Raw genomic sequence first — 56397 nt, forward strand, 5'->3', positions numbered from 1 at the left:
CGAGGGGCTCGCCCCCGCGGCGCTGGCGTCGCAGCGGCTGGAGCACACCCGCGCCTGGGCGCGGACCACGGTCCAGGCGGAATACGGGAGAATGGGATCGCGGCTTGCGGCCGATTCGTTCGAGTCGCCGCATTTTCGCCAGACTCCTTTCTCGACTACGTTAACAGCCATGACAAGCCTCCGTGACGCGCTGCGGGATCGTTTTTCCTGGTAATGGTTAAAGTCTTCTAAAACAGTATCTTAACGTTTGGTTGCGGCAGAACGCGCAGGACGGCGCGCGCATTATCGCTGGATTTCCCGGTTTTCGCCGTGGTCTTAGGCGGGTCAGACAGAGCATCAGATCCAGGAGAGGCCCGATGACGCGATCTTCCGATCGCCGGGCCGCGCGCCGCCCGGCGGCCGCGACCCCGCGCAAAGTCGTCCGTTCCACGGTCGCAGCTTTGGTTTCGGCGCCCGGCGCCGCGTATCGGACGGCCGCCGCCGTCGCCCTCGCCGCGCTGATCGGCGGGGCCCCCGTTCATGCCGAGACCCCCCGCCTGGGCCCCGACGTCTTCGAGCCGGATTTCATCGCGTCCGCGCTGGCGGGAGAGCGGGAGACCCTGGCCCTGGTCGCGTCGCGCCGCGGCGCGGTGGACCTCGACGCGGTCGAGGGGCGGGTCACGCCCCGGTCCGGCATGCGCGAGCTCGAGCATCTGAGCATCCAGGACCGCGCCATGCTCGCCTCGTTGCAGCGGGGCGGCTCCCGCGCCGCCGCCGGGCTGACCGGGGTGGCGGGGCAGGGCCGGCTGGCCTGGGCCGACTTCGACAAGCTGGCCGCCAAGGGCGACGCCCAGTGGGCCTGCCTGACCGAGGCGCTCTATTTCGAGGCCCGCGGCGAGACCCTGGCCGGCCAGGTCGCGGTGGCCGAGGTCATCCTCAATCGCGTCGACCGGGCCGACTATCCCAACACGGTGTGCAAGGTGGTCCGCCAGGGCGCCTCGACCGCGCGCCGCTACGCCTGCCAGTTCTCCTACAAGTGCGACGGCAAGTCGGACGCGATGAACGAGCGCGGCGCCTACAAGCGCGTGGGCAAGGTCGCGCGGGCGATGATGGACGGTCGCGCGCGCACGATCACCGACGGCGCGACCCACTACCATGCCGACCATGTGCGGCCGCGCTGGGCGAAGAAATTCCCCAAGACCGCTTCGATCGGCGATCACATCTTCTACCGGGCGCCCGGCGCCTATGCGAGCCGCTGAGCCCGCTGTTCGGGGCGTCGTCGCGCCGAGCCTTTCCTGAACGCCGCGCGCCGGGTTCGGCGCGCGGCGTTTTCGCAGGGCGGGGCGGGCGCCGCGACGTCTGACGGCGGTCGAAGGGCGCGGCCCCGGACCTCTCGGCATTCGCCCGCGCCGCCTTCTCCCGCGCCTCCGGCCCCGTCGGCTGCCTGGTCCATCGCCGCGCCTTCATTCCCCAGGGGCGCCGATCCGCGCCGCGTCGCGGAGTCCCGAGATGATTCGCCTCCCAGTCATCAATGCGACCCGGGTCTCGGATGTCCTGAGCCGGCGGGACGGGGCGGATTCCGGCGCGCCGATTCCGCAAAGTCATAAGTTACAAACAGAAACTTCGACTTTTCCGCAAAGGCTGAGCATTCATGGCGCTTCCGGCAACAACCTCAGGTTGACTTTGCAGGCATGTCGGAAAGAATTCATTCATAAGGTGCACATCTCTTTTGGGGGACGACGTGAGTTCCAACCTGCTGATACTCCACACATGGCCTCCCGGTTGCGCCGGTCGCGCGCTGGATCGGGCCGTCTTCGCGGCGAATGTGCCGGAGGCGCGTCGGCTGGTTCTGAACGATCCGATGCACGGTCTTCGCTCCCGCTTTCCCGCCGCGCTCGACCCGTTGTCGGAGGAGCTGCGCGTGGTGACCGGCCGGCTGCCCTTCGGCTATCTGGACGGGCAGCGCGACCGTATTCTGCATGTCTGCGTGATCTCCGATCCTGAGCTGGCCTTCCTGCGCTTCGCCGCCTGTCTGTCTTCCGTCTCGGACGCGCATGTGATCAACGCCACCGGGCGGGCTGGGGTGGATCTGCCTCTGACCGATCCCGAATTGCTGGTGGCCCGCCTGCTGGAGCTTCAGCCGGTGCGTGCGCGGCGCATCGGCGTCGCCACCCGGCTATGCGCCGGGTTGCCGTGCCTTTCGGACAGGCCCGTGGACCAGGCGCAGCTCGCCGCCGCGCTGGCCAATCTGGGGCGGGTCAACGCGCTTTGCGGGCGCGAAGAGCATCTCGACGCATTCGCCCGCTACCTTGCGGACGTGATGGGGTGGCCCGCCCCCGAAAGGGGGCTGGCCGAGAAGCTGACCGCGCCGATCCTCGCGCCGTCCGAGCTGTCGCCGAAGCTGCGCGACCGGCTGCGCCAGGCGCTGGATATGGATATCCGGCTCCATGCGGCGGTGTCGGGAGAGCTCGGCGCCTGCGTGGCCTGATCCTGCGCGGCCTCGGTTAACAAGCCGTCAACCCTCTTCGCGCCATGCTTCGTCCAGGGGCCGCCGTCAGCGGTCTCGCGCAGCAGGGAGGCCGCGATGAACAAGGGCGTTTGTCTGATCGGACCGGGAGGCGGCAGCGGCCTGCAGGCCTATGCCAGGCAGGTGGCGGAGGAGCTGGAGGCGCGCGGCGCCAGTGCGTGGACGCTCTCCGCGCGCGGGCCGTTCCTTGTGACCGCGCCGCTGGTCTTCCTCACCTGCGCGTTTCGGCTGGTGTTGCTGGCCGCGAATGGCCGTGTCGACTGCGTGCATCTCGTGGTGGCCGAAATCGGAAGCGTCTGGCGCAAGGGACTGCTGGCCGCCTTGGGCCGCGCGCTGGGGCTGAGGGTGGTGATTCACCTGCACGGGCCGGACCTCGCCGCCGCGGCGCGGGACGCCGGCTGGGCGACCCGCGCGGCGATGCGCATGGGCGCGCGGCTGGCGGATGTGAACCTGGCCCTGAGCCGCGACCTCGCGCGGTTCCTGACCGAGGATCTCGGCGCGCCGGCGGAGCGGGTGGCGATCCTGCGCAACGCCTTGCCCGACGCGCCGCCCGTCCCGCGGCTGGCGCCGGCGCGGCCGGGGCGCGATCGTCCGCTGCGGGTCCTGTTCGTGGCCCCGATGACCCGCAGCAAGGGCGCGCGGGCCGTGGTCCAGGCGCTGGCCATGTTGCGCGCGCACGGGATCGAGGCGGAGGCGGTGCTCGCCGGTTCCGGACCCGAGCGCGCCCATGCCAGGGGCGAAGCGCGGCGACTGGGCGTCGCCGCGGATTTCCCGGGCCGGATCTCGGCGATGGAGGCCGACGATCTCATGGAATGGGCGGATGTGCTGGCGCATCCCTCCTCGCGCGAGGGGTTGCCGCTGACGCTGCTTCAGGCGCTGCGGGCGGGGCTGCCGGTGGTCGCCGCGCCCGCCGGCGCCATCGGCGAGGCGCTGCCGCAGGGCGACGGCCTGGTGCATATCCCGGCCCGCGACGCTGCCGGGCTCGCAAGGGCGCTGGAACGCTTGGCCAACGATCCGCAATGGATGATGTCTCTGGGGGAGGCCGCCCGGCTGGTCTTCGAGAACCGGTTCCGCATGGACCGCCATGTCGACCGGCTGGAGGCGCATTACGGATGGACCGCGCCGCAGCCGCGAGGTCTGGAGTTGCCGGTCCAGCCCGCCTGAGGCGGCAAGCGGGGTCAGGCCCGCGTGAGGGGGCCGCGTGCGGGGGCGGCGTGAGGGGGTGGCGGGGCACGCCCCGCCTCCGCCCTTCCTTGGGGCGTCAGAGCCAATCCTGCAGGATCGGGATCAGCGGCAGATCCGCCGGCGGCATCGGGTAATCGCGCAGGGCGTTGGGCTTCGCCCAGACCAGCTTCTGCCCCTCGCGCCCTCGCGCCACCCCCTGCCAGCGCCGGCAGACGAATAGCGGCATCATCAGGTGAAACGTCTCGTAGCCATGGGAGGCGAAGGTCAGGGGCGCGAGGCAGCTCTCCCAGGTCTCGACCCCCAGCTCCTCGTGCAGTTCGCGGATCAGGCAGGCCTCAGGCGTCTCGCCGGGTTCCAGCTTGCCGCCCGGAAACTCCCAGAGGCCGGCCATGGATTTGCCGTCGGGCCGCTGGGCCAGGAGGACGCGGCCGTCCGGATCCACAAGCGCGCAGGCCGCGACCAGCACCAGCGGTTTCGAAGTGGGTTCGGCAGGGGGCGTCGCGTCGGTCATGGGGCGCTCGGGGTCCGGGAATTGATGGGCTCGGGGCTTCGCCTCAATGCCCTGTGCGAGTCGGCGGGGCAAGGCGCGCGCGCAGCTGGGGTGTAAGGGGCGCCCGATGGAAGCCGACGGCAAGGGGCGGGGCCGCGAGGTTGGGGGCGCTCGCCCCAGGCCGCGGCGCCTCTCGTGGAACGCGCCTGTGATCGTCATCCGGCAAGTTCGGACCCGCGGGTCCTCGCCCATCGTGTCGAAGAACATCAGCAGGCCATGGCCTTGCCCGGCGTGCCCGCGCGACGCGTCCAAACCGGGCGAGGACATCGAAAAGCGGGGCGGAGAATGCCCGCCCCCCTCAGACCGGCGGCTGGCCCCATGTCTGACCCGATGCGACTTGGCCGAAACCTGGGGGCCGAACCCGTGAGAAGCGCCGCGATCATCGTGATGGCGCTCAAGGCCCCTCGGGTCAGGGAACGTTGGCCGAAACCGGCGGCGCCTATGGTCGAGAGCGAACATGACGCGCCAACCTGCGAGACCTTGCCGACCCGGATCCACAGCGCGAATTCGATCCTGCTCTTGAGCGAAGTGATTAGTCGCAGATGCGACGTCGGGGGGCTGCCCTGACGCGGCCGCGTCGCGCGGCTGGCAGGGGCGGGTGTTCGAAAGCAACGATGAGACGCGGACTCAGCGCCGCCGCATGGCAGCCAAGACCTCCGCCCGTCTCGACGCCTCGTGTCGCCCCCTTTTCTCGGTATCACGCGATCGCCGCGATCCCGAGTGGGGCGCAATGGGGGGCGAGAACTCGCCGACGTTGCGCCTGTTCCCTGCGCCACCAGCGGGGGCGCCGCGCTCATCCCGCCTGCGCCCGCGCCTTGCGACCGGCGCATCTCCGTCTGCTGGGTCGATTTTGGATCGGCATCCGGGAAGCCGGCGGGGCCTGCCCTGGCGGGGTTGTTTCCCCGCGTGGGCCCTCAGGCGGCAGGCAACAACGATAGGCCAGCCTCTCAGCGCGAGCTTCGCCGCGATCTTGCGGGGGCGGCGCCCCAGGCGATCACGGCTCGGGTGCGGCGGGGCCGCCGAGCGCGAGTTGGGCGGAGAGGCCGTCCCGTGCGGCCTCGAGCTGCGAAAGATCGGCGCGCTTCGCCGCCGCTTCCATGGCGTTGAGCAGGCGGCCGATCTCGACGAAGCCCAGCAGCTGCGCGTGACCCGCGGCGGCATGCGCCTGGCGGCCCAGCCCCACCCAGTCGACGGAGCCGGGGCCGATCATCGGCGGCGTCCGCGAACCCGCCGCGTCGCCGCTCAGGGCGGCGATCTCGTTGCGCAGCGCCTCGACATGTTCGCGCAGCCTGTCCGGGGGCAGAACGGTCAAAAGCTCGGCCCGTCGCGCCTCGCTCATCTCGTCGCGCAGGGCGGGCGGGCGCGCAGGGGGGGGGCCGGGGGCGGGATCGTGCAGGGTCATTCGGCGATCTCCCTGAGGTCCGGCGGCGTGGTTCCGGCGCCGGCCGCGCCGGGAGCGGAGCGGCGCGCGGAGGCGGCGGCGTCCTGATCGAGCCACTCGCGCAGGATGACGGCGACCTGGTCGGCCTCCAGCGGTTTCTTGAGGATATGGGCGATGCCCTGGCCGCGGACATCGGCCTTCACCCCGTCGTCGGCATAGGCGGTCAGCGCGACGATCAGGCTGTCGCGCGAGCCGCCGGAGCCGGCGCGCAGGGCCCGGGCCACGTCGGCGCCGGTGCCGTCGGGCAGTTGCAGGTCGAGCAGCACCAGGTCGAAGCGGCGCGCGCCGCCCAGCATCCTCGCCCGGGCCACGTCGGGGGCGTGCTCGACCTCGAAGCCGGAGCGCCGGAGCTGGGCCAGCGTGACCTCGGCCAGCAGCGGATCATCCTCCACCAGCAGGACCGACAGCCCCTCCCCCCCGGCGGCGGGGTCGATGCCGGCGGCGCGGGGGCGGCCGACCGGAGGTTCGGCCAGGCGCAGCGGGGTGGCGAACCAGAACACCGACCCGCCCCCCGGCCGCGGCCGCACGCCGATATCGCCGCCCTGGGCGATCATGATGCGCTTGCAGATGGCGAGGCCCAGACCCAACCCGCGCACGCCGGCGGGTTCGGGCCGCATGCCCTCGGCCAGCCCGCGCCCGGCGGCCCCGCGGAGCTGGCGGAACGGCTCGAAGATCAGCTTGCGCGCGGCGGCGGGCACGCCGATGCCGGTATCCTCGACCTCCACCCGCAGGCGCCGGGTCTCGCCGGGGCCGCCGCGGGGGCCGTCCAGCGCCGCGCGCAGCACGACGGAGCCGGTCCGGGTGAATTTTATGGCGTTGGCCAGCAGGTTCTCGGTCACCTGGCGCAGGCGCACCCGGTCGGCGGAGACATGGGCGCCGACCAGTTCCCCGATCTCCGCGCGGAACTCCAGCCCCGCGTCCTGCGCCCGGGCGCCCGCGGCCAGGGACGCGGCCTCGAACAGCTCATGCAGGTCGAAATCGGCCACGCGCCCGGCGCCGGCGTCGCCGGAAAGGGCGGCGAACTCGAACACGTCCTCGGACATCGAGGCGATGACCTCCGCGGCCTGGCGCGCGTTCTCCACGTAGCGGCCGAGCGGGTCGGCGCTGCGCGAGGCCACGCCGTCGGCGCCCGTGGGCCGGTCCGGATCGTCGGCGCGCTCGCGGCGCGGCGCGCCGGTCAGGTCGGCGGCGAGGTCCAGCGCCCCGACCAGCGCCGAGATCGGCGTGCGCAGCTCGTGCCCGATCACCGCCAGCATCTCCGAGCGCTCCGCCGACAGCGCCTCGGCCCGGTCGCGGGCGGCGACCAGATCGGTGACGTCGGCCACGGTGACCAGATGCCCGCCCTCGGTCCGCCGGCCGCATTCGATCAGCAGGTGGCGGCCGTCGGGCAGGACCTTCAGGCGCCGATCGCTGGGCGGGAGGTAGGGGGCGGTCTCATGCGCGATCCAGGCCTCCTCCCGGCGATAGGCGTCGGGCGCGAGGCCCGAGGCGGCGAGCCGGCTGAAATGGTCATGGGCGGTGTCGCCCACCCGCCAGCTCTCCCCCCGCACGCGGTGGAAATCGGAGAACTCGGCGTTGCACTGGCTGAGCCGGCCGTCGGCGTCGAAGAAGGCGATGGCATGGGCCGCGGCGCCCAGCGTCTCGTCCGCCCGGGCGCGGGCCTGCATCATGCCGCTGGCAAGGCGCAGGCACCAGCGCAGGCCCAGCGCCGAGCCCAGGCCCGTGAACAGCGCGGCGGCCGCGAAGATCAGCCGCTGGCGCAGCTGGGCGTCGCGGAGCCGGCGGAGGGCTAGGGTCATCTCGGGGCGCAGCTTCAGCTCATACGCGTAGAGGTCGCGGCCCATGCTGCGTATCGGCTCGGCCCAGGTGGCGGCGAAGGCGCCCAGCGCCTCCAGCGCGCCGTCGCGGCTGTCGATGGCGTGGATGGGGCCGGCGTGGGACGGGCCTGTGGGGAGACCGGGACCGCCCAGCCGGCGGTCGAGCCGGTCGAGATGGCGGCGCAGGTCAACCAGCGCCTGATGGTGGCGCGCGGGGTCGGCGGATTCGTCGAGGCGGGACAGGAAGCTTGGGATGTTGAGCAGGTCCAGCCGGCTCCAGGTGATCTCATATTGCAGGCGCACGCCGGAGGGCAGGAGCCCGTCGCGAGCCGGAGGGGGGGGCGGCGACGATGCGGCGGGCCCGCTCGCATCGGGCCCGCTCGCATCGGGTCCGGTCGCATCAGGTCCGCTCGCATCCGGCACGGGCCCGCCGGGGCCCTCGCGCAGCTCCTGCAAGGCGATGTCGGCCTTGAGCGCCAGGCGCAGCAGTTCCGTCTCCGCCTGGTGGGCGAACCAGGAAACGGCGTTCTCCGCCACTTGAGAGCGGCTCTGCTCAAGCGCCGTGGTGGCGCGATGAGAGGTCACGGCCTGCCAGGCCATGATCGCGGAGATCGTGACGGCCAACGCCGCGACGCCCATCGGCGCCCGGTCGAGCCGGCGCTTACTGGGCCAGGAAACGGATCTCATCGACCTGCCAGATCCACATGTGAGCTTTGTCGGCGCTGGCGAGATCGGGGCGCTCGGCGGAGGGGAAGACCAGCCAGACCGGGCCCTTGTCGCGGATCGGGATCGGCTTGCCGTTCATCCGGGTCGCGAGAACGCCGCCGTCCTCGATCACCTGAGCGGTGTTGAGCGTGATCTCGTAGGCGTTGAGCGCGCGCAGCACCACCTTCCCCCCGGCGACGCCGAGGCTGTGGGCGAGGGTCTGGAAGGCGACGCCGGCGAAGGTCACCTCGCCCTCCGTCCAGGGGGTCACGGCGCGGACTTCGGCCTGGGGCATGGCGGCGAGCTGGTCGAGCGCGATGCGCTGCGACATCGGGTGCGCCACGCCCTCCGCGGTCACCCCCAGGGAGAGCCCGTCGGCCCGCGCCGGGCCGGTCGCCGGGGCGAGGCCCAGGACGAGGGCGAGCGCCAGGGCGACGCGCAGGTCGCCGACCGCCGGCGGGGCGTCGAGGCGGGGCAGGGAGCGAGCGATGCGCGCAGGCAGGTTTCGAAACATGGTCGGTTCCCCCTTCGGGCGCGGAGCGGGTCATGGTCCAACCCGTCGCCGGAGCTGATTGCGTCGCCCCGCAGCGCGGGGCTTCGGAGGGTTCTGGACCACAAACCTCAAGTCTTCCTTTACCGGGGGGCTATGCGGGGCTGCGCAGGCATTCCGACTTTTTTGGTAGGTTTTTCGCCTCACCCCCTTTTTCAGAGTATAATGATCAACTATCACCGGCCGCACAGGTCGCGCCGCCGGGGCGCGTCCGGCAGAGGGAGACTTCCATGATCCGCCGAGCCGCTTCGCCCTTCCGCGTCTCCGCCCTGGCCATGGCCGCCGCGCTGGGCGCGGGCCTCGCCGGCGTCCCCGCCTTCGCGCCCGCCCACGCCGCCGACGCGCCCGCCAAGGACGCGGTTCTGGCCGCCTATGCCGACATCGCGCGGGCGAGCTACGGGGATTCGCTGACCTCCGCCCGCAGCCTGCGCGACGCGCTGGCCGCCCTGGTGGCCGAGCCCTCCGCCGCGACCATGCAGGCCGCCCGCGACGCCTGGCTGGCCGCACGCGTGCCCTATCAGCAGACCGAGGCCTTCCGCTTCGGCAACGCCATCGTCGACGACTGGGAAGGCAAGGTGAACGCCTGGCCGCTGGACGAGGGGCTGATCGACTACGTGGACGGCGGCGGCGCCACGGACGAGAACCCCTACGCGGCGGTCAACGTCATCGCCAACGCCAGCTTCGAGCTGTCGGGCGAAACCGTCGACGCCTCCGCCATCACGCCCGAGCTGCTGTCCGAGACCCTGCAGGAGGCCGACGGCATCGAGGCGAACGTGGCCACCGGCTACCATGCCATCGAATTCCTGCTCTGGGGCCAGGACCTGAACGGCGTCGAGGCCGGCGCCGGCGACCGGCCCTGGACCGACTACGCCAAGGGCGACGACTGCACGGGCGGGAACTGCGACCGTCGCGGCGAATACCTGCTGGCGGCGGCGGACCTGCTGGTCTCCGACCTCGAATACATCGTCGCCCAGTGGGAGGAGACCGGCGAGGCCCGGACCACGCTGCTCGACGCCCCCGACGCCGGCATCACCGCGATCCTCACCGGCATCGGCAGCCTGTCCTACGGCGAGCAGGCGGGCGAGCGGATGAAGCTGGGCATGATGCTCAACGATCCCGAGGAAGAGCACGACTGCTTCTCCGACAACACCCATAACAGCCACTACTACGACGGCATGGGGATGCGGAACGTCTATACCGGCCGCTATGTGGGCATCGACGGGACCATCACCGAGGGGCCGTCCGTCTCCGAGCTGGTGGCGGCGAGCGACCCGGAAGCGGATGCGGCGATGCGCGAGGCGCTGGACCGGTCCATGCAGGCGCTGGGCGACATCAAGACCGCGGCCGAGGGCGGGTTCAGCTACGACATGATGCTGGCCCGCGGATCGGCCGAGGGCGAGGCGCTGATCGGCGGGGCGGTCGAGGCGCTGGTCGCCCAGACCCGCGCGGTGGAGCGGGCCGTGGCGGCCCTGGAGCTGGAGCCCATCGCCATCGAGGGGTCCGACAGCCTCGACAACCCCAACGCCGTCTTCCAGTGACGGCCTGCGCCGGAGCCGGAGCCGGGGCCGGGATGGGGGCGAGGGCGACGGCATCCGGGCGTCGCCCGGTCCCGCCCCGCCCCGGCGCGGCTCCTGCGCCTCGACGGGGACGGCGCGTCCGGGCGGGGGGCGCCGTCGGCTGATCCGCGCGCCCCGCGTCCAGCCCGGCGTCGGGGAGCGCGCGGGCCCGCGGCTCCGATGCGCGCGATACGCAAAACACGCCTTGCGCGGCGCGGGTTCCTCCCTGGCCGCGAGGGCGCATCGACGCCCGGCCCCGGACGCATCCGCCGGGGCGGGGCGCGGACGGGGGTCCGGCAGGCCCCCGGCCCGCGCCAGCCAGCGCCGCATGTCCCCCTCATGGGCGGCGCAAGCCAGTCAAGCGCGGTTCCGGCCGGCGCCTGACGGCCCCGGCCCCGCATCGGCGCCGAAATCCCCGTGACATCCCGTCCGCTTGGCTTCCCTGCGATGGCATAGCAAAACGCTCGGGAATTAGCCGTGGATCGACCATGCTGCGCTCCGGACATCGCAAATCGTTTCGCCCCGCGGCGCTGATCGCGGGCGCCTGCGGCGTCGCGCTGCTCGCGGTCTGCCCGCCGCCCGGCGCGGTGGCCGGCGCGCCCCCCGCATTGCAGGACCCGAACCTCCCCGCCCTCCCGCGCAGCGCGGAGGAGATCGCCCGTATCCGCGGCGTGCTCGCCCCGCCAACCGATTTCTCCGCGCCCGAGCCGTTCGAGGCCATGCCCGGCGGCGCCGCCACCTCCCGCAAGCGGCCCAACGGCGACGCGTTCTCGCAATCCTCGGCCAACATGCCGTTCGAGCGGGAACTGGACTTCAAGCTGGGCAACGGGCTGTTCCGCAAGCTGTGGGTGTCCTCGCCGTCCTCGACCCGCGCGTCGGACGGGCTGGGGCCGCTCTACAACGCCCGCTCCTGCCAGCGCTGCCACCTGAAGGACGGGCGCGGCCATCCGCCGACGGGGGAGGCGAAGGACCGTTCGGTCTCGACCTTCCTGCGGGTGTCGATCCCCGCCCCGCAGGACAGTCTTCCCGCGGCGCTGGCCGCGGTGGAGGGCTATATCGCCACCGCCCCCGACCCGGTCTATGGCGGCCAGCTCCAGGATTTCGGCACGCCGGGGATGGTGGCGGAATACCGGCTGGGCGTGGACTGGACCGAGGTCCCCGTGGCGCTGTCGGGGGGCGAGACCGCCTCGCTGCGCCGCCCCGAGTGGCGGGCCGAGGCGCTGGGCTACGGGCCGCTGGCCGAGGGGGCCATGCTCTCCCCCCGCGTGGCCCCGCAGATGATCGGGCTGGGACTGCTGGAGGCGATCCCGGCCGCGGACATTCTGGCCGCCGCCGACCCGGAGGACGCGGATGGCGACGGCATCTCCGGCCGCGCCAACATCGTGTGGTCGGAGGAGGCGCGGCGCCCGCTGCTCGGCCGGTTCGGGCTGAAGGCGGGGATGGCCACGGTCTCGGAACAGTCGGCGGCGGCCTTCGCGGGGGATATCGGCATCTCGACGCCGCTGTTCCCGGCGGGCGCGGGGGACTGCACCCCGGCCCAGACCGCCTGCATCGAGGCGCCCGACGGCGGCGACGCCATCCATGGCGGGCTGGAGGCGGATGCCGAGGCGATGCGGCTGGTGACCTTCTACGCCCGCAATCTCGCCGTCCCGGCCCGGCGCGACTGGGACGCGCCGGAGGTGCTGCGCGGCAAGCAGGTGTTCCACGAGACCGGCTGCGCCGCCTGTCACAGGCCGAAATTCGTCACCGCCCGCCTGACCGACCGCCCCGAGCAGAGCTTTCAGCTGATCTGGCCCTATACGGACCTGCTGCTGCACGACATGGGCGAGGGGCTGGCCGATCACCGCCCCGAGGCCCGCGCCACGGGGCGCGAATGGCGCACGCCGCCGCTCTGGGGCGTGGGGCTGACCGCCACCGTCTCGGGGCACACCCATTTCCTGCATGACGGGCGCGCGCGCTCGCTGCTCGAGGCCGTGCTGTGGCATGGGGGCGAGGCCGAGGCGGCCCGCGACCGGGTGGTGGAGATGCCCGGGGACGACCGCGCCGCCCTGATCCGGTTCCTGGAGTCGCTCTGATGCCCCGCATACCCGCCGCCGCCGCCCGCCCGTTTCGCCTGAACCGCCGGGGGGCGCTGGGGGCGTTCGCGGGCGGGGCCGCGGCGCTGGCGCTGGGGCTGGCGCTGGGGCCCCGCTCCGCCGCCGCCAGGCTTCCCGAGGATGTGCTGCGCGAGATCACCGCGCGGGCGCTGGACCGCGAAATCCTGCCCGCCCATGCCGCGCTGAGCGCCGCTGCGCGCCGGTTGGCCGCCGCCGCCGCGACCTGTCCGGTTGAGGATCGCGCCGGGCTGGACGCCGCCTATCACGCGACGTTCGACGCCTGGATGGGCGTGTCCCACCTGCGTTTCGGGCCGGCGGAGGCGGAGGGCCGGGCGCTCGCCATCGCCTTCTGGCCGGACCGCAAGGGGTTCGCGCGGCGGGCGCTGGACGGGCTGATCGCGGATCGGGACCCGGCGGTGGACGACCCGGCCCGCTTCCACGAGGTCTCGGTCGCCGCGCGCGGGCTGATGGCGCTGGACCGGCTGCTGTTCGACGCGCAGGCGCCGGATGCGGGGCGGGGCTATCCCTGCCGGCTGGTCGCGGCGATCGGGCGGGATCTCGCCGCGACCACCGCGGCGCTGGAGGCCGACTGGGCCGAGACCCACGCCCCCGACATGCGCGTCGCCGGGACGGAGGCGGCGCGCCTCTACCTGCATGCCGAGGAACCCGTCCGCGATCTTTTCGCCGCGCTGCTGACCGGCGCGCGCCTGACCATCGACGACCGGTTCGGCGGTCCGTTGGGGGACTTCGACCGCCCCCGCCCGCGCCTGGCCGAGGCCTGGCGGTCGGGGCGCAGCCTGCGCAACGCCCGCCTTTCGGTGGGCGCGCTGCGCCGGCTCGCGGCCTGTTTCGCACCGGCGTTGCCGGAGGCCGACGCGGCCGATCTCGACGCCGCATGGGCCCGCGCGCAGGCGGTCGCCGACCGCGCCCCCGGGCCGCTGGTCGAGACCGTGCGCGACCCCGGAACCCGCTTCGCGGTCGAGGCCGCGCAACAGGCCCTGATCGACGCGCGCGAGCGGACCGAGCGGCTGCTCGCCCCTGCGCTCGACCTCTCGGTGTCGTTCAACGCCCTGGATGGAGACTGACCCCATGGCCGCCTCGCTCGACCGTCGCCGTTTCCTCGCCTCCGCCTCGCTGGCGCTGGCCGCGTCGGCGGCGGCGGGGCCGGGATGGGCCGCGGCGGGGGGGCCGAGCCATATCGGCGCGGCGCGCCTGCCCTCGGGCGATTACGCGCTGATCGGGCTCACGGAGGATGGGGAGGCGGCGTTCCGCATTCCCCTCCCCGGCCGGGGTCACGCCGCCGCCGCCCATCCGCGCCGGCCGCTGGCGGTGGCGTTCGCCCGGCGGCCCGGCGTGTTCGGGCTGGTGATCGACTGCGCCTCGGGCCAGGTCGCGGCCCGGCTGGAGAGCCCCGAGGGCCGGCATTTCTACGGGCACGGGGCGTTCTCGGCCGATGGGCGCTGGCTCTTCACCTGCGAGAACGCCTTCGATGAGGACGACGCCGGCCGCATCGGGGTCTGGGACGCCGACAGCTGGAGCCGTGTGGACGAGATGCGCTCCGGCGGGATCGGCCCGCATGAGGCGCTGCTGGCCGGGCCGGACCTGCTGGCCATCGCCAATGGCGGGATCCGCACGCATCCCGATGCGGGGCGGGCCAAGCTGAATCTCGCGACCATGCGGCCGAACCTCGCCTATCTGTCGCTGACGTCGGGAGAGGTGGTGGAGGCGGCGGAGCCGCCGGAGCATCTCGCCTCCCTGCGCCATATCGCGCGGCGGCCGGACGGCTTGATCGCGGCGGCGATGCAGTGGGAGGGCGAGGCGTCGGAGGCGCCGGCGCTGCTGGCCCTGCACCGGCCGGGGCAGGGGGCCTTGAGGTTGCTGCGGGCGCCGGGGGCGGAACATGCGCGGCTGGGCGGCTATGGCGGCTCGGCGGCGTTCTCGGGGGATGGGACGCGGGCCGTGGTGACCTCTCCGCGGGGCGGGGCGAGCCAGGTGTTCGACGCGGAGAGCGGGGCGTTCCTGGAGACGCTCGCCCAGGCGGATGTGTGCGGGGCGGCGCCGGCGGGGGCGGGACTGCTGCTTTCGGACGGAACCGGGGGGCTGCGCTGGCTGGGAGCGGCGGGAGAGACCCTCGCGACCGCTTTGATGCGCGTGAACTGGGACAACCACCTGACCGCCGTGGGCCGCGCGGCGCGCCATGCCTGAGGCCTCCCGGTCCGGCCCTGTCCGGCCCGGCCTGACGGCCGGGCGCCGCGCCCGAGGTCGTCCCTACGGCGCCGTCGCGCCGCGCGGCGGTTGCAACCTGGGCGCCGTCGTCCCGGTTTCGCAACATCGCCGTTCGCGCCCGTCGCCATCGGGCGCCCGGGCCCCGCGCCGCGCGGGCGCGACGGCGCCGTGGGCGCGGCCTCGACGCGCGGCTTCCTCCGCCGGGGCGAGGCGCGGCCCTCGCCCGCATGGACCTTCGCGACCTCCAGGCGCAGGACTGAGCGTCCCCGGCGCCGCGCGTCGCCCGCCTCCCCGCAGGAGAACCCCATGCCCGTCGCCTACGCGCCCGAGGAGCTGGCGGTCATCGCCTTCGCCATGCTGTTCGCCGGCTTCGTGAAAGGCGCCACCGGGCTGGGCTATTCCACCACCTGCCTGCCGATCATGGCGCTGGCGCTGGGGCTCAAGGCCTCGCTGCCGCTGGCGCTGGCGCCCTCGCTCGCCTCCAACGCCGCGGTGATGCTGGGGGCGGGGCCGATCTGGCCGGCGATGCGGCGCTTCTGGCCGATGCTCGCGCTCGCCCCGGTGGGGGTGCTCTGCGGCGCGGCCCTGCTGGGGCGCGTGGCGGGCGACACAGCCGGCGCCGCGCTGGGCTGCGCGCTGATCGCCTGGATCGCCTTCGCCGCGGCCAAGCCGCATTGGCGCCTGCCCCCGGCGATGGAGCGCCCCGCCGCCCCCGCCGTGGGGCTGCTGACCGGGACCATCAACGGTCTCACCGGATCGCAGGTGCTGCCCATCACGCCCTTCCTGATGTCGCTGGACATGCCGCGCGGGACCTTCCTGCACACGCTCAATCTCAGCTTCACCCTGTCCAGCTTCACCATGGCCGCGGCCCTGGCCGGGCTGGGGCTGATGACCCGCGACGCGGCGCTGGTCTCGCTCTGCGGCGTGGCCCTGTCGATCGCCGGGGTGCGGGCGGGGGGCGCGATGCGCAAGCGGCTGCCCGAGCAGGCGTTCCGCAACCTGGTGCTGGGGGTGCTCGGCCTCGCCGGCGCGGCGCTCGTGGCGCGCGGACTGGGCTGAGCCCGGCGCCTCCCGGCCGGCGGCGCCTTTTCCGCCAGTTCCCGTCTCACGGTTGAACATCGACGCCGAGTCGCCGGTCGGGCGAGCGCCTGACCTTGCGTTTACAGGCGCTTGCCTGAAGTTCCATATCTCTGAAAAGGGCTGATCGCACAGAAAGATTGTTGACAATCCATCCTGACACTTGTCACCCTCTCCTCCAACGAACGCGCCGAGCGCCCCCGAAAACGGGGATCAGCGACCCGGCCGTCAGGGAGGAAGACGACCATGACCGACCCTTCGGGCGTCGCCGAGCTGCGCGTGCGGCGCGGCCTGGCCGAGGCGATGGGCGGCGAGGAGAAACTCGCCCGCCACATCGCCGCCGGCAAACTTCCGGTGCGCGAGCGCATCGCCCGCCTCTGCGATCCGGACAGCTTCCGAGAGATCGGCTCGGTCTCCGGCAAGGCGGGTTACGACGCCGACGGCGTGCTGACCGATTTCTCGCCCGCCAACTTCATCTTCGGCCGCGCCCGGATCGACGGCCGCGCCGTGGTCATCGCCGCCGATGACTTCACCGTGCGCGGCGGGGCCGCCGACGCCTCGATCACCGGCAAGGTCGAGCAGGCGGAGGCCATGGCCCACACCCTGCGCCTGCCGCTGATCCGGCTGATCGACGCCACCGGAGGCTCGGTGAAGACCATCGAGTCGCTGGGCCGCACCTATGTCCCCGCCAACCCGTCCTGGGGCGACCTGATCCGCAACCTGGAATCGGTGCCGGTGGTGGCGCTGGTGCTGGGCTCGGTCGCGGGGATCGCCTCGGCCCGCGCGGTCTCGGCGCATCTGACGGTGATGGTGGAGAGCATCTCGCACATGTTCATCGCCGGCCCCCCGGTGGTGAAGCGCACCGGCATCGACATGGGCAAGGAGGAGCTGGGCGGCGCCAGGGTGCACGAAAAGGCCGGCGCCGCCGACCTGGTGGTGAAGTCCGAGGACGAGGCCTTCGCCACCGCCCGCGCTTTCCTGTCCTTCCTGCCGTCCTCGGTCGGCGAGCCGCTGCCCGCCCGCGCTGCGAGCGACCCCGAGGACCGCGCCGACGCCGATCTCGGCGCCATCGTCCCGGCGGACCGGCGCAAGGTCTATCCGATGCGCGACATCCTGCGCCGGGTGTTCGACGACGGCGACGTCTTCGAGATGGCCCCGAAATTCGGCCGCGCCTCGATCACCGCGCTGGCGCGTCTGGGGGGGCGGCCGGTCGCGGTCATGGCCTCGGACCCGCGGGTCTATGGCGGGGCCTGGGGGGCGGATACCTGCGACAAGGCCATCCGGTTCCTCGATTTCGCCGAGACCTTCCGCCTGCCGCTGGTGCATTTCGTCGACATCCCCGGCTTCATGATCGGGCCGGAGGCGGAGCGCACCGGCACCATCCGACACGGCGCCCGGGCGCTGGCGGCGGTCTACCGGGCCTCGGTCCCGGTCTGCTCGATCCTCGTGCGCAAATGCTTCGGGGTGGCCGGGGCCGCGCACATGAACCCGGAGGGGTTCCGGCACCGCTACGCCTGGCCCTCGGGCGACTGGGGCTCGATCCCGCTGGAAGGGGGGATCGAGGCGGCGTGGAAGCGCGACCTGGAAGCCGCCCCGGATCGGGAGGCGATGCTGGCCGAAATCACCGAGCGGCTCGACGCCCTGCGCTCCCCCTTCCGCACCGCGGAGGCCTTCGGGGTGGAGGAGATCATCGACCCGGCCGAAACCCGGACCCTGCTGTGCGAGTTCGCCGAGCTGGCCTATCGCCGCAACCTTCGGGACGCGCCCCAGGCGCGGTATCGGCCATGAAGGACATGGCGCCGGACTCGCCGCTGCTGCGGGTGGAGGGGCTGGGCATCGGTTTCGGCGCCCGCCGCGGCCGCATCGCCCTGCGCATCACCGAGGGCGTGTCCTTCGACATCGCGCGGGGCGAGCGGGTGGGGCTGGTCGGCGAAAGCGGCTGCGGCAAGACCATCACCGGCCTGTCGCTGATGCGGCTGCTGCCCGGAAACGCGCGCATCGAGGGGCGGATCCTGCTGGACGGCGAGGACCTGGCGAAAGCCTCGCCGCCCCGGATGCGGAAGATCCGCGGCAAGCGCATCGCCATGATCTTCCAGGAGCCGATGTCGGCGCTCGATCCGGTGTTCACCATCGGCGCCCAGATCGGCGAGGCGCTGACCCTGCACGAGACCGTCACCCGCGCCGAATGCCGCGAACGCGTTGTCGAGATGCTCGCCGCCGTCGGCATTCCCGCGCCCGAGAAGCGGCATGACGAATATCCGCACCAGCTTTCGGGGGGCATGCGCCAGCGGGCGATGATCGCCATGGCGCTGATCTGCAAGCCCGAGCTGATCGTGGCGGATGAGCCGACCACCGCGCTCGACGTCACCATCCAGGCCCAGATCATGGACCTGCTGCGCGACCTGTCCGAACGCACCGGCACGGCGCTTTTGTTCATCACCCACGACCTCGGCGTGGTGGCGGAGACCTGCACGCGCATGATCACCATGTATGCGGGGCAGGTGGTCGAGGACGCGCCGGTGGACGCGGCCCTGACGCGCCCCCGGCATCCCTACACGTCGGGGCTTCTGCGCTCGCTCCCGCAGCTCAACCGGGCGCGGGGGGAATTCGCCTTCATCGCGGGCCGCGTGCCCTCGCCCGCCGCGATGCCGGCGGGATGCCGGTTCCGCTCCCGCTGCGAGCTGGCGGGGCCGGGCTGCGAAGCGCCCCAGACGCTGGAGCGGGTGGAGGAGGGCCGGCTCGCCCGCTGTCACCGGGCGCCCGATCTGGACCTGCCGGGAGCGGTGGCATGAACCCGCGCGAGACCCTGACCTCCCCCCGCTCCGAAGCCTCCGCCGGAAACGTCGCCGGAACCGCCGCGCGGCCGGAGGCGGAGACGGCCGCTCCGGTGATCTCGGTCGAGGATCTGGCCATCGCCTTCCCCTCGCTCGACGGGCGGGAGACGGTGAAGGCGGTGGACGGCGTGTCCTTCGCCATCGCGCCGGGGGAGACCTTCGGGATCATCGGCGAAAGCGGCTCGGGCAAGACCACCATCGGGCGGGCGCTGGCGGGGCTGTTGCCGCCGACCGGCGGAACCATCCGCTATGACGGCGAGGACCTGCGCGGCATGTCGCGGCGGGACTGGCGCGACCGGCGGCGGCGCTACCAGATCGTCTTCCAGGACCCCAACGCCGCGCTCGACCCGCGCATGACCATCCTGCAGAGCCTGATCGAGCCGATGAAGATCGCCGGCGGCCGCAGCCCCGAGGAGATGAAGGCCGAGGCGATGCGCAACCTCGACCGCGCGGGCCTGCGGGCGGAGCTGGCGGACCGCCATCCGCACGAGCTTTCGGGCGGCCAGAAGCAGCGGGTGAACATCGCGCGCGTGCTGCCGCTCAACCCCCGCCTGATCGTCTGCGACGAGGTGGTGGCGGCGCTCGACGTGTCGATCCGGGGCGAGATCCTCAACCTTTTCGCCGAGCTTCAGCGCGAATTCGGCATCGCCTACGCCTTCATCGCCCATGACCTCGCCATCGTGGCCCAGGTCTCGGATCGCATCGCGGTGACCTATCTGGGCCGGTTCATGGAACTGGGCCCGGCCGAGGCCGTCACCGAACGCCCGCTTCATCCCTATACCGCGGCGCTGCTCTCGGCCGAGCCCCGCCCGCTGCCGGCGCATCTGCGCGCGCCGCGGCGGATCGAGCTGAAGGGAGAGATCCCCAGCCCGGTGAACCCTCCCAGCGGCTGCCGGTTCCGCACCCGCTGTCCCCACGCGCAGGGGCTCTGCGCGCAACAGGCGCCTGAATGGCGCGAGGTCCGGCCAGGCCACCACGTGGCCTGCCATTTCGCCGGCCCCGACGGGCTCGTCGAGCACGCATCGCAGCAATCGTCGGCAAAGACCGACACGGGAGGAGACCACCGATGACCGAATCTCAGAACCGGCGCCCGACGCTGGCCGAACTGCCCCAGTTGCGCCGCCGCCAGGTGCTGGCAGGCTTCGCGGGGGTCGGCGCGCTCGCCGTCGCGGGCATGCCCTTCGCCGCGTCCGCCGCCGGCGGCGCCCTGCGCATCGCGGCCAACGCCAACCCGTCCAGCCTCGACCCCGCCACCGGCGGCGCGGGCTCGGACCACGTGTTCCTCTACAACTTCTACGACACGCTGGTGGACTGGGACTACGCCACGCTGGCCCCGCTGCCCGGGCTCGCCACGTCGTGGGAGTTCACCGACCCCCAGACGCTGGTGTTCCAGCTTCGCGAGGGCGTGACCTTCCATGACGGCTCGCCCTTCGATGCGGAGGCGGTGAAGTTCAACCTCGACCGCAACCGCACCGCGAACCTGTCCAACATCAAGAAGGACGTGGCCAACATCGCCGAGGTCATCGTCGACGGCCCCCACCAGGTGACGCTGAAGCTGTCGGCCCCCGACACCGCGCTGCCGCTGATCCTGTCGGACCGCGCCGGCATGATGATCGCCCCCTCCTCGGTCGGCAACGATCCCGAGACGCGGGCCGACCGCGCGCCGATCGGCACCGGCCCGTTCTCCTTCGTGTCCTGGACCGACGGGGAGAAGGTGGCGGGCAAGGCCAATCCCGACCATTGGCGCGAGGGCATTCCCCGGGTCGACACGCTGGACATGCACATCATCCCCGACGGGGCCACGGCGCTGCGCGCGGTGCAGTCGGGGCAGGCCGAGATCGCCTACCAGATCTCCGAGCGTCAGAAGACGCTGATCGAGAAGATGCCGAACCTCCAGCTTGCCTTCGGTCCGACCCTCTACGTCTATCAGATGTACCTGAACTCCGCCCGCGGGCCGCTTCAGGACGAGCGGGTGCGCAAGGCGATGATGCTGGCCATCGACCGGGACGCCTGGGTGCTGGCGACGCAGGCCGGCGTGGGCGAGCCCGCCTACATGAACCTGCCCAAGGCGCATTGGGCCTGGTCCGAAAAGGCCGCCAAGCAGGTGACCTACGACCTCGACCGGGCCAAGGCCTACATGAAGGAGGCCGGGCTCGAAGGCGGCATCGACCTGGATTTCCGCGGCTATCCCGACCAGGCCAGCGTGCAGCGGGCCGAGGTGGTGCTGGAGCAGCTGGGCAAGATCGGGGTGCGCGGCAAGTTCACCAACGGACCCATCGCGGAGACCTCCGGCCTGTATTTCGGGACCGAGAAACAGGGCGACGTGCTGCTGTCGGCCTGGACCGGGCGCCCGGATCCGTCGCTGACCTACGCGCTGCTCTACTCGGAAAGCTCCTACTACAACGCCGGCCGGGTGAAGCCGCCGGCGGGCTACGACCAGGCCATCCAGGACAGCCGCTCCACCAACGATCAGGCCGAGCGGGCCGAGGCCCTGGGCCGCGCGCAGGAGCTGGCCATGGGGGCCGCGATGAACATCCCCCTGTCCATCCGCTACGAGGTCGACGCCCTGTCGTCCAAGGTCGAGGGCTACAAGCCCAACCTGCTTGGCAAGCCCAAGTTCCGCGACGCCGGCCTGACGTAAACGGCGGAAAAGGGAGGACCCCGAGATGCTCAACCAGGTTCAACGCCGGATGCTGATGCGCCGCGTGCTCCAGGCGATACCGGTGCTGATCCTGGCCACCTTCTCGGTGTTCATGCTGCTCAAGATGCTTCCCGGCGACGTGGCGATCACGCTCGCCGGGGAGAACGCGACGCAGGAGCGGATCGAGGAGATCCGCACGCTCTACGGCCTCGACCGCCCGCTGCTGGTGCAATACGGCGACTGGGTCTGGGGGGCGGTGCAGGGGGACCTGTCCAAATCGCTCCTGTCGGGGGAGGCGGTGTCGGACACGCTCGCCCGCGTCTTCCCCAACACGCTGTTCATCGTGGCCTACGCCATCCTGCTGGCGGTGCTGGCCGGCGTGCCGCTGGGCGTGCTGGCCGCGAGCCGGGCGGGGGGCTGGGCCGACAAGCTGGTGATGGTGTTCAGCTCGGTCGGCGTGGCGCTGCCTAATTTCTGGCTGGCGATGATCTTCGTCGGGGCCTTCGCGCTGAACCGGCAATGGTTCCCGGCCACGGGCTTCACGCCCGCCTCCGAGGACTTCGGCGCCGCCGTGTGGCAGGCGACGCTGCCGGCGGTGGCGCTGGCCGCCTCGGGCATGGCGGAGGTGGCGCGGCAGCTGAGATCCTCCCTGGTCGAGGTGCTGGAGAGCCAGCATTTCCGCACCCTGCACGCCAAGGGGCTGAGCCCGCGCGCGATCCTGTGGAAGCACGGGCTGCGCAACGTCTCGGTCAACCTGCTCACGGTGATCTCGCTGCTGGTCAACCGGACGTTGGCCGCGACGGTGGTGGTGGAGGTGGTCTTCGCCATTCCCGGCATCGGCGCGACCATCGTCGACGCCACCCTGCGCCGGGATTTCCCGGTGGTGCAGGGGGTGGTGCTGGCGATGGTGGTCACCGTCATCGTCGTCAACCTGATCGCCGACATGCTCTACAGCGTTCTTGACCCGAGGATCGCGCAACGATGACCGCCATTCCCGATCCCCATGCCGTCGCCCCCGCTCCGTCCGTCCGGGCGCCCGCGGACGCCGATCCGCCGCCGCCCCCGCCGCGCCCGTTCCTGACCCGGCTGGGCGACTGGGCGAGCGACGACATCCCCGCCGCCATCGCGCTGGTGGTGCTGTCGGTGATCGTCGCCTGCTCGATCTTCGCGCCCTGGATCGCGCCTCATGATCCGACGCTGCAGAATTACGACATCATCCTGGAGGCCCCGAGCCCGGACTATCTGCTGGGCACCGACGACCTGGGCCGCGACGTGTTCTCCCGCCTGATCCACGGGGCCTCGGCCTCGGTCTACGCGGCCTTCCTGTCGGTCGGGGTCGCGGCGCTGCTGGGCATCCCGGTGGGGCTGATCGCGGGCTATGCCGGCGGCTATGTCGACGAGGCGGTGAGCCGGATCATCGACACCTTCCTCAGCTTTCCCGCCATCGTGCTGGCCATCGCCGTGACCGGCGTGCTGGGCATCGGGCTGACCAACGCCATGATCGCGGTGGGCATCGTCTTCGCCCCCCAGCTCGCCCGGCTGGCCCGCGCCCGGGCGCTGGTGCTGAAGCAGGAGCTTTACGTGGACGCCGCCCGCTGCTTCGGCGCCTCCACCGGGCATATCCTGATCCGTCACGTCCTGCCCAACGCCATCCAGCCGGTGCTGGTGCAGATGACCCTGCTCATGGCCGTGGCCCTGCTGGCGGAGGCGTCGCTGTCCTTCCTGGGCCTCGGCATGCAGCCGCCCGAGCCCTCCTGGGGCTCGATGATCGCGCGCGCCTATCTCTACATCCAGCTCGCGCCCGAGCAGATGTGGGCGCCCGGCATCGCCATCCTCGTCACCGCGCTCAGCTTCAACACTCTGGGCGAGAGCCTGCGCGAAGCGCTCGACCCCACCTCCCGCTAGGAGCCCCCCGCATGGACATTCTCACCGACACCGCCGGCCGCGTCATGGAACTGCTCAAGGCGCCCGGAGACCGGGTCGAGGCCGGCGAGACGGTGATGACCGTCGAGGCCATGAAGATGGAGATCCCCATCGCCGCCGACGCCGCCGGAGTGATCACCGCCATCGCCGTCGCCGTCGACCAGATGGTGGAGGAGGACCAGGCGGTCGCCACGCTGGAGCCCTCCAGATGAGCGCGACCTCGGCCGAGGCGATCTTCGCCCGGATGACGGCGCAGGGGGACCTGATGCTCGCCCAGCTTGACCGCTGGGCGGCGGAAACCCCGGACAAGGTGTTCCTGCACTATGGCGAGGATGGCGTCCGCCTGACCTTCGCCGAGGTCGCGGCCCATGCCGACCGGCTCGCCGCCGGCCTGGCGGGGCAGGGGATCGGCAAGGGCGACCGGGTGGCGGTGCTGACCCGCAATTCGCTGGTGGCCGCTCTGTCGCTGTTCGGGATCTTCCGGGCGGGGGCGGTCTACGCGCCGATCAACTTCAACCTGACGGGGGGGCTGCTGGCCTACCAGCTTTCCGACGCCGCGCCCGCGCTGCTGATCACCGACCCGAGCTTCCTGCCGGCCCTCGCGCCGATCCAGGACGAGATCCGCATTCCCGCGCTCGCCCTCCACCATCCCGCGCCGGGCGACCATGATTTCGAGCCCGCGCCGGAGATCCCCGCCGGCCTTCCCGCGCCGCTGGACCTCGCCGAGCTCGCCGCCCCCGGCCGTCCGGTTCCCCGGGTCGAGGTCGGGCCCTTCGATCCGGCGGCGATCATCTACACATCCGGCACCACCGGCCCGGCCAAGGGCGTGCTGCTGGGGCATCGCTGGATCAACCAGTACAGCTTTTTCGGCCGGCCGCTCGCGAACGCCGACGACGCCATCTACTGCGATCTGCCCATGTATCACGTCGCCGGCGCCTTCTGGCTGCTGGGCGTGGCGACCTGGAGCGGGCAGACCATCGGCATCTGGGACAAGTTCTCCCCGGCGAAGTTCTGGGACCGGGTCGCGGAATGCGGGGCGACCTCGGCGACGCTGCTCGACGTGATGATCCCGCGGCTGATGTCGGCGCCCGAGCGGCCCGACGACCGCGACAACACCCTGATGCGCGTCCACATGCAGCCGTTCAACGCCAACCACCACGCCTTCGCCCGCCGCTTCGGGATCGACATCGTGACCGTGGGTTTCGGCCAGACCGAAAGCGGCGCCGTCTTCGCCGGCGTGATCGACGAATTCCCCGAAGGCCAGGGCACGCCCCCCGCCTTCTGGCGCGGGATGCCAAAGGCGGAGATCCTCGCCGCCGCGCGCGATCTCGGCCGGGTGATCTTCGACGGGCGCGAGGATCTGCCCAAGGGCCTGATGGGCGCGATCAACCCGCTCTATGAACTGGGCGTGCTGGATGAGACCGACGCCCCCGCGGCGCCGGGCGAGGTCGGCCAGCTCTGCCTGCGCCCGCGCGTGCCGGGGATGATCCTGCAGGGCTATATCAACAAGCCCGATGCGACGCTGAAGGTCCTGTCCAACTGCTGGTTCCATACCGGCGACGCGGTGCGCTGCGTGGACGAGGCCCGCGGCCTGCATGTCTTCGTCGACCGCATGGGCGGCTTCTTCCGGGTGCGGGGCGAGAACGTGTCCTCCTTCGAGGTGGAGACCGCGCTCGCGCGACATCCCGCCGTGCGCGCCGCCGCCGCCATCCCCCTGCCGGCGGCGGAGGGGGACGAGGACGACATCGCCGCCTTCGTGGAGCTGGAGGACGGCGCGACCCTGACGGCGGAGGAACTCGCCGCCCATGCCGCCGCCGAAATGCCGAAATACATGCGCCCCCGGCACCTGCGCATTCTCGACGCGCTGCCGGTGACGCCGACGTCGAAGATCGAGAAATACAAGCTCCGCGCCGCGCTGCTGGCCGAGCTGGACGCCGAGAAAGCCCCCGCATGACCGAGCCGCAAGACCCGCCCGCCACCGCCGATTTCCTCGCCCGCCACCGCGACGCCATCGCCGCCGCCTGGCCCGAGGGGATCGCCCGCGAGACCACGTTTCCGCTGGGCCGCATTCCGCTCTCGGACCATCTGCGCCACTGGGCGCGGGAGACGCCGGACGCGACCTCGATCATCTTCTACGGCCGCGAGATCTCCTGGGCGGAACTGGACGCCCTGTCGGACCGCTTCGCCGGGCTGCTGGCGGCGCGCGGCATCGGCAAGGGCGACCGGGTGGCGGTGTTCCTGCCCAACTGCCCGCAATTCCACATCGCCTTCTTCGGCATCCTCAAGCTGGGGGCGGTGCATTGCCCGGTCTCGCCGCTCTCCACCGGGCATGAGCTGGATTACATGCTGACCGACACCGGGGCGCGCGCGCTGGTGACGCTCGATGCGCTCTGGCCGGTGGTGGAGGCCGCGCCCGCGGCCAGGGGGCTGACCGTCTGGACCTCGGCGCTGTCGGAGATGGCGCCCGAGACCCCGACGATGGAGCTTCCCGCCGCCGTCGCCGCCCCGCTCGCGCCCAACGGGGGCGAGCCGCTGCTGCCCGCCATCACCGCCGCCGCGCCGGACTACGCCCCCGGCGCCTCCTGGGACGGGCTGGCGGCGCTGAACTATACCGGCGGCACCACCGGGATGCCCAAGGGCTGCGAGCATACGCAGGGCGACATGGTGTTCACCGCCGCCGCCAATCTCAGCCTCGGGGGCGCGGCGGATGCTGGCGTCTCGGCTTCTTTCTTCCCCGAATTCTGGATCGCGGGCCAGAACGCGGCGCTGCTCTACCCGGTCGTCGCCGGCGCTCCGCTGGTGCTGATGACCCGCTGGGATCCGCTGGCCCTGATGCAGGCCGTGGAACGCTACCGCGTGACCGCCTTCGCCATGGTGGTGGACGGGGCGCTGGAGATCCTCGCCCATCCGCGTTTCGCCGAGTTCGACCTGTCGTCGCTGCAACGCGTCCGTGTGGTGAGCTTCGTCAAGAAGCTGGACCGGGACATCCGCGCCCGCTGGAAAGCCGCCGTCGGCACGGTGCTGGCCGAAGCCGCCTGGGGGATGACCGAGACGCATACCTCCAACACCTTCACGCTGGGCATGCAGGACGACGATTTCGACCTGAAGCAGCAGCCGGTCTTCGTCGGCCTGCCGGTGCCCGGCAACGCGTTCACGATCCGCGATTTCGACACGTTCGAGGTGCTGGATTTCGGCCGGGAGGGGGAGATCTGCACCCGCTCTCCCGCCATGCTGAAAGCCTATTGGGGCAAGCCCGAAGCGACGGCGGAGGCGATCCGCGACGGCTGGCTGCGCTCCGGCGACATCGGGGTGATCGATGCGGGCGGCCACCTGCACTATCTCGGCCGCCGCAAGGAGATGCTGAAGGTCCGCGGCATGTCCGTCTTCCCCGCGGAACTGGAGGCGGAACTGGGCAAACACCCGCAGATCGCCGGCTCCGGCGTCATCGGCCGCCCCGATCCCCATGCCGGCCAGATCCCCGTGGCCTTCATCCAGCCGGCGCCGGGCGCGCAGGTCACGCCCGAGGCCCTGCATGAATGGCTGGCCGAGCGTGTCGCGAAATACAAGATCCCCGAGATCCGGCTGGTCGAGGCCCTGCCGATGACCGCCACCGGCAAGGTGAAGAAAACCGGCCTCGCCGACCTGCTCGAACCCGCCGGCTGAGGCCGCCCCGCCCCCCTGTTCCCGCCGCGCCGGACTTTCCCGGCGCGCGTCCTCCCATTCCATCGTCGAGACCCGAATGACCGTGACCCGCCTGCTGATCGCCAACCGGGGCGAGATCGCCGCCCGCATCGCCCGCACCGCCGCCGAGATGGGGGTGGAGACGGTGGCGATCCATTCCGCCGACGACGCGGCCAGTCTGCATGTCCGCCGCGCCGACCGGGCGGTGGAGATCCCGGGGCAGGGCGCGCGCGCCTACCTGGACGCGGAGGCCGTGGTGGCCGCCGCCGTCGCCGCCGGGGCCGACGCCGTGCATCCGGGCTACGGGTTCCTGTCGGAGAACGTCGATTTCGCGCGAAGGGTCGAGGCCGCCGGCCTCGCCTTCGTCGGGCCGACGCCCGAGTCCCTGGCGCTGTTCGGGGACAAGGTCGCCGCCAAGCGCCGGGCGGGAGAGCTGGGCGTGCCCACCATCCCCGGCACGGCGGAGGATACCGACCTTCCCGCCGCGCTCGCCTTCTTCGACGCGCTGCCCGAGGGCGCGGCGATGATGATCAAGGCCGTCGCCGGGGGCGGGGGCCGGGGCATGCGCGCCGTTTTCGCCCGCGAGGAGGTCGAACAGGCCTGGACCCGCTGCAAGTCCGAGGCGCAGGCCGCCTTCGGGGACGGCGCCGTCTATGTCGAGCGTTTCCTCCCCGCGGCGCGGCACCTGGAGGTCCAGATCCTCGGCGACGGGCGGGGCGGCGTGACCCAGCTGGCCGAGCGCGAATGCACCCTCCAGCGCCGCAACCAGAAACTCATCGAGATCGCGCCCTCGCCCGCGCTGTCGGACGCCGACCGCGCCCGCATCGCCGGTTGGGCGGTGGAGATGGCGCGCTCGGGCGACTATCGCAGCCTCGGCACCTTCGAATTCCTGATGGACGCCGCCACGGGCGACATCTTCTTCATCGAGGCCAACCCGCGCATCCAGGTCGAACACACCGTCACCGAGGAGATCTTCGGATTGGACCTGGTGCGGCTCCAGCTTGGCGTCGCCGAGGGGCGGAGCCTGAACGAGCTCGGCGCCGGGCAGGAGCAGCTTCCCGCCCCCCGCGGCTTCGCCCTGCAGGCCCGCGTGAACATGGAGCGGATGGACGCAAAGGGGAACGCCCGCCCCTCCGGCGGCGTGCTGACCGCCTATGAGCAGCCCGCCGGCGCCGGCATCCGGGTGGACGGGTTCGCCTATGCGGGCTACCGGACCTCGGCCGCCTTCGACAGCCTGCTCGCCAAGGTGGTGGTGCATTCGCCCCTGCCGGACTTCGCCGCGACGCTGGCCAAGGCCGACCGGGCGCTGAAGGAATTCCGGATCGAGGGGCTGGCCACCAACCTCCCCTGGCTGCGCGCCCTGCTGGCGCATCCGGCGGTGCGCGCCGGCGACGTCACCACCCGATTCATCGAGGCCGAGGCGCAGGCGCTGTTCGACGCCGCCGCGGCCCAGGCCCCGGCGCTGTTCTTCGAGCCCGCCGAGGCCGGTCCCGAAACCCGGGCCCCCGAGGCCGCCGTTCCCGCCGGCGCGGTCCCGGTCACGGCGCCCATGCAGGCGACGCTGTTCGCGCTGGACGTGGCGGAGGGCGACCGGGTGCGCGCGGGCCAGCAGCTCGGCATCCTCGAAGCGATGAAGATGGAGCACACCATCGCCGCCCCCTCCGCGGGGGTGGTGACGCGGGTCTTCGCCGCGCTGGGCGACACGCTGATGGAGGGCGCGCCGCTCTTCGCCATCGACCCCGCCGAGGACGAGGCGGCCGAGACCGCCGCCGAGGAGGCCATCGACCTCGACTATATCCGCCCCGAACTGGAGGAACTCCGCGCCCGGCTCGCCGCCGGCCTCGACGAGACCCGGCCGAAAGCGGTGGAGAAGCGCCGCGCCAGGGGCCACCAGACCGCGCGCGAGAACCTCGGCCAGCTTTGCGACGCGGACAGCTTCAACGAATACGGCGCCCTGGCCGTGGCCGCCCAGAAGTCCCGCCGCAGCCTCGCCGACCTGATCGAGAACACCACCGGCGACGGCATCGTCACCGGCACCGGCACGATCAACGGCGACCTGTTCGGCCCGGACAAGGCCCGCTGCGCCTTCGCGGTCTACGACTACATGGTGCTCGCCGCCACGCAGGGGCAGCGCAACCACAAGAAGCAGGACCGGCTGTTCGGCCTGGCCGGAAAATGGTCCCTGCCGGTGGTGCTGCTGGCCGAGGGCGGCGGCGGACGGCCGGGGGACGACCGGCACTCGGTCGCGGGGCTCGACAACAAGACCTTCTCCAAGTTCGCCGCGCTCTCGGGGCAGGTGCCGCTGGTCGGCGTGGTCTCGGGCCGCTGCTTCGCGGGGAACGCGGCGCTGCTGGGCTGCTGCGACGTGATCATCGCCGATGAAAGCGCCAATATCGGCATGGCCGGGCCGGCGATGATCGAGGGCGGGGGCCTCGGCGTCTACGCCTCCGAGGAGATCGGGCCGATCGCCTCCCAGTCGGTCAACGGCGTGGTGGACATCCGGGTGAAGGACGAGGCCGAGGCCTGCGCCGCGGCGAAGAAATACCTCTCCTACTTCCAGGGCCCCACGACCGGCTGGACCGCCGCCGACCAGCGCCTGCTGCGCCGCGCCATCCCCGAGAACCGCCTGCGCGTCCACGAGGTCCGCGACGCCATCGACATTCTGGCCGACGAGGGCTCGGTGCTGGAGCTGCGCCGAGAATTCGGCGTGGGGATCGTGACCGCCTTCATCCGGATCGAGGGCAAGCCCTTCGGTCTGATCGCCAACAACACCAAGCATCTGGGCGGCGCCATCGACGGGCCCGCGGCGGACAAGGCGAGCCGCTTCATGCAGCTTTGCGACGCCTTCGACATCCCCATCGTGTCGCTGGTCGACACGCCCGGCTTCATGGTGGGGCCGGAGGCGGAGAAGACCGGGCTCGTGCGCCATGTCTGCCGGATGTTCGTCACCGCCGCGTCGCTGTCGGTGCCGGTCTTCGCGGTGGTGCTGCGCAAGGGCTACGGGCTGGGCGCCATGGCGATGACCGGCGGCGGGTTCCATGACGGCTTCTTCACCGTGTCCTGGCCCACGGGCGAATTCGGCGGCATGGGGCTGGAGGGCGCCGTGCGGCTGGGCTTCCGCAAGGAGCTGGACGCCGAGACCGACCCCGCCGCCAAGCAGGCGCTGTATGAAAAGCTGGTGGCGGGCTTCTACGAGATCGGCAAGGCGGTCTCGGTCGCCTCGGCGCTGGAGATCGACGCGGTGATCGACCCGGTGGAGACCCGCGGCTGGATCCTGCGCGGGCTCGCCGCCGCGCCGCCGCGCCAGGTGATGGCGGGCGGCCGGCGGCCCTTCGTGGACAGCTGGTGATGAGCGGGGCGGAGGTCTCCGGAGGCGCGGGGGGCGGCGATCCCGCTCCGCCCGCGGCCGGGCTCGCCGCCCCGACCGGCCCGCATCCGCTGGGGCTGGCCGAGCAGATCGCCGACCTGTGCGGAGAGATGATCCTCGACGGCCGCATCGCCGCGGGCGAGCGCCTGCCCGAGGCCCTGATCGTGGAGCGGTTCCGCCTGTCCCGCGCTTCCTTCCGCGAGGCGTTGCGGCTGCTGGAGCGCCGCGGGCTGGTGGAGTTCGAGCCCCGCCGCGGCGCCCGCGCCCGGCCCGTGGCCCTGCGCGACATCGCCGATTTGTTCGACGTGCGCATCGCGCTGGCCTGTCTCGCCGCGCGCGGGATGGCCGCCGATCCCGACCCCGGCTGGCGCGCCACGCTGGAACGCCGCGTGGCGGAGATGGAGGCCGGCGCCCGCGACCCCGACGCGGCCCCGCTCGCCTTCTCGCGCAGCTTCACCCGGGCGGTGCGGGCGGTGATCCAGGGGGCGGGCAACGCGCTGCTGCCGCGCCTGATCGCCGATCTCGACACCCGCAGCCTGTGGCTGACGCTGTGGCGCACGCCGCTGGATGCGCTGGACCTTCCCACCCGCCGCGCGCGGGCCGAAGGGATGCGGGCGGTGGCCCGGGCGCTCGACGCCCGCGACCCCGCACGCGCCGAGGCCGCCATGCGCGCGGTCTTCGAGGCCTCCCGCGATGCGGCGCTGGCGGAACTGCCCCGCGCCGCCCCCGCGCTGTTCGCGCCGGCCCCGCGACGCGGAAGCGCCGGGCGATGACGCCCCGCGGGGAGAACTTCGCGCGGCCCCCTATGCGCATCCTGACATTTGTCCGATAGTCGCCCGCATCCCTCGTCCCAACGGGCGGGGCCCCGACCAGACACCCTGTCGCCGGCGCCAAGACCGGCCCGAGAGGAGAGGAAACCAAGATGACCGAGACCCTGCTGCGCGAGATGCGCGACGGCCTGCTGATCCTGACCATGAACCGTCCGGAGCGGCGCAACGCCATGAACCCGGACCTCACCGCCGCCCTGCGCGACGCCACCGCCGAGGCCGCCGAGGACCCCGCCGTGCGCGCCGTGCTGCTGACCGGCGCCGGCGACGCCTTCTGCGTGGGCGGCGACGTGAAGGCGATGAACGAGGGCTCGGGCCGCGCGCCCTCGCTGGGCGAGCGCATTCATTCGCTGCGCGACCGCATGAACAGCTCGCGCTACCTGCACGAAATGGCCAAGCCCACCATCGCCGCCATCAACGGCCCCGCCGCCGGCGCCGGCCTGTCGCTGGCGCTGGCCTGCGATTTCCGGGTCTGCGCCTCGACCGCCAAGCTGACGACGGCCTTCGCCAAGGTCGGGCTCTCGGGCGATTACGGCGGGACCTATTTCCTGTCGCAGATCCTCAGCCCGGCCAAGGCGCGGGAGCTTTACCTGCTGTCGCCCGTGCTGACCGGCGAGGAAGCCGCCGCCATCGGCATGGTCACGAAATCCGTCGCCCCCGAGGCGGTGATGGACGAGGCGCTGGCCATGGGCGCCTCGCTGGCCGCCGGGCCCACCGTGACGCTGGGCAAGATCAAGCGGAACCTGGCGCTGGCCGCGGCGGGGGCGGGGCTGAACGCCTGTTTCGACTCGGAGGCCCGCAACCATTCCGAATGCGGCTACACCGAGGACCACAAGGAGGCCGCCGCCGCCTTCGTCGAAAAGCGCCGCCCCGTCTTCGTGGGCCGCTGAGGAGGACGCCGACATGGGTTCCTATCTGCGCCTGCGCCAGATCTGCCTGGCCGCCCCGCATCTCGAGGCCTCGACCCAGCTTCTCCAGTCCCTGCTGGGGCTGGAGGAGTGCCACCGCGACCCGGCCGTGGCCAATTACGGGCTGGAGAACGCCCTGCTGACCATCGGCCCGGACCGCTTCCTGGAAGTGGTCTGCCCGACCGAACCCGGCACCGCCGCGGGACGGTTCATGGAGGGGACCGGCGGGCTCGGCGGCTACATGCTGATCTTCGACAGCGACGACGCCGCCGCGCGGCGCGAGCGGATCACCGCCATGGGCGTCCGGCTTGCGCATCACATCGACCGGCCGGGCTTCCAGGGGTTCCAGTATCACCCCAAGGATTGCCGGGCGACGTTCCTGGAGATCGACAACACCCCCGGCGGCGAGGACGTGATGGGCGCTTACTGGCCCGCCGGCCCGCACTGGCAGGACCATGTGAAGACCGACGTCACCCAGGCCCTGCTGGGGGTGGAGGTGCTGACGCCTGACCCGGCCGGGCTCGCCGCCCACTGGGCTGCGATCCTCGAGGTTCCGGCCAAGGGCGGGAACGGGCGCCACGTGATCCGGGTGGATCAGCAGGACATCGCGATCCTCGCGGCCCCGGGCGCCGCGCGGGAGCGGCTGGACGCGCTGGTCTTCCAGGTGACCGGCGCCGCCGACATCCTGCACCGCGCCCGCTGCATGGGGCTGGAGACCCGCGCCGACGGCTTCCTGCTGGGCGGCTGCTGGATGAAGCTGGTCGAGGCGGGCTGAGGCCCCTTCGCCTTCGCCCCCTCTCCCCCTTCTCCCCGGGTCCCCGCTTCGCGGGGCCGGGGGGAGGGGGTCACTCCAGGTCGTCGAGCCGATCGTGCGTCCGCTCGATCCGCTCCAGGTGGCGGCGGCCTTCGGGGCCGAGGCGGTGCATCGTCTCCGCCGCGACCAGGCGGGACAGGGCCATGGCGCCGGCGAGCGTGTCGAAGGTCTGCGGCGTCTCCACCGCGCAGGTCAGCGTCCAGCGCACGGTGGCGGCGGGGGCGCCGCGCAACGTCGGATCGGAGATCAGCGCCACGTCTGCTCCGGTCTCCCCCAACGCCGCGATCAGCGCCGCGAAGATCCGCGGCCGCCGGCGCAATCCGAACACCACCGCCACGTCGCCCGGCCCGATGTCGCCCATGCTCTCGGCCGCGGTCTGGCCGCTCCAGCCGATCATCTGCACGTCGGGCCTGAAATTCGACAGCGCGGTGCGGAAATACTCGGCCACGAAATGGCTGTTGCGATAGCCCTGCACCCGCACCCGCCGCGCGGTCGCCAGCCGGTCGGCGAGCTCGTCCAGCGCATGCGGGTTGACCATGGCGAGCGTCATCTCGATCGCCGCCTGCTCCGACGCCAGGTGCTCGGTGATGCGCCCGCCGGGGCGCCCGCCGGGACTGCGCGCGTCGGGGGCGGCCTCGGCCAGGAACAGGGGCGAGCCCGCCGCGCGCATCGCCCGGCTGTCGCGCCGGGCGGCGTCGTAGCCCGAATAGCCCAGCCGTCGGAAGAATCGCGAGACCGTGGCGCCGGAGACACCCGCCCGCGCCGCCAGTTCGTTGGCCGGCCACAGCGCCAGTTCCCCCGGCGAATCGAGCACATGCTCGGCCACGCGCCGCTCGCCGTCCGGCAGAGCCTCCCAGGCTCGGTGAATGCGTTGCATCAAGGACACGGGTTTAGCCGCTGTTTCCGAAGGTTTTTCGACAGGCGAGGACGCCGCGAACGGCGGGCGGGACGCGTTTTCCACGGGAAAACTCCCTCTCAATAAACACTTGCACGATAATGGAAGCACATTCGACGGCCTCTCGCGTCACTTGCAACCGAAACCTTTCATTCATCCTTATTGACGGCATGAAATTTGAGTTTCATCATCCTCGTCAAGGTCCGCAAACCCCAGCATCCCCAGCTGCGGACCCTTCGGCCCCAAGTTGCGCCGGCCCCGGTTCGCCCGACCGTTGTCCGGCACGTTCGAGTCTGTTCGCGTTTGCAGTCGGGTCGAGTGCGCCAGCGTAGCTTTTACGGCGCACCGGGTGCTGGGACGTGGCCGCCGGGGCCCCGGCCGGTCGCGATGGCGTGACGCCGCGTCCCCGCAAGGGGCTGCGGCGGTCTCGCGCCGGCAGTCCGGTTCAGGAGGCGTCGATGACCGAGAAGGGCCCATCCGCCCATGGCCAGGGGACCGGCGCCGAGGTCGCGGTCGATTTCGCGCTGACCGTCAACGCCGTCGCCTCGCGCCAGGCGCCGTGGACCCGCAGCCAGGACTCCATCCTCTCCGACGCCGGCTTCGACACCGCGCGCGACGCCATCGCCGGCTGGCCCGGCTACGCGCCGACGCCGCTGATCGCGCTGCCCTCGCTCGCCGCGCAGGCGGGCGTGAGGGAGATTCATCTCAAGGACGAGGGCGGGCGCTTCGGCCTGGGGTCCTTCAAGGCGCTGGGCGGGGCCTATGCGGTCGCCCGGCTGTTGCAGCGCCGGGTGGAGACCGAGCTCGGGCACCCGGTCCCGATGGCCGAAATCGCCTCGGGCGCCCATGCCGACATCGCCGCCGGGCTGACCGTGTGCTGCGCCACCGACGGCAATCACGGACGCTCCGTCGCCTGGGGCGCGCGGACCTTCGGGGCGCGTTGCGTGATCTTCGTGCACGCCACCGTGTCCGAGGCCCGGGCCGACGCCATCGCCGCCTACGGGGCCGAGGTCCGCCGCTGCGCCGGCAATTACGACGACAGCGTGCGCGAGGCGCAGGCGACCGCCGACGCCGAGGGCTGGTGCGTCGTCTCCGACACCTCCTATCCCGGCTACATGGACGTGCCCCGCGACGTGATGCAGGGCTACGAGTTGATGGCCGCCGAGGCGTTCGAGGCGCTGAAGCGCCCCCCCACCCATATTTTCGTGCAGACCGGCGTCGGCGGGCTCGCCGCCGCGGTGGCGGCCCAGGCCAAGCGGCGCTGGGGCGTGGCGCGGCCGCTGGTGATCCTCGCCGATCCCGACCGCGCCGCCTGCTGGCTGGAGAGCTTTCGCGTCGGGCGGCCGACCGCCGTGGGGGGCGCGCTGGACACGCTGATGGCGGGGCTCGCCTGCGGCGAGGTCTCGGCGCTCGCCTGGGAGATCCTGCGCGACCATGCCGACGCCTGCCTGGCGCTGCCGGACGACGCCGCGGTGGCGATGATGCGCCGGCTGGCCCGGCCCGAGGGCGGGGACCCGCCGGTCGCCGCGGGCGAAAGCGCCGTGGCGGGGCTCGCCGCAGTGTTCGCCGCCATGGGCTCGGCCTCGACCCGGGCCGCGCTTGGGCTGGGTCCGAATTCCCGCGTGCTGGCCTTCGCGACGGAGGGCGACACCGACCCTGAGCTCTACCGCGCCCTGGTCGGCGCCGACGCCGCCGCCGTGCGCCTGGGGATGGCATGAGCGCCGCCGATTCCGTCCGGTCGCGCGCGCCCGCAGGCGGGCCGGCGCGGCGCTTCGTCGTGGCGGGCGCCCAGCTCGGCCCCATCGCCCGCGAGGAGGACCGCGCCTCCGCCGTCGCCCGCATGGTGGCGATGATGACCGAGGCCGCGGGGCAGGGCGCGAAGCTGGTGGTCTTCCCCGAACTCGCGCTCACCAGCTTCTTCCCGCGGTGGTGGATCGAGGACCCGGCCGCCCTCGACGCCTGGTTCGAGACCGAGATGCCCTCGCCCGTCACGCGCCCCCTGTTCGAGGCCGCCGTCCGGCTCGGCGTCGGCTTCCACCTGGGCTACGCGGAACTGACGCGGGAGGGCCGGCGCTTCAACACCGCCATCCTGGTCGGTCCGGACGGCGCGATCCTGGGCAAATACCGCAAGGTGCATCTGCCCGGCCATCGCGGGCATGAGCCCTGGCGCCCCTTCCAGCATCTGGAGAAGCGCTATTTCGAGAAGGGCGATCTCGGTTTCCCGGTGTTCGACACCGGCTGGTCCGGGGTGTCGGGGCGGCTGGGCATGTGCGTGTGCAACGACCGCCGCTGGCCCGAGACCTGGCGCGTGCTCGGGCTCGGCGGGGCGGAACTGGTCATGCTTGGCTACAACACCCCGCAGCACTACCCGCTCGCGCCCGAGCACGACCACTTGCAGTATTTCCACAACGAGCTGTCGGTGACCGCCGGCTGCTACCAGAACGGGCTCTGGGCCGTGGCGGTGGCCAAGGCGGGGGTGGAGGAAGGCTGCGAGCTGATCGGGGGCTCGATGATCGCCGCGCCGACCGGCGAGGTCGTGGCCCGGGCCGCGAGCTCCGCCGACGAGGTGATCTGCGCCGAGATCGACCTCGACCGCTGCGCCGAGATCCGCGCCAACATCTTCGATTTCGCCCGGCATCGCCAGCCGCAGGATTACGGCCCGATCACCGCGGCCGCCGGCGGCTGAGGCGCCGCCGTCCCGCGCCTTCGGGCGGGGAAAAAGCGCAGGCGGCGCGCCCCGGCGAGCGTGGACGCGGACCCGCGCGACCGGGCGTCAGGCGGCCGGCGTCAGGCGGCCGGGTAGCGGGACCAGAGGCTCAGCCCCCCGTCGCGACCGATCAGCACCACGTCATAGGCCTCGCGCTCGGCCTCCGGGCCCATGCCGGGGGAGCCCCAGGGCATGCCGGGCACGGCGATGCCCACGGCGTCCGGGCGCTCGGCCAGCAGGCGGCGGATGTCCGCGGCGGGCACGTGGCCCTCGACGACATAGCCCTCGATCAGGCCGGTATGGCAGGAGGCGGCCTGCGACGGGATCCCGAGCGCGATCTTGCGGCGGACCAGGGGGCCGTTGGGGACCTCCTCGACCGACACGTCGAAGCCCTCGGCCCGCATGATTTCGGTCCAGGCGCCGCAGCAGCCGCAGGACGGGTCCTTGAGCACGTGCAGCCCGGGCGCGGCGGCCGATGCGGCGCGGGCCAGGCCGGCGCCGGCCAGAGGCGCGGCGGCGAAGGCGAGGGCGCCGGCGCGCAGGAGCGCGCGGCGGGAGAGGGCGGAAGAGGGCATGGCGGGCTCCGGTGCGGCGTCCCCGAACGACCGGGGCCCGAGGGAGATAGGGCTTCCCCCCGCTGGAAGGTCAAGCCTTGCGCGGCGCGACGCGCGGGCGCCTATTCCAACCCGGGTTCGTCGAGCAGGGTGCGGCCGGCCGCGTCCTCCAGCTCGATCACCCAGAGGTCCCTGTCGAACCCGCGCTGGCGGGAGATCGCGGCGTCGACCTCGCCCTCCGGCCCCTCGGCCAGTTTCATCCATTCGCGGCCCTCAAGGGTCATGCGCCGCTCGAAGGCCCTGGCCTGGCCGTCGAGCGTGTAGACCTTGACCAGCACGGCGCCGGCGGTGGCGTCGCCCTTGGCCGTGACATAGGCGGGGATGTTCGCCAGCCGCAGCCGGGTCAGATAGGCCTGCACCCAGAACTCGGCGGTCAGGCGCGGCGCCACTCAGCGCCCCTTCCGGCCGTCGAAATCGAGCCCCATGTTGTCGTAGCGCTCCCGCTCTTCCAGCCAGTTCTCGCGCACGCGGACCTCGATGAAGAGATGCACCTCGCGGCCCAGGAAGTTCTTCAGCTCGGCGCGCGCGGCGGTGCCGACCGACTTCATGGTCTCGCCCTTGTTGCCCAGCACGATGCCGCGATGGCCCTCGCGCGCCACGTAGACCACCTGCTGGATGCGGACGGAGCCGTTCTTGCGCTCCTCCCATTCCTCGGTCTCGACGGTGAGCTGGTAGGGCAGCTCCTGGTGGAGGCGCAGGGTCAGCTTCTCCCGCGTGATCTCGGCGGCGATGACGCGGGTGGGGGCGTCGGCGATCTGGTCCTCGGGGTAGTGCCAGGGGCCCTCGGGCATGCGGGTGGCGAGCCACTTGATGAGGTCCGCGCAGCCATAGCCCTTTTCGGCCGAGATCATGAAGGTGGCGACGAAATCGCGGCGGGCGTTGAGCTTTTCGGTCAGGCCCAGAAGCTCGGGCGCGCGAACGCGGTCGACCTTGTTGATGATCAGCGCCACCGGGCGGTCGCCGCCGCGGTCGTCGAGCGCCTTGAGGATCTCCTCCACCCCGTCGGTGAGCCCGCGATGCGCCTCGACCAGAAGGCAGACCACGTCGGCGTCATCGGCCCCGGTCCAGGCGGCGGCGACCATGGCGCGGTCGAGCCGGCGGCGGGGGCGGAACAGGCCCGGCGTGTCGATGAAGACGATCTGCGAGGCGCCTTCGATGGCCACGCCGCGGATGCGCGAGCGGGTGGTCTGCACCTTGTGGGTGACGATGGAGACCTTGGCCCCCACCATGCGGTTGAGCAGGGTGGACTTGCCGGCGTTGGGCTCCCCGATCAGGGCGACGAAGCCGCAGCGCGCGCCCTCGGGCATGGCGCCGGCGGCCTCCGACAGGCGGGCCTCCTCGGCGGAGCCGGATTTCGGAGCCGGGGCGGGTTTCGGGGCCGGTTCCAGGTCGGGTTTCTGGGCCGCCTCGGGCGCGGGAGCGTCCTTGCGGTCGTCGTCATGTTCGTCGGCGGGGGTCATCCGCGGGACTCCAGGAGATTGAGAAGCGATTGCGCGGCCGCCTGCTGGGCGGCGCGCTTGGACGGGGCCTCGGCGGTGGCCTCGGTCCCGTCCTCCATGCGCGCGGCGATGGTGAAGACCGGGGCGTGGTCGGGGCCGGAGCGGGCGAGCTCCACATAGGTCGGCGGGGCGAGGCCCCGCGCCTGCGCCCATTCCTGCGCGGCGGTCTTGGCGTCGGCGCGGGTGCGGGCGGCGGCGTCGATGCGCCCGCCCCAGGCGGCGAGGATGGCGGCGCGGGCCGCGTCCATGCCGGAGTCGAGATAGATGGCGGCGATCAGCGCCTCCATCGCGTCGCCCAGCACGGCGGGGCGCTTGCGCCCGCCGCCCAGCGCCTCGGATCGGCCGAGGCGCAGCATGGGGCCGAGGCCGAGGCTCTCGGCCACCTCGGCGCAGGTCTCCTTGCGCACGAGGGCGTTGAAACGCGGGGCGAGCCGGCCTTCGGGCGCGTCGGGGAAGCGGTCGAACACGGCCTCCGAGATCACCAGGCCAAGCACCCGGTCCCCGAGGAATTCCAGCCGCTGGTTGTCGGGCCGCGCGCGCGAGGAGGCGGAGGGATGGGTCAGCGCCTCGTCCAGCCGGTCGGAGGCGAGCACCTCGACCCCGAGACTGGCGGAAAGCGCGGCGGCATGAGCGGTGAGTTCGCGGGAGGTCATGGGAAGGCTCCCGGGCAGAGTGCGGGCGGGCGGAGTGCGGACGGGCGGAGTGCGGTCGGGCGGAAAACGGGTGGGCGGGGGAAGCGGGCGGCCGCGGGAACCCGGGCGCCAGGCCGGACCGGGGCGCCCGCGGCCGCGGGAGACCGGGGCGCGGGCGTCGGCGTCGCCGGCAACGGGGTCGCGAAGGACTCGGCGGCGCGCGGCGCGGCGGCGTGGCGCGCGCCTGCGCGGAGGCGCCGCGCGGGTGTCGGGCGCGGGGCGTCCCGGCGCCGCTCCGGGCGCGGCCGCTCGGGCCGCGCGGGGGGCGGGGCCGGCGCCCGCGGGGCGCCCCCGATCAATGGATCGAGACGAAGAAGCGATCGGCGCGCCAGTTCCACACCTCCCAGAATTCGCCGCCGAAGCTGAGCGCGATCAGGTCGGCGCGGCCCACGAGGTTCTCGAAGGGCACCATGCCGACGCTCTGGCGGCTGTCGTTGGAATTGTCCCGGTTGTCGCCCATGAAGAAGAAATGCCCCTCGGGGACGCGGAACTCGCGGGTGTTGTCGGACAGGGTCGACAGGTTGTCGTCGGCGTTCAGCACCAGATGCTCGACCCCGTTGGGCAGCGTCTCGGTGAACCGCTCCTTGAGGCACATGACCTTGCCGTCCTCGCGCGGGTAATCCTTGCACTGGAGGGAATGCCCGGGGATCACCGGCTCGATGAACACGCCGTCGGGGCGCTGGGGCGCGACCTCGCCGTTGATGTAGAGCAGCCCGCCCTTCATCTGGATGGTGTCGCCCGGCAGGCCGACGAGGCGCTTGACGTAGTCCTCGTTATTGGCCGGGTGCTTGAAGACGATGACGTCTCCGCGCTCGGGGTCCGACGCGAAGATGCGGCCGGAGAAGGGCAGGGCCGAGAACGGGAACGAGTGCCGCGAATAGCCGTAGGCGTATTTGGACACGAACAGGAAGTCGCCGATCAGCAGCGTCGACTTCATCGAGCCCGACGGGATCCAGAACGGCTGGAACAGGAACGAGCGGAAAATTCCCGCGATCAGAAGGGCGTAGACGACGGTCTTGAAAAGCTCGCCGAAGCCTTCCTTCTTCTGCGCCTTGGCCATTGCGTTCCTGTCCTGGTGCGTTCCGCGATCCGCTCGCGGCGGGGCGGAGGCGGGACGCGCTCCGTGCCTGCGACGGGCGCGCGTTTGTCGCCCTCGCCCTCGTCCAAGTCAAGGCGCGCGGGCGCGGGCGGGCCGGGGGCGTGACCGGGGCGGAAATGGGTTGCCGAAATGCGGCGCCGAGGCGTGCCGACGGGGACGCGCGGACGGGGGCGTGCCGACGGGGACGCGCGGGCGGGGGGAGGACGCGGGCCGTGCGGCCCGGCTCCGGAAGAGCCGGTTCAGTTCGTCCGTCCGGAGGTCGGGTAGGGGGCGGGGGGCGTGCCGGGGGGCAGGGCCTCGATGATCACGAAAGCCTGGGCGTAGGGGTGATCGTCGGTGATGGTCACGTGGATCCTTCCTTCCCAGCCGGGGGGGATCAGCCCCTCCATCCGGGTCCGGGCGCCGCCGGTCAGCACCATGGTCGGCTGGCCGGAGGGCAGGTTCGCCACCCCCATCTCCTTCCACGCCACGCCCATGCGCAGCCCGGTGCCCAGCGCCTTGGAGCACGCCTCCTTCGCCGCCCAGCGCTTGGCGTAGGAGGCGGCGCGTTCCTTTCGGCGCTCGGACTTGAGCTGCTCGGTCTCGGTGAACACGCGGTTGACGAAGCGGGTTCCGAACCGCTCCAGCGTGCGTTCGATCCGACGGATGTCGGCGATATCGGAGCCCATGCCGACGATCATCGCGAAAGTCCCCCCACGATCAGGGCGAGGCCGGCGGCGCCGAACACCGCGCCGAAGCCCGCCTCCAGCCAGCGCCGGGCGCGCGCGTAGACGTCCGCGGCCCGGCGGGTCGAGAACACCACCCCGTAGCCTGGAAAGATCACCGCGCCCAGCGCGCCGCACATGACCACCACCTCGGCCAGTTCCCACGGCGTCGCCTCCGGCCCGACGGCGAGCGAGAACAGCGCGCCCCAGAACAGCACCGACTTCACGTTGGTCAGGTGCAGGGCGATGCCGCGCAGGAAGGCCATGCGCAGGTCGCGGGCGGTGATGGCGCGGGGGGCGGGGGCCTCGGCCGCCATGGCGCGGCGCAGGGCGCGATAGCCCAGCCAGATCAGGTAGGCGCCGCCGGCATAGCGCAGGCCGGCCATGAGCGCGGGGCTGCCCGTCATCATCGCCGAGACCCCGGCCGCCGCCATCGCCGACCAGAAGATCGAGCCGCACCAGACCCCGCCCGCCAGCGCCAGCGCCATGGCGCGCCCGCGGGCGAGCGCGGTGGCCGAGATCGCCATGGTCGACGGCCCGGGAGAGAAGATGGTGGCGAGGTAGATCGCCGCCACGGAGGCCAGGTCCCCGCCCGTCACGTCGCGGCCGTCACGTCGCGGCCGCCGCGGGGGCGCGAAGCTGGCGCAGCAGGTCGCCGGCGGCGCGGAAGGCCAGCGCGGATGCCGCGGCGGCGAAGAGCGCGGCGAAGGCGGCCTCGATCCGCCGGCGGGCGGCGGCATGGGCGCGGATCAGCGGCGCGGTGGAAAAGACAAGCGCGTAGCCGAAGTTGATCGTCGCCGCCATCGCCGCGCAGCCGGCGAGCAGCGCGATGGCGTCGGCGGGCGCGGCCTCGGCCGGCAGGCCCACGGTGATGATCGCGGCCCAGCCGAAGATCGCCTTGGGATTGACGAGATGCATGGCGAGCCCGCGTCGGAACCAGCGCCCCAGCGGGGCCGGGCCGGAGGCCGGCGTCGCGCCGGGCGCCGGATCGGGCCGGGCGGCGGACCGCCCCATCTTCCAGGCCAGCCGCGCGAGATAGAGCGCGCCGGCGCATTTCATCGCGATCAGCGCCCAGCCGGCCGAGGCCAGCACGGCGGCGAGCCCGCCCGCCGCCAGCGCGCCCAGCGTGCAGGACCCGACCACCACGCCCGCGGCCAGCCCCATAGCCGCCCGCCGGCCGGAGCCGAGCCCCGTCGCCATGATCGCCAGCGTCGTCGGCCCCGGACTGGCCGAGGCGGCGGCGAACGCCGCGAAGCCCAGCCAGAGCGCGCTCACGCCGCGCCCTCGCCGAAGGCGTCCTGCCGGGCCTGGTCCATGGCCCCGCGCATCCGGCGGATGGCGCTGTCGAGCCCGGAGAAGATCGCCTCGCCCACCAGGAAATGGCCGATGTTCAACTCGGCCACCTCGGGGAAGGCGGCGACCGGGGCGACGGTGTCGAAGGTCAGGCCGTGGCCGGCATGGACCTCGAGCCCGAGCGAGGCGCCGAAGGCCGACATCTCGCGCAGCTTCTCCAGTTCCGCGTCGCGGTCCGCGAAACGGCCCTCGTGATGGGCGTCGCAATAGGCGCCGGTATGCAGCTCGATGACCGGCGCGCCGATGCGGGCGGCGGCCTCGATCTGGCGGGCGTCGGCGGCGATGAAGATGGAGACCCGGCAGCCGGCCTCGCTCAGGGGGGCGATGAAATGGGCGAGCCGGTTCTCCTCGCGCGCCACTTCCAGCCCGCCCTCGGTGGTCCGCTCCTCGCGCCGCTCGGGCACGATGCAGACCGCGTGGGGGCGATGGCGAAGCGCGATGGCCTGCATCTCCGGCGTGGCGGCCATCTCGAAGTTCAGCGGAACGGTCAGCTCGCGGGCCAGCGCCTCGATGTCGGGGTCGGTGATATGGCGGCGGTCTTCGCGCAGATGCGCGGTGATGCCGTCGGCGCCCGCGGCCTCGGCGATCTTGGCGGCGCGGATCGGGTCGGGATGGGCGCCGCCGCGGGCGTTCCGGATGGTGGCCACGTGGTCGATGTTGACGCCGAGGCGCAGGCGGCCGTGCAGAGGGCTGGTCATGGGGTCGGCTCCGGGCGGGAACGGTTCGGGTTTCACCGACCATAAGGCGTCCGGAGCGTTCTGTCTCGGGGGGCCGCGCGTCAACGGGGACGCGGGTTGCGCGCGCCCGCCCGCGCGGCCCGGCATCCGGGTTCCCGGCGGAACCGGGGCGGGCGGCACATGGCGGGGCGGACGCGGGGGGCGGGGCGGACGCGGGGGGCGGGGCGGAAGCGGGGGGCGGGGAGACGGTTCCGACGGCGCCCCCGTTTCAGCGCGCCGCGGGCGAGCGGGCGCAGGCGGCGGGCCGGCGGACGCGGCGCTCCCTTCCCGGGCCCCATGCGGGGACGGCCGGGGGGCGGGCGCGAAACTCGGTCCTGCGTTGGGCCCCGCCGGGCGGGGGGCAGGCCGGGCGGGCGGCTCAGCCGGGCAGGTCGCGGGCCCCGGCGCGGCGGGACAGCTTCAGGGCCTTCTTGGCCTCCTTCGCCGCCTTGCGCCGCTCGGCCGCCTCATGGACGCGCTGCTTGGCGCGCTCCATCAGCTGCAGGCGGCGGCGGTTCTGGTAGGTGGAGATCACCGGGCGCACCGCGAAATAGACCGCGCAGGAGGCGACGACACCCGGCAACAGGCCGCCGACCAGGTAGGGGATGAAGATCGCGTCGAGATTGTCCCACAGCCAGCGGAAGCTCCACCCGTGAAGGGGCGGCTGGACATGCAGGCCGGTGATGCGCGCCCCCATCCACATGGAGGCGCCGGCGATGAAGGGGAAGGTCAGCGGATTGCCGGTGAAGGTCCCGGTGGCCGAGGCCAGGATATTGCCCCGCGCCACGAAGGCGAAGGCGGCGGCGATGACGAAATGGAACCCGAAGAACGGCGTGAAGGAGGCCATCACCCCGCAGGCGAAGCCCAGCGCGATGCGATGCGGGGTGTCCGGAAGCCGCTGCACCCGCTTGCCGAGATAGCGATAGCCCCGCTGCCAGCCCTTGCGGGGCGACAGGAACTCGCGAACGCGGTCGCGCACGGGCTGCGGATCGCGGCGGCGGAACACGGGATCAGCTCCCGGGGCCCGGAACGACCGGGTCCGGGCGCTCGGTCGCGGCGTCTTTCCTGCGGGTTTCGTCCTGCTTTCGGGGCTCGCCCGGCCTGCGGGTTTCGGCCGAGGCGGCGCCGGCGGGAGCGGCCGGGGACGAGGCCGGTGAGGAGGCCGGTGCGGTTGCGGGTGCGGGGGCGGTTTGGGGGCCGCGGGCGGGCAGGGCGCCCGCGGCCGCGGTCATCGCGCCGGTCGCCGCCGCCCTGGCGCCGGCCTCGGCCGCGCCCCCGGTCACGGCCGAGGCGCCGCCCATGCCAGACGCGCTCCAGTCCCGGGGCGTGCGGGAGCCGCCGTCGCGCCCCGCGCCGTCGCGCCCCCCGCCATCCCGCGCCGGCATGATCCGGCGCGCGGCATGAATGATCGGCTCCGCCGCCAGCTGCCCGACGATCTGGCTGACATGCTTCACGTCGCGCACCTCGAGGTCGAAGCGCGCGCGATAGAAGTCCGGCTTGCGCTCGGTGAACTCCAGATGCGTGATATCGGCCTTCAGATCCGCGATCACCGTGCACACCCTGGCGAGGGCTCCCTGCTCGTTGGCGAAAGTCACCGACACCGAGGTCTGGTGCGGCTGCGACCAGGCGGTCTCGGGGTCCCACTTGAGGTCGACCCAGGCCTCCATCTCGTCTTCGTAGGCCGCGAGCTCGGGACAGTCGATGGCGTGAACCGTCACGCCCCGCCCGGGCGCGACGATGCCGACGATGCGATCCCCCGGCACCGGCTCGCAGCATTCGCCGAAGCGGACCTTGCGGGCGCGGGAGACGCCGGTGACCATCGGACGCTCCGGCGCCTCGGCGGACAGGGGCACGTCCCAGGCGCCGTCGCGGGGAAACAGGGTCGTGAGCACCTGCACCGCCGAGATCTCCGCCGCCCCCACCGCGCGCAGCAGGTCGTCGGCCGAGGCTTCGCCCAGCCGGCTCGCCGCCATGCCAAGCGCCTTGGCGCTCAGCGGCTTGCCCGCCCGCTCGAAGGACTGGGAGACGATCTCGCGGCCGATGCGGATGTCGGATTCGCGACGCTCGGCCCGGATCGCGCGGCGGATCGCCTGCTTGGCGCGGCCGGTGACGGCGATCTCCTCCCAGACCGGCTGGGGCCGCTGGGCGTCGGCGCGGATGATCTCCACCGTCTGACCGTTGCGCAGGCGGGTGGAAAGCGGCGCCCGGCGGCCGTCGATCTTGGCGCCGACGCAAGAGTCGCCGATGCGGGTGTGGATCGAATAGGCGAAATCGATCGGCGTCGCGCCCCGGGGCAGGTTGATCACCCGGCCCTTGGGGGTGAAGCAGAACACCTGGTCCTGGAACATGTCGAGCTTCACATGTTCGAGGAACTCGTCCGGCTTCTCGGCGTTGCGGAACTCGTCGGTGAGCTGGCGCAGCCAGGTGAACGGGTCCACCACGAACGGGTTGGGAGAGCGCACGCCCTCCTTGTAGGCCCAGTGGGCGGCGACCCCGGTTTCGGCCACGTCATGCATGGCGCGGGTGCGGATCTGCACCTCCACCCGCTTGGCGTTGCGCCCCGACACCGTGGTGTGGATCGAGCGGTAGCCGTTGGATTTCGGGGTGGAGATATAATCCTTGAACCGCCCCGGCACCGCGGTCCAGCGGCGATGCACGGCGCCCAGCGCCCGGTAGCAGTCGCCCTCGTCCGCGCAGATGATGCGGAAGCCGTAGATGTCGGAGAGGCGGCCGAACTCCTGCCCCTTCTCCTCCATCTTGCGCCAGATGGCGAAGGGGCGCTTTTCGCGGCCGGTGACCTCGGCCTCGATGCCTTCGGCCTCTAGCAGAACGCGGATGTCCTCCTGGATCTGGGGGATGACCTCGCCGGTGGCCTCGCGCAGCTGGGCGAAGCGGCGCAGGATCGACACCCGGCCCTGGGGGTTGAGCACCTCGAAGGACAGGTCCTCCAGCTCGTCGCGCATCGACTGCATGCCCATGCGGCCGGCGAGCGGCGCGTAGATCTCCATGGTCTCGCGCGCCTTGCGCTCCTGCTTCTCGGGCCGCAGGAAGCCGATGGTGCGCATGTTGTGCAGGCGGTCGGCGAGCTTGACCAGCAGCACCCGCACGTCGCGCGACATGGCGATGAGCAGCTTGCGGAGGTTCTCCGCCTGCTCGGTCTCCTTCGAGCCGAGGTCGAGCTTGGAGATCTTGGTGACGCCGTCGACCAGTTCCGCCACTTCCTCGCCGAACTGGTCGGCGATCACCTGATAGGTGACGCCCTCGCAATCCTCGATCGTGTCGTGGAGCAGGGCGGTGGCGATGGTGGCGTCGTCGAGCCGAAGCTCGGTCAGGATTCCGGCCACCGCGACGGGGTGGCCGAAATAGGGGTCGCCATTGGCGCGACGCTGCTGGGAGTGAGCCTTGGCCCCGAACACGTAAGCGGCGTTGAGAAGCCCCTCGTCCGTGTTCGGGTTATAGGCGAGCACCCGCTCGATCAGTTCGAACTGGCGGATGAACTCGCCCAACTCGCCCTCCTTGCGGGGTCGCGGCCCCGGCTCAGCCGGCGTTCTGGTCCTGCTCCGACATCAGGGCGCGGAGCAGCTGCTCCTCCGAGATGTCGTCGACCGGCGCGTCGGAATCGGCGCCGGACATGAGCATGGCCATCGAGTCCTCTTCGGGCTCGTCGACCTCGATGTGCCGCTGGTGGGACTGGATCAGCCCCTCCATCAGGTCATCGGGAGTGAGGGTCTCGTCCGCGATCTCGCGAAGCGCGACCACGGGGTTCTTGTCGTTATCGCGAGGGATCGTGATCTCCGATCCGGTGGAGATCTCGCGCGCCCGATGGGCGGCGAGCATGACCAGCTCGAACCGGTTGGTGACCTTGTCGACGCAATCCTCGACGGTGACGCGGGCCATTGCGGACGCCTCCGGTGGCAGTGTCAGGGGAACCGCCTGCCTACAGGGGGGCGGGGCGCGACGCAAGGCCGGTTTCGTGAAAACACCGAAGGTTTCGGGGGATAGCGCGGTCTCCCGTTCGCCGGACCCGCGCGCTGGAGATGCCGCGCGTGGGGCGGGCGCGGGGCCGACGCCGCCTATGGCCATCGAGAGCGGAGGAGCCGTGGCGGACGCGGCGTCGTTTCGGGGGTATTGCGCGTTCCTTCAGCTGGCGTTCGCGCTTGCGTAGCGAATCGAAATGAAGTGGCGGCAGGCCGCGCATCGCCTTGTGTTTAACGCTATTTTAACGAAAGATGTGGAAGGATAGGGAGCGGTCGCGCCGTCTGTCGGGCGTTCTCTCTTTTGAAATGGGGGCGCCGCGCTCCTCGCGACGCGAGCGGGCGGAATTACGGGAGGGAAGGCGGATGATACGTTGCACTATCGTATCACGTTCCCTATTTCGCGGCGGTCCTGGCTGATTCGCGGCGGCCCCGGCGCCCTGGCACACCCCCCCGCGCACCGTGCAGAAGCGGCGGCGCCGATGAGACGCATTCGGAGAGAGCATGTTCTATCGTGACGAGCGACTGGCCCTATTCATCGACGGGTCCAACCTGTATGCGGCGGCGAAGGCGCTGGCATTTGACATAGACTACAAGCTCCTTCGGAATGAATTCATGCGGCGCGGCAAGCTTGTCAGAGCGTTTTATTATACCGCCCTGGTGGAGGATCAGGAATATTCGCCGATCCGCCCGCTGGTCGACTGGCTCGACTACAACGGCTTCTCCATGGTCACCAAGCCGGCCAAGGAGTTCACCGACTCCACCGGCCGCCGCAAGATCAAGGGCAACATGGACATCGAGCTCGCGGTCGACGCGATGGAGATGGCCGATCGCATCGATCACATGGTGTTGTTCTCCGGTGATGGGGACTTCCGGCCGCTGGTCGCGGGCATCCAGCGCAAGGGCGTTCGGGTGTCGGTGGTGTCGACCATCCGCACGTCGCCGCCGATGATCGCCGATGACCTGCGTCGCCAGGCCGACAACTTCATCGAGCTCGACGAGCTCAAGGACATCGTCGGCCGCCCGCCGCGCCCGGTCCGCGCCCATGACGATGAGGACGCCGAGTCCGAGGCCTGATCCGGACCGCTCCCGACAAGACCGGTCGCGCGGCGCCTGCGCGGCGCGACCTTCTCCGGTTCCCCGTCCTCCGCCGTCCGCCTTCCGAATGCCGGATCGCGCGGGGGACGCGGCGCCTTCGCCGGCGCCCGACGCCGCCGACCGCGCGCTTTGATAGCCGACCCTCGCCGCGGGAGACCGCTCCACAGGCGCTTCCGCCGCCGCGCCGCGCGGGCGGGGCCGTGCCGCAGGCGAGCGGGCGGACGCGCGGCTCCCTCGCCGATGTCGACCACGGTGTCCGGGGGGGGCGCCAGGCCGGGGGGCGTCAGCGGCGGCGCAGGTCGCCGCGCGGCCGCCTCTCGCGATCCGCTCCGCAGCGCCCCCGCCCTTGACCCCTCGCGTTCCGGCTGCTTTGGACCGATCCAACGCAGAACGGCCCGCGCGCGAGGCCGCGACGGAAGGATCCCGCCCATGCCCGCCTCCCCCGCGCCCGCCCCGTCGTCAGAGCCCGCCGTCGACTGCCCGCTCTGCCCGCGCCTCGTCGCCTACCGCGCGGAGGTCTCGGCGCGCGAACCCGACTGGTGGAACGCTCCCGTCCCGTCTTTCGGCGACTCCGAGGCGCGCCTGCTCGTCGCCGGTCTCGCCCCCGGCGTCACCGGGGCCAACCGCACCGGGCGCCCCTTCACCGGCGACTATGCGGGCGACCTGCTCTACGCCACGCTCAACGCCCACGGCTTCGCCAATGACCGCTTCGCCGCCCGCCCGGACGACGGCCTGGTCCTGCGCGATTGCCTGGTCACCAACGCGGTGCGCTGCGTGCCCCCGCAGAACAAGCCGACGGGGCCCGAGATCAACGCCTGCCGGCCGTTCCTCTCGGCCCTGATCGCGGGCGCGCCCAGGTTGAAGATGATCGTCTGCCTCGGGCGCATCAGCCATGACAGCGTGTTGCGCGCGCTCGGCGTCCGGCTCGCCGCCCATCCCTTCGCGCATAACGCGCGGCACGAGATCGGCGGGCTGACGGTGCGCGACAGCTATCACTGCTCCCGCTACAACACCAACACCCGCCGCCTGACGCCGGAGATGTTCAACGACGTCTTCGCCGCCGTGCGGGAGGAGCTCGGCCCCCCCGTCTGAGGTCCGTCTGAGGCGGGCGAGGGGGCTTCGGCGGCGATCAGTCCGCCGAGTGGTCCGGCGCCTTGCCCGAGGGCGCGACATAGGGACGGGTCACGTCCTCCAGCCGCATTTCCAGCGCCTCGACCTCGATGGCGATCTCGCCGTCGCCGGCCAGCACCACGCGCAGCACGCCGGACGGGTCCTCGGGCTCGGTCGAGGGCTCGAAGATCAGTTGCAGCACGCTCAGCGCCTGGTCGGGGTCGCGCGGGTCGAGCCCGGTCGCGCGCACCGCCATCACGTTCTCGACCAGCGCCACCGCGCGCACCCGCTCATAGGGGCGTCCGGCGCGCTCGGCGCGGTCCCGGTCCTCCCAGCGAAAGCGGTTGAGGAACAGCACGAAGCGGCGCTTGCGGCGCATCCAGACCAGGTCTCGGGCGAGCCCGGCGGCGTCCTGCAGCAGCGCCGAGATCACCGACAGGTCCTCGACGCTCTCGGCCGCGAGGCGGAGCGGGCGTTCGGAGGCGTCCTCGAAACGGGCGTCGGTCATGATGCGAGCTCCCTGTCTCCCGGCGATCCCGTATCGCCCGGAGCATGGGGCCGACGCAATCCCGCGGCGCCGTCCGCATCGTCGCGCCGGGCGGCGCTCGTCCGGCCGGCGCAGCCGAACCCGAGCGCAGCGAGGCTCCCCTTTCCCCGGCGCAGCCGAAATCCGGGCGAAGCGCGGCGCCCTGTCCGGCGAAGCGCGGGGGGGCTCAGTCCTCCGCCGCGCCGCCGATCACCCCGTCACGCTCCAGCGCCGCCAGCGCGTCCTCCGTCAGCCCCAGCCTCTCGGACAGCACCGCGCGCCCGTCGGCGCCCAGTGGGCGCGAGGCCACGTAGTCCGGCGCCGCCGCCCCATGCAGCCGCAGGGGCGAGCCGTGAACGGTCAGCGCCCCGTATTCCGGGTGGTCGATGTCGAACAGCATCCCCCGGCCGCGCATATGCGGGTCCTGCGTGACCTCGACCAGATCGCGGACCGGCGCGCAGGGCACCCGGCCGGCGCGCAGGGCCGCCACGGCCTCGTCCCGCGTCCGGGCCGAGGTCCATTCCGCCACCGCGGCGTCGGTCTCCTCGATCCGCCGCACCCGGGCGACCTTGGCGGCGAAGCGGGGGTCCTCGGCCAGTTCCGGCCGGCCCATCGCGGCGCTAAGCGCGCGCCAGTGGCCGTCCGTCACCCCGATGATCGCCACATGGCCGTCCGCGCAGGGATAGACGTTGTAGGGCGCCGCGGCCATCGCGCCATGGCGGTTGCCGGTGCGGGGCGGCGCGCGCCCCTCGTCGAACACCACCGCCAGGTTGGAGGCGAGCGAGGGATAGACCGCCTCCTGCATCGCCACCTCGACCAGCCGCCCGCGCCCGGTCCGCTCACGCTCGAACAGGGCGGTCATCACGCCCGCGTAAAGGTGCGTCCCGGACAGGAAATCCGCGACCGCCGGCCCCGCCTTCACCGGAGGCCCGTCGGGAAAGCCGGTGACGCCCATCATCCCCGAGGCCGCCTGCACGGTCACGTCCATGGCGAGGTTCGCCGCGTCCGGCCCGCTCAGCCCGTAGCCGGAGCCCGAAGCGTAGACCAGCCGCGGGTTGATCGCCGACAGCGCCTCCCAGCCCACGCCCAGCCGGTCCATGACGCCGGGGGCGTAGTTCTCCAGCAGCACGTCGGCCGAGGCCGCCAGTCCGCGCAGGATCTCCTTGCCCGCCTCCGCCTTGAGGTCGAGCGCGAGGCTGCGCTTGTTGGAATTCAGCATGGCGAAGGGCGCCCCCGACCCGCGCGAGATGGCGGCGCGGGCGCGCACGCTTTCGCCCCCCGGCGGCTCGATCTTGATCACGTCGGCGCCGGCGCGGGCCATCAGGAAGCAGGCGTAGGGCCCCTGATAGACCTGCCCGAGATCGAGCACCGTGATCCCGGCGAGCGGCAGGGTGGCGCGGTGCTCGGCGGCGGCGGCGGAGGCGTCGGAAGGCGCGGCAGGCATGGGGCTGAGGTTCCGGGGCAAGGGGAGACGTTACGGCCCGCCAGCTTGGACGCCCCTCCGCCGCCCCGCCAAGCCTTCGTGCAGCAGGTATGTGATATGCGGCGAGAGGCGCGCCGCGCGCCTGAGGCCCGAGGGCGCGGATTTCGCTTGAGCTATGCCGTGCAAGATCAATGCGCGAAACGATTATCTTCAGAGTTCAGGCCCTCGGCCGGACGGCCCGCCGCCGTCTCCGCCCGGCAAGCGGCGACGTTGACGGCCCGCCGCCGCGCGTGCCCAGTCTTCTCCCAACGGGCGCCCGGAACGCCGGGGCCCCGCCCAGACAACGAGCGCCGAGCCGCGCGGCCCCGCCCGCGCGCCGACCCGGCGACGGGAGGAAGACATGGCCGATCCCAAGCTGTTCTCGGAGCTCGCGCTCCGCGACCTGACCCTGCGCAACCGCATCGCGGCGCCCCCGATGCTGCAATACGTGGCCGAGAACGGGTTCCCCGTGGACTGGCACCTGATGCAGTACGGCCGCCTCGCCGCAGGCGGCGCGGGGCTGGTCTTCGTCGAATCCACCAAGGTCGAGCGCCGCGGCGCCGGGACGCTCGGGGATCTCTTCATCTCCGAGGACGCCCATATCGCCCCGCTCGCGCGGCTCGCGGCGATCATCAAGGCCAACGGGGCGCGGGCGGGCATCCAGCTCGGCCATTCCGGGCGCAAGGCCCGCGCGCGCCGCCCGTGGGAGGGGCGCGAGCCGCTGACCCGGACCCCCGACATTCCCGACTGGGACGCCTGGCAGCCGGTCGGGCCCTCGGCGCTTTCCTACGGACCGGGCTGGGAGCCGCCGCGGGCGCTGGAGCGCGCGGAGATCCCGGACGCCATCGACGCCTGGGGCCAGGCCGCCCGGCGCGCCTACGAGGCCGGGTTCGAGGCGCTGGAGATCCACGCGGCCCATGGCTATCTGCTGCATTCCTTCTTCAGCCCCGAAGCCAACCGGCGGACCGACGACTACGGCGGCTCCGAGGCCAACCGCATGCGCTTCATCCTCGAAGTGGTGGAGGCGGTGCGCGCCCACTGGCCGGCGGGCAAGCCGCTGTTCATGCGGCTCTCGGTCGAGGACGAGGCGGGGCTGGGGCCGGCGGAGCATATCCGCCTCGCCCGCGCCGCGAAGCCGCTGGGAGTGGACGTGATCGACTGTTCGACCGGCGGGTTGAACGCGAAGGTTCCGAACTTCCACCGGCTCAACCAGTACGGCTTCCAGGTGCCCTATGCCGACCAGGTGCGGCGGGGGGCGGAGATCATGACCATGGCCGTGGGCCTGATCATCCATGCCGACCAGGCGGAGGCGATCCTGCAGGCGGGCTCGGCCGATCTGGTGGCGGTGGGGCGCGAGTTCCTCAACAACCCCTGCTGGGCGATGGACGCGGCGCAGAAGCTGGGCGTGGATCCGGGGTTCGGGATGGTCGCTCCGCAGGTGGGGTTCTGGCTGGGCGCGCGGGCGGCGCGGGGGATGGGCTGTCCGCCCTCGACCTGGGCGCCGGGCCTGGGCGAGGACGCCTCGGCCGAGGCCGCGTCCACCCGCCGGGACGCGGAGGCGGGGGCATGAGCGGCGCCGCTGGAACCGGCCACGTCTTCCCGGAAGGCACGGCGGATTGCCATGTCCACATCTACGGGCCGTTCGACAAATACCCGGAAGTCCCGATTTCCGAATACAAATCCCCCGACGCGCCGGTGGAGCGGCTGCTGGCGCTGTGGGACGGGCTCGGTATCGCGCGCGGCGTGATCGTGCATGCGCGCTCGGCCGGGCGCGACGGGCAGGTGACGCTGGACGCGCTCAAGGCGCATCCCGACCGGCTGCGCGGGGTGGCGGTGTTCGAGGACGAGGTGACCGACGCCCGCCTGGACGAGATGACGGAGGCCGGGTTCAGGGGCGTGCGCATCAACATGATGCAGCTGGACGGCAAGCGGCTCTACCAGGGCGGGATGGGTCTGGAGGACCTCGCCCGGCTCGCGCCCCGGCTGGCGGAGCGGGGCTGGCACGCGCAGATCTGGGCGGAGAGCGGGGACATCGTCGCCCTGGCGCCGGAGCTGATGCGTCTGCCGCTGGATTTCGTGATCGACCATCAGGGGCGGACGCCGGCGACCAGGGGGGTCGGCTACGCCGGGTTCCAGGCGATGCTGGATCTGCTGAAGACCGGGCGCTGGTGGTGCAAGATCTCGGGGTCGGACCGCAACACGGCGCTCGGACCGCCCTATGCGGATTCGGCGGCCTTCATGGCGGCCCTGGTGGAGACCGCGCCCGAGCGGCTGGTCTGGGGCACCGACTGGCCGCATGTGGGGCACTCGGATGAGACGCGCCCCGAGATGGCGGACCTTGTCGCGCGCCTGTTCGAAACGGTGAGCGACCCCGAGATCCGCCGGCGGATCCTGGTGGAGAACCCCCGGACGCTCTACGGGTTCTGATCCCGCAGGCGGGGGAGAGGAGGCGCCGGGGCGCGATCCTCGGCGCTCCGGTCTCGCCCGCGCGCCTGGCCGCCCGGACCGCCGTTTCCGCGCGCCGCGGGCGCTCCGGCGCGGCCTGGCGGACGCGACGCGCGGCGCCCGCTTTCCGGCAGGCGGCGCCGGGCGGTCTTGCGTGGAACCGCGCGGCATGCCACGCCAACCGCCTGTTGCGATGCAAAACGGCTGGGCGAGAGGGTTTCGGACATGGATATGGGCATGGATGCGCTGGGCTGGGCCGGTCTGGCGCTGGCGCTGCTGGGCACCGGGGTGGTGGCGGGCGTGCTGGCGGGGCTGCTGGGCGTCGGCGGCGGCATCGTCATCGTGCCGGTTCTGTCCTGGCTGCTGGCGATCGTGGCGCTGCCCGACAGCCTGACCCAGCATCTCGCGGTGGCGACGTCGCTGGCCACGATCATCCCCACCTCGATCTCCTCGGCCCGCTCGCACCGCAAGCGCGGCTCGGTCGACATGGCGCGGCTGAAGCTGTGGGGGCCCGGCGTCATCGTCGGGGCGCTGGCCGGCGGCGTGCTGGCCAAGTTCGTCTCCGGCGACGCGCTGCGGCTGGTCTTCGGCGTGGTGGCGCTGCTGGTCGCGGTCAACATGTTCATGCCCAGGCAGATCCAGGCGGCGGAGGCGCCGCCGACCGGCGCGCCCGCCAACTTCTCCATCGCCGGGGTGATCGGGCTGTTCTCCTCGATGATGGGGATCGGCGGGGGCACGCTGGCGGTGCCGGTGCAGAGCTCGGTCGGCATTCCGATGCGCACGGCGGTGGGCACGGCCTCGGCGCTGGGGCTGCTGATCGCGGTGCCGGGGACGCTCGGCTTCATCTATGCGGGCTGGGGCGTCGAGGGGCTGCCGCCGCTGTCGCTGGGCTATGTCAGCCTGCCGGCGGTGGCGCTGATCGTGCCGGCGACGTGGATCTTCGCGCCGCAGGGGGCGAAGCTGGCGCACAAGGTGGATCAGGCGCTGCTGCGGCGGCTGTTCGCGATCTTCCTGGCGATCACCGCCGCCCGGATGCTGCTGTCGGCCCTGGGCTGAGCCCGGCGCGCCTCCGGCCAGGGTCGGAGGCGCCGCGACGACCCGGGCGCCCGGCGGCGCCGATGCGCGCGCGGCGCGTGTCGACCGGGCGCCCGGCGGAGCGGGGGCCCGGAGGCCCGCCGCGGCGCATGATCGGGCGGGCGCGGTTTCAGACCTCTCGCCAGCGGATCACGCCGACGCAGACCAGGCCGAAGATCACGTGACCGATCAGCGACGCCCAGGTCAGCGGAATGAACCCCAGGAAGGCCGGCAGCCCGGCGATCAGATGCGCCATGACGAAGAGCGCGAACACCCAGAGCCCGACGCCGAAGCCGATGGCGACGACCCACCAGGGCAGGAAGGGCGTGATCGTCCGGGCGATGGGCCGGGCGACGAACAGCCAGCCCAGCGGGTAGAACACCACGCCCACCGTGAAATGGATGATCTCGGCGGCGAAGCGGCTGGAGAGCCCGAACACCGACTGCACCAGGGCCGCGGGCTCCAGCGGGCCGCCGATCCAGAGCGGGGTGATCAGGCGGGCCCAGACCTCCCAGGACAGGTCGGCGGCGAGACCGGCGAGGATCACCGCGATCCAAAGCGCGCGGTCGATGGGCGGGGTGAGCGGGGCGGAGGTTTCGGCGTGGGACGTCATGGCGATGATCCTTGGCGCCGGCGCAGGCCTATGCGCGGGCGATGGAATGGGAAGCGGTTGGGCGGGGCGTCGCGACCCGGCCAACATGGCCCTTACGCAAAGTAACCGCCAATGCCGGCGATTGAAGAAACCTTGAGGTCTCGTGCGCAGGCCCCCGCAGATTGGGGAGCAGCGCGCCGCGGCCGCCGCCCTCGGTCCCATTCCGCCGTCCCCGTCCCCGTCCCCGTCCCCGTCCCCGTCCCCCTTCGCCGCCGCCCTTCGCCGTCGGCCGGGGCCGTCCCCAGGGGGCCGGTCAGTCCGCGTCCAGCATCTCCGCAAGGGCGCGGTTGAAGCGCCCGGCCGCCTCAAACATCACCCAGTGACCCACGTCGGGGATCATCAGAACCGGGGCGCAGGGATCGAGGGCGGCCATGATCGCCCGGTTCTCGTCCATCGGGGCGGCGATGGCGTCGTGTTCGCCCCAGATCCCGCCCAGCCGCGTGCGGCCGCGGCCGGGGGCGAGGGTCTCGTCCGCGCCGAGCAGGTCCTCCATGGCGCGGATGCGCAGGCGGAAGGCCTCGGCGTTGGCGGCCTGCATCTCCACCAGCCCGTCGTCGATCAGCGCGGCGTCGCGCAGCATCAGGGCGGCGAGGTTCGTGCGATGCGCGGCCAGGCGCGCGTCCGGCCCGTCGGCGCGCCGCCAGCTCTCCAGCCGGTCGCGGATCGAGGTCCCCGAGCCGAAGCGCGCCGGGCCCACCAGCACCAGCCGCCCGATGCGGTCGGCGGGCTCCGCCATGGCCAGCGCCGCGGCCGAGGACGTGCCGAAGGAAAAGGCGACCATGTCATAGGCCCCGTCCGCAGCCCCGTCCGCAGCCCCGTCCGCAGCCCCGTGCTCGGGGCCGTCCGGCGGAACCAGCGCCGCCATGCCCTTGCGCAGGATCCACGCGATCTCCGCCACGGTTTGCGGTTGGGCGAGGTCGGGGCTCTCGCCCGCGCCGGGGAGGTCGATGGCGATGACCCGCCGGGTCTGGTTCAGGGCGTCGATATTGGCGATCCAGTGGGTCCAGGACCCGGAGCCGCCATGCAGCATCAGCAGGGGCCGACCCGTCGCGCCCTCGGGCGCCGCCCAGTCG

Annotated in this window: 50 protein-coding genes (2 of these 50 cut by a window edge); 29 read left to right on the forward strand and 21 right to left on the reverse strand. The window is 72.5% G+C overall.

From position 1 onward, the window contains the following. The 4 genes from BLV24_RS02110 to BLV24_RS02125 form a co-directional block, all read left to right on the forward strand. Window positions 1-214, forward strand: partial view of an ArgK/MeaB family GTPase gene (locus BLV24_RS02110; RefSeq protein WP_092679479.1) — the final stretch only. Its footprint begins 827 nt before the window's first position; 214 of the gene's 1041 nt are visible here — the last part of the coding sequence; its start codon lies off the left edge, out of view; its stop codon occupies window positions 212-214. 142 nt (window positions 215-356) lie between these two features. Further along, window positions 357-1238 (forward strand): cell wall hydrolase, encoded by an 882-nt coding sequence (locus BLV24_RS22970; protein ID WP_342707965.1) that lies wholly within the window; start codon window positions 357-359, stop codon window positions 1236-1238. A gap of 602 nt (window positions 1239-1840) precedes the next feature. Continuing rightward, on the forward strand, window positions 1841-2467 hold the full coding sequence (locus BLV24_RS02120; RefSeq protein WP_092679480.1) for a hypothetical protein: 627 nt from the start codon (window positions 1841-1843) through the stop codon (window positions 2465-2467). 96 nt (window positions 2468-2563) lie between these two features. Beyond that, the gene (locus BLV24_RS02125) at window positions 2564-3670 is read left to right on the forward strand and encodes a glycosyltransferase family 4 protein (RefSeq protein WP_092679481.1); all 1107 of its coding nucleotides are present in this window, start codon (window positions 2564-2566) and stop codon (window positions 3668-3670) included. Window positions 3671-3767: 97 nt separating this feature from the next. Here BLV24_RS02125 and BLV24_RS02130 read toward each other — a convergent pair whose 3' ends face one another. The 4 genes from BLV24_RS02130 to BLV24_RS02145 all read right to left on the reverse strand — a co-directional run bounded on the left by BLV24_RS02130 (window position 3768) and on the right by BLV24_RS02145 (window position 8718). Then, a complete protein-coding gene (locus BLV24_RS02130; protein WP_092679482.1) occupies window positions 3768-4202 on the reverse strand; it encodes a (deoxy)nucleoside triphosphate pyrophosphohydrolase in 435 nt (144 codons plus the stop codon). Window positions 4203-5235: 1033 nt separating this feature from the next. Then, on the reverse strand, window positions 5236-5643 hold the full coding sequence (locus BLV24_RS02135; RefSeq protein ID WP_092679483.1) for a hypothetical protein: 408 nt from the start codon (window positions 5641-5643) through the stop codon (window positions 5236-5238). After that, window positions 5640-8186: a hybrid sensor histidine kinase/response regulator gene (locus BLV24_RS02140; protein ID WP_092679484.1), complete on the reverse strand. Its 2547-nt coding sequence runs from the start codon at window positions 8184-8186 to the stop codon at window positions 5640-5642. The genes BLV24_RS02135 and BLV24_RS02140 overlap by 4 nt, the downstream gene beginning before the upstream one ends. Beyond that, on the reverse strand, window positions 8161-8718 hold the full coding sequence (locus BLV24_RS02145; protein WP_092679485.1) for a putative pterin-binding protein: 558 nt from the start codon (window positions 8716-8718) through the stop codon (window positions 8161-8163). Before BLV24_RS02145 ends, BLV24_RS02140 begins: the two co-directional genes overlap by 26 nt. Window positions 8719-9029: 311 nt before the next feature. On the opposite strand from BLV24_RS02145, the gene BLV24_RS02150 reads away from it, so the two are divergent. From BLV24_RS02150 to BLV24_RS02235, 18 genes are all read left to right on the forward strand, one after another. Further along, window positions 9030-10292, forward strand: a complete 1263-nt coding sequence (locus BLV24_RS02150; RefSeq protein WP_092680226.1) for an imelysin family protein — start codon at window positions 9030-9032, stop codon at window positions 10290-10292. A 506-nt stretch (window positions 10293-10798) separates the two neighbouring features. Continuing rightward, window positions 10799-12385, forward strand: coding sequence for a di-heme oxidoreductase family protein (locus BLV24_RS02155; RefSeq protein ID WP_092679486.1), 1587 nt, complete (start codon window positions 10799-10801; stop codon window positions 12383-12385). Then, window positions 12385-13491 carry an imelysin family protein gene (locus BLV24_RS02160; RefSeq protein WP_092679487.1) on the forward strand — a complete coding sequence of 369 codons (1107 nt, stop codon included), beginning with the start codon at window positions 12385-12387 and terminating at the stop codon, window positions 13489-13491. The genes BLV24_RS02155 and BLV24_RS02160 overlap by 1 nt, the downstream gene beginning before the upstream one ends. Before the next feature lie 4 nt (window positions 13492-13495). Then, complete coding sequence (locus BLV24_RS02165; protein WP_092679488.1) at window positions 13496-14611, forward strand: DUF1513 domain-containing protein; 1116 nt, start codon at window positions 13496-13498, stop codon at window positions 14609-14611. Window positions 14612-14938: 327 nt separating this feature from the next. Continuing rightward, window positions 14939-15691 carry a sulfite exporter TauE/SafE family protein gene (locus BLV24_RS02170; RefSeq protein ID WP_092679489.1) on the forward strand — a complete coding sequence of 251 codons (753 nt, stop codon included), beginning with the start codon at window positions 14939-14941 and terminating at the stop codon, window positions 15689-15691. Window positions 15692-15955: 264 nt separating this feature from the next. Beyond that, on the forward strand, window positions 15956-17497 hold the full coding sequence (locus tag BLV24_RS02175; protein WP_092679490.1) for an acyl-CoA carboxylase subunit beta: 1542 nt from the start codon (window positions 15956-15958) through the stop codon (window positions 17495-17497). Next, window positions 17494-18501, forward strand: a complete 1008-nt coding sequence (locus tag BLV24_RS02180) for an ABC transporter ATP-binding protein (protein WP_245710336.1) — start codon at window positions 17494-17496, stop codon at window positions 18499-18501. The genes BLV24_RS02175 and BLV24_RS02180 overlap by 4 nt, the downstream gene beginning before the upstream one ends. Then, entirely contained in the window at window positions 18498-19613 is a 1116-nt protein-coding gene (locus BLV24_RS02185; RefSeq protein ID WP_092679491.1) for an ABC transporter ATP-binding protein, read from the forward strand. Before BLV24_RS02180 ends, BLV24_RS02185 begins: the two co-directional genes overlap by 4 nt. Beyond that, a complete protein-coding gene (locus tag BLV24_RS02190) occupies window positions 19610-21184 on the forward strand; it encodes an ABC transporter substrate-binding protein (protein WP_092679492.1) in 1575 nt (524 codons plus the stop codon). Before BLV24_RS02185 ends, BLV24_RS02190 begins: the two co-directional genes overlap by 4 nt. Before the next feature lie 25 nt (window positions 21185-21209). Then, complete coding sequence (locus tag BLV24_RS02195; protein ID WP_092679493.1) at window positions 21210-22169, forward strand: ABC transporter permease; 960 nt, start codon at window positions 21210-21212, stop codon at window positions 22167-22169. Continuing rightward, on the forward strand, window positions 22166-23089 hold the full coding sequence (locus BLV24_RS02200; RefSeq protein ID WP_092679494.1) for an ABC transporter permease: 924 nt from the start codon (window positions 22166-22168) through the stop codon (window positions 23087-23089). The genes BLV24_RS02195 and BLV24_RS02200 overlap by 4 nt, the downstream gene beginning before the upstream one ends. Before the next feature lie 11 nt (window positions 23090-23100). Beyond that, window positions 23101-23319, forward strand: a complete 219-nt coding sequence (locus tag BLV24_RS02205) for an acyl-CoA carboxylase biotin carboxyl carrier protein subunit (RefSeq protein WP_092679495.1) — start codon at window positions 23101-23103, stop codon at window positions 23317-23319. After that, window positions 23316-25061 carry an AMP-binding protein gene (locus BLV24_RS02210; RefSeq protein ID WP_092679496.1) on the forward strand — a complete coding sequence of 582 codons (1746 nt, stop codon included), beginning with the start codon at window positions 23316-23318 and terminating at the stop codon, window positions 25059-25061. The genes BLV24_RS02205 and BLV24_RS02210 overlap by 4 nt, the downstream gene beginning before the upstream one ends. Then, window positions 25058-26770, forward strand: a complete 1713-nt coding sequence (locus tag BLV24_RS02215) for an AMP-binding protein (RefSeq protein ID WP_092679497.1) — start codon at window positions 25058-25060, stop codon at window positions 26768-26770. The genes BLV24_RS02210 and BLV24_RS02215 overlap by 4 nt, the downstream gene beginning before the upstream one ends. A gap of 76 nt (window positions 26771-26846) precedes the next feature. Further along, the gene (locus tag BLV24_RS02220; RefSeq protein WP_092679498.1) at window positions 26847-30137 is read left to right on the forward strand and encodes an acetyl-CoA carboxylase family protein; all 3291 of its coding nucleotides are present in this window, start codon (window positions 26847-26849) and stop codon (window positions 30135-30137) included. Next, entirely contained in the window at window positions 30137-30928 is a 792-nt protein-coding gene (locus BLV24_RS02225) for a GntR family transcriptional regulator (RefSeq protein ID WP_092679499.1), read from the forward strand. Before BLV24_RS02220 ends, BLV24_RS02225 begins: the two co-directional genes overlap by 1 nt. 149 nt (window positions 30929-31077) lie before the next feature. Then, window positions 31078-31872 (forward strand): enoyl-CoA hydratase, encoded by a 795-nt coding sequence (locus tag BLV24_RS02230; RefSeq protein ID WP_092679500.1) that lies wholly within the window; start codon window positions 31078-31080, stop codon window positions 31870-31872. 13 nt (window positions 31873-31885) lie between these two features. Then, window positions 31886-32665: a VOC family protein gene (locus BLV24_RS02235; protein ID WP_092679501.1), complete on the forward strand. Its 780-nt coding sequence runs from the start codon at window positions 31886-31888 to the stop codon at window positions 32663-32665. Window positions 32666-32735: 70 nt separating this feature from the next. Here BLV24_RS02235 and BLV24_RS02240 read toward each other — a convergent pair whose 3' ends face one another. After that, window positions 32736-33581, reverse strand: coding sequence for a MurR/RpiR family transcriptional regulator (locus BLV24_RS02240; protein WP_092679502.1), 846 nt, complete (start codon window positions 33579-33581; stop codon window positions 32736-32738). A 476-nt stretch (window positions 33582-34057) separates the two neighbouring features. Between BLV24_RS02240 and BLV24_RS02245 the strand changes: the two genes are divergently transcribed. Beyond that, the gene (locus BLV24_RS02245) at window positions 34058-35317 is read left to right on the forward strand and encodes a diaminopropionate ammonia-lyase (protein WP_092679503.1); all 1260 of its coding nucleotides are present in this window, start codon (window positions 34058-34060) and stop codon (window positions 35315-35317) included. Further along, a complete protein-coding gene (locus BLV24_RS02250) occupies window positions 35314-36285 on the forward strand; it encodes an N-carbamoyl-D-amino-acid hydrolase (RefSeq protein WP_092679504.1) in 972 nt (323 codons plus the stop codon). The genes BLV24_RS02245 and BLV24_RS02250 overlap by 4 nt, the downstream gene beginning before the upstream one ends. Window positions 36286-36386: 101 nt before the next feature. On the opposite strand, the gene BLV24_RS02255 is transcribed toward BLV24_RS02250, so the two are convergent. The 12 genes from BLV24_RS02255 to rpoZ form a co-directional block, all read right to left on the reverse strand. Beyond that, window positions 36387-36881 carry a DUF411 domain-containing protein gene (locus BLV24_RS02255; RefSeq protein WP_092679505.1) on the reverse strand — a complete coding sequence of 165 codons (495 nt, stop codon included), beginning with the start codon at window positions 36879-36881 and terminating at the stop codon, window positions 36387-36389. A gap of 101 nt (window positions 36882-36982) precedes the next feature. Continuing rightward, window positions 36983-37309, reverse strand: a complete 327-nt coding sequence (locus BLV24_RS02260; protein WP_092679506.1) for a DUF1491 family protein — start codon at window positions 37307-37309, stop codon at window positions 36983-36985. Continuing rightward, window positions 37310-38227 carry a GTPase Era gene (gene era / locus BLV24_RS02265; protein ID WP_092680228.1) on the reverse strand — a complete coding sequence of 306 codons (918 nt, stop codon included), beginning with the start codon at window positions 38225-38227 and terminating at the stop codon, window positions 37310-37312. 149 nt (window positions 38228-38376) lie between these two features. After that, window positions 38377-39072 (reverse strand): ribonuclease III, encoded by a 696-nt coding sequence (rnc, locus tag BLV24_RS02270; protein ID WP_092679507.1) that lies wholly within the window; start codon window positions 39070-39072, stop codon window positions 38377-38379. Between the two features lie 334 nt (window positions 39073-39406). Further along, window positions 39407-40171, reverse strand: coding sequence for a signal peptidase I (lepB, locus tag BLV24_RS02275; RefSeq protein WP_092679508.1), 765 nt, complete (start codon window positions 40169-40171; stop codon window positions 39407-39409). Window positions 40172-40449: 278 nt separating this feature from the next. Further along, window positions 40450-40890 carry a holo-ACP synthase gene (acpS, locus tag BLV24_RS02280; protein WP_092679509.1) on the reverse strand — a complete coding sequence of 147 codons (441 nt, stop codon included), beginning with the start codon at window positions 40888-40890 and terminating at the stop codon, window positions 40450-40452. Then, the gene (locus tag BLV24_RS02285; RefSeq protein WP_176954594.1) at window positions 40887-41513 is read right to left on the reverse strand and encodes a LysE family translocator; all 627 of its coding nucleotides are present in this window, start codon (window positions 41511-41513) and stop codon (window positions 40887-40889) included. Before BLV24_RS02285 ends, acpS begins: the two co-directional genes overlap by 4 nt. A 10-nt stretch (window positions 41514-41523) precedes the next feature. Beyond that, window positions 41524-42189 carry a LysE family translocator gene (locus BLV24_RS02290; protein WP_092679511.1) on the reverse strand — a complete coding sequence of 222 codons (666 nt, stop codon included), beginning with the start codon at window positions 42187-42189 and terminating at the stop codon, window positions 41524-41526. Further along, the gene (locus BLV24_RS02295) at window positions 42186-42965 is read right to left on the reverse strand and encodes a pyridoxine 5'-phosphate synthase (RefSeq protein WP_092679512.1); all 780 of its coding nucleotides are present in this window, start codon (window positions 42963-42965) and stop codon (window positions 42186-42188) included. The genes BLV24_RS02290 and BLV24_RS02295 overlap by 4 nt, the downstream gene beginning before the upstream one ends. Before the next feature lie 397 nt (window positions 42966-43362). Beyond that, on the reverse strand, window positions 43363-43989 hold the full coding sequence (locus tag BLV24_RS02300) for a DUF2062 domain-containing protein (RefSeq protein ID WP_092679513.1): 627 nt from the start codon (window positions 43987-43989) through the stop codon (window positions 43363-43365). Window positions 43990-43993: 4 nt separating this feature from the next. Then, window positions 43994-46489 carry a RelA/SpoT family protein gene (locus tag BLV24_RS02305; protein WP_342707966.1) on the reverse strand — a complete coding sequence of 832 codons (2496 nt, stop codon included), beginning with the start codon at window positions 46487-46489 and terminating at the stop codon, window positions 43994-43996. Between the two features lie 31 nt (window positions 46490-46520). Further along, complete coding sequence (gene rpoZ, locus BLV24_RS02310; RefSeq protein WP_092679514.1) at window positions 46521-46880, reverse strand: DNA-directed RNA polymerase subunit omega; 360 nt, start codon at window positions 46878-46880, stop codon at window positions 46521-46523. 581 nt (window positions 46881-47461) lie between these two features. On the opposite strand from rpoZ, the gene BLV24_RS02315 reads away from it, so the two are divergent. Together BLV24_RS02315 and BLV24_RS02320 are read left to right on the forward strand one after the other, a co-directional pair. After that, window positions 47462-48034, forward strand: a complete 573-nt coding sequence (locus tag BLV24_RS02315; protein ID WP_092679515.1) for a LabA-like NYN domain-containing protein — start codon at window positions 47462-47464, stop codon at window positions 48032-48034. Window positions 48035-48484: 450 nt separating this feature from the next. Further along, on the forward strand, window positions 48485-49147 hold the full coding sequence (locus tag BLV24_RS02320) for a uracil-DNA glycosylase (RefSeq protein WP_092679516.1): 663 nt from the start codon (window positions 48485-48487) through the stop codon (window positions 49145-49147). Between the two features lie 37 nt (window positions 49148-49184). On the opposite strand, the gene BLV24_RS02325 is transcribed toward BLV24_RS02320, so the two are convergent. Further along, complete coding sequence (locus BLV24_RS02325) at window positions 49185-49673, reverse strand: DUF2948 family protein (RefSeq protein WP_092679517.1); 489 nt, start codon at window positions 49671-49673, stop codon at window positions 49185-49187. A gap of 205 nt (window positions 49674-49878) precedes the next feature. After that, window positions 49879-51135, reverse strand: coding sequence for a CaiB/BaiF CoA transferase family protein (locus BLV24_RS02330; RefSeq protein ID WP_092679518.1), 1257 nt, complete (start codon window positions 51133-51135; stop codon window positions 49879-49881). Between the two features lie 379 nt (window positions 51136-51514). Between BLV24_RS02330 and BLV24_RS02335 the strand changes: the two genes are divergently transcribed. The 3 genes from BLV24_RS02335 to BLV24_RS02345 all read left to right on the forward strand — a co-directional run bounded on the left by BLV24_RS02335 (window position 51515) and on the right by BLV24_RS02345 (window position 54654). Continuing rightward, window positions 51515-52723 (forward strand): NADH:flavin oxidoreductase/NADH oxidase, encoded by a 1209-nt coding sequence (locus BLV24_RS02335; protein ID WP_092679519.1) that lies wholly within the window; start codon window positions 51515-51517, stop codon window positions 52721-52723. Then, the gene (locus BLV24_RS02340) at window positions 52720-53580 is read left to right on the forward strand and encodes an amidohydrolase family protein (RefSeq protein ID WP_092679520.1); all 861 of its coding nucleotides are present in this window, start codon (window positions 52720-52722) and stop codon (window positions 53578-53580) included. Before BLV24_RS02335 ends, BLV24_RS02340 begins: the two co-directional genes overlap by 4 nt. 243 nt (window positions 53581-53823) lie before the next feature. Then, the gene (locus BLV24_RS02345; protein ID WP_092679521.1) at window positions 53824-54654 is read left to right on the forward strand and encodes a sulfite exporter TauE/SafE family protein; all 831 of its coding nucleotides are present in this window, start codon (window positions 53824-53826) and stop codon (window positions 54652-54654) included. A gap of 148 nt (window positions 54655-54802) precedes the next feature. On the opposite strand, the gene BLV24_RS02350 is transcribed toward BLV24_RS02345, so the two are convergent. Further along, window positions 54803-55285: a hypothetical protein gene (locus BLV24_RS02350; RefSeq protein WP_092679522.1), complete on the reverse strand. Its 483-nt coding sequence runs from the start codon at window positions 55283-55285 to the stop codon at window positions 54803-54805. A gap of 292 nt (window positions 55286-55577) precedes the next feature. After that, window positions 55578-56397, reverse strand: the 3' portion of a protein-coding gene (locus tag BLV24_RS02355; protein WP_176954595.1) for an alpha/beta fold hydrolase. It continues 71 nt past the right edge of the window; 820 of the gene's 891 nt are visible here — the last part of the coding sequence; its start codon lies beyond the right edge, outside the window; its stop codon occupies window positions 55578-55580.

Origin of the sequence: Albimonas donghaensis, assembly GCF_900106695.1 — a bacterium.
GTDB lineage: Bacteria > Pseudomonadota > Alphaproteobacteria > Rhodobacterales > Rhodobacteraceae > Albimonas > Albimonas donghaensis.

Excerpts from the sequence above, each read along its gene's own strand:
- BLV24_RS02145 (WP_092679485.1), bottom strand. The coding sequence starts at position 8,718 with ATGTTTCGAAACCTGCCTGCGCGCATCGCTCGCTCCCTGCCCCGCCTC.
- rnc (WP_092679507.1), bottom strand. The coding sequence starts at position 39,072 with ATGACCTCCCGCGAACTCACCGCTCATGCCGCCGCGCTTTCCGCCAGT.
- BLV24_RS02210 (WP_092679496.1), top strand. The coding sequence starts at position 23,316 with ATGAGCGCGACCTCGGCCGAGGCGATCTTCGCCCGGATGACGGCGCAG.
- BLV24_RS02180 (WP_245710336.1), top strand. The coding sequence starts at position 17,494 with ATGAAGGACATGGCGCCGGACTCGCCGCTGCTGCGGGTGGAGGGGCTG.
- BLV24_RS02250 (WP_092679504.1), top strand. The coding sequence starts at position 35,314 with ATGAGCGCCGCCGATTCCGTCCGGTCGCGCGCGCCCGCAGGCGGGCCG.
- BLV24_RS02190 (WP_092679492.1), top strand. The coding sequence starts at position 19,610 with ATGACCGAATCTCAGAACCGGCGCCCGACGCTGGCCGAACTGCCCCAG.
- BLV24_RS02160 (WP_092679487.1), top strand. The coding sequence starts at position 12,385 with ATGCCCCGCATACCCGCCGCCGCCGCCCGCCCGTTTCGCCTGAACCGC.
- BLV24_RS02195 (WP_092679493.1), top strand. The coding sequence starts at position 21,210 with ATGCTCAACCAGGTTCAACGCCGGATGCTGATGCGCCGCGTGCTCCAG.
- lepB (WP_092679508.1), bottom strand. The coding sequence starts at position 40,171 with ATGGCCAAGGCGCAGAAGAAGGAAGGCTTCGGCGAGCTTTTCAAGACC.
- BLV24_RS02230 (WP_092679500.1), top strand. The coding sequence starts at position 31,078 with ATGACCGAGACCCTGCTGCGCGAGATGCGCGACGGCCTGCTGATCCTG.
- BLV24_RS02215 (WP_092679497.1), top strand. The coding sequence starts at position 25,058 with ATGACCGAGCCGCAAGACCCGCCCGCCACCGCCGATTTCCTCGCCCGC.
- BLV24_RS02150 (WP_092680226.1), top strand. The coding sequence starts at position 9,030 with ATGGCCGCCGCGCTGGGCGCGGGCCTCGCCGGCGTCCCCGCCTTCGCG.
- BLV24_RS02350 (WP_092679522.1), bottom strand. The coding sequence starts at position 55,285 with ATGACGTCCCACGCCGAAACCTCCGCCCCGCTCACCCCGCCCATCGAC.
- BLV24_RS02130 (WP_092679482.1), bottom strand. The coding sequence starts at position 4,202 with ATGACCGACGCGACGCCCCCTGCCGAACCCACTTCGAAACCGCTGGTG.
- BLV24_RS02315 (WP_092679515.1), top strand. The coding sequence starts at position 47,462 with ATGTTCTATCGTGACGAGCGACTGGCCCTATTCATCGACGGGTCCAAC.
- BLV24_RS02255 (WP_092679505.1), bottom strand. The coding sequence starts at position 36,881 with ATGCCCTCTTCCGCCCTCTCCCGCCGCGCGCTCCTGCGCGCCGGCGCC.
- BLV24_RS02335 (WP_092679519.1), top strand. The coding sequence starts at position 51,515 with ATGGCCGATCCCAAGCTGTTCTCGGAGCTCGCGCTCCGCGACCTGACC.
- BLV24_RS02170 (WP_092679489.1), top strand. The coding sequence starts at position 14,939 with ATGCCCGTCGCCTACGCGCCCGAGGAGCTGGCGGTCATCGCCTTCGCC.
- BLV24_RS02140 (WP_092679484.1), bottom strand. The coding sequence starts at position 8,186 with ATGAGATCCGTTTCCTGGCCCAGTAAGCGCCGGCTCGACCGGGCGCCG.
- BLV24_RS02120 (WP_092679480.1), top strand. The coding sequence starts at position 1,841 with ATGCACGGTCTTCGCTCCCGCTTTCCCGCCGCGCTCGACCCGTTGTCG.
- BLV24_RS02205 (WP_092679495.1), top strand. The coding sequence starts at position 23,101 with ATGGACATTCTCACCGACACCGCCGGCCGCGTCATGGAACTGCTCAAG.
- BLV24_RS02175 (WP_092679490.1), top strand. The coding sequence starts at position 15,956 with ATGACCGACCCTTCGGGCGTCGCCGAGCTGCGCGTGCGGCGCGGCCTG.
- BLV24_RS02340 (WP_092679520.1), top strand. The coding sequence starts at position 52,720 with ATGAGCGGCGCCGCTGGAACCGGCCACGTCTTCCCGGAAGGCACGGCG.
- BLV24_RS02245 (WP_092679503.1), top strand. The coding sequence starts at position 34,058 with ATGACCGAGAAGGGCCCATCCGCCCATGGCCAGGGGACCGGCGCCGAG.
- BLV24_RS02295 (WP_092679512.1), bottom strand. The coding sequence starts at position 42,965 with ATGACCAGCCCTCTGCACGGCCGCCTGCGCCTCGGCGTCAACATCGAC.
- BLV24_RS22970 (WP_342707965.1), top strand. The coding sequence starts at position 357 with ATGACGCGATCTTCCGATCGCCGGGCCGCGCGCCGCCCGGCGGCCGCG.
- era (WP_092680228.1), bottom strand. The coding sequence starts at position 38,227 with ATGCCCGAGGGCGCGCGCTGCGGCTTCGTCGCCCTGATCGGGGAGCCC.
- BLV24_RS02155 (WP_092679486.1), top strand. The coding sequence starts at position 10,799 with ATGCTGCGCTCCGGACATCGCAAATCGTTTCGCCCCGCGGCGCTGATC.
- BLV24_RS02325 (WP_092679517.1), bottom strand. The coding sequence starts at position 49,673 with ATGACCGACGCCCGTTTCGAGGACGCCTCCGAACGCCCGCTCCGCCTC.
- BLV24_RS02345 (WP_092679521.1), top strand. The coding sequence starts at position 53,824 with ATGGATATGGGCATGGATGCGCTGGGCTGGGCCGGTCTGGCGCTGGCG.
- BLV24_RS02220 (WP_092679498.1), top strand. The coding sequence starts at position 26,847 with ATGACCGTGACCCGCCTGCTGATCGCCAACCGGGGCGAGATCGCCGCC.
- BLV24_RS02185 (WP_092679491.1), top strand. The coding sequence starts at position 18,498 with ATGAACCCGCGCGAGACCCTGACCTCCCCCCGCTCCGAAGCCTCCGCC.
- BLV24_RS02165 (WP_092679488.1), top strand. The coding sequence starts at position 13,496 with ATGGCCGCCTCGCTCGACCGTCGCCGTTTCCTCGCCTCCGCCTCGCTG.
- BLV24_RS02240 (WP_092679502.1), bottom strand. The coding sequence starts at position 33,581 with ATGCAACGCATTCACCGAGCCTGGGAGGCTCTGCCGGACGGCGAGCGG.
- BLV24_RS02225 (WP_092679499.1), top strand. The coding sequence starts at position 30,137 with ATGAGCGGGGCGGAGGTCTCCGGAGGCGCGGGGGGCGGCGATCCCGCT.
- BLV24_RS02235 (WP_092679501.1), top strand. The coding sequence starts at position 31,886 with ATGGGTTCCTATCTGCGCCTGCGCCAGATCTGCCTGGCCGCCCCGCAT.
- rpoZ (WP_092679514.1), bottom strand. The coding sequence starts at position 46,880 with ATGGCCCGCGTCACCGTCGAGGATTGCGTCGACAAGGTCACCAACCGG.
- BLV24_RS02320 (WP_092679516.1), top strand. The coding sequence starts at position 48,485 with ATGCCCGCCTCCCCCGCGCCCGCCCCGTCGTCAGAGCCCGCCGTCGAC.
- BLV24_RS02135 (WP_092679483.1), bottom strand. The coding sequence starts at position 5,643 with ATGACCCTGCACGATCCCGCCCCCGGCCCCCCCCCTGCGCGCCCGCCC.
- acpS (WP_092679509.1), bottom strand. The coding sequence starts at position 40,890 with ATGATCGTCGGCATGGGCTCCGATATCGCCGACATCCGTCGGATCGAA.
- BLV24_RS02125 (WP_092679481.1), top strand. The coding sequence starts at position 2,564 with ATGAACAAGGGCGTTTGTCTGATCGGACCGGGAGGCGGCAGCGGCCTG.
- BLV24_RS02200 (WP_092679494.1), top strand. The coding sequence starts at position 22,166 with ATGACCGCCATTCCCGATCCCCATGCCGTCGCCCCCGCTCCGTCCGTC.
- BLV24_RS02330 (WP_092679518.1), bottom strand. The coding sequence starts at position 51,135 with ATGCCTGCCGCGCCTTCCGACGCCTCCGCCGCCGCCGCCGAGCACCGC.